Below are 52,077 nucleotides of genomic sequence, written 5' to 3'. Positions count from 1 at the left end.
TAGCCGGTCTCTGGCACGAAGGTGGTGCCATCGTGGAAGATGGGCCGGCCGAGAGCTTTGGCTTCTGCCTCCAGCGTGCCGGGAGGCAAGCCGAACATCTCGTTGTACTGGGGCATGCTGAAGCCCTTGCCCTCCAGCGCATCGAGCACGCTGCTCTTTCCAGAAGCCCCAGGGTTGGCCGCAATCACTGCCTGCGCCGCTGCTGCCATGTCCGAGGCGTCGAAGTGCACACCTGCACTGGTCGTGCCGGCGTCGGTCACCTTGTCGAACTGCGCACCGCCTTTGCCGACGATGACGCTGGCGGGTCGCGTGGTTGCAGCGGCGTTCTTGCCGCTGATCGCGTCTGCCAGGTCCTGCACGGCCTTGCTGACCGAAACCACCCCGCTATTGATGCCGCGCAGCTCGTTGATCTGCGCCTCGGCGTTTTTGACAATGTCCTCTAGGGACTTCACCTGCCGCTCAGCCTCGGTCAGCTGCTCGCCGCTGATGTCCTCCAGGTCCGACAGCTTGCCGGCCAGCACCAGGCGGTCCTTGTCGCGCTCGAACTGGCTGCTGTACTGCGTGGCGTTGAACCCGCTGCGGGCATCGCTGATGGCCTTGGAAAGTTCCTTCACTTCCGGCAGGTAGCCCGTCTTCTGCGCGGCAGACAGGGCCTGCGTGATGAAGTCCACCCCCTGCTGCGCCGCCGCCTTCGCGGTGCTCTCTACCTCGCCATACAGGTCGTCCACCGACGATTCCAGCAGCTCAAACACCGCCTTGATCTCGTCGCGGGTCTTCTCAGCGGTCTGCAGCTGCGCCGATACAGCGCGTTCCAGCGCGGCGAAGGCCTCGTCGATCTCGGCGTCCTTGATGTCGGCCATCACGCTGGCCGCGCGAGTGATCGCCAGGCGCATCGTGTCGGTCGTGGTGCCAAGGTTCCACACCGCTACCGCAGCCTCTGCGAACTGGGTCTTGCTGGCGTTGGCCAGTTGCGTGGCAGTCACCCCGATACCCGCATCCGTTAGGCCCTTGGCCACTTCCTCGTACTGCGCTTGGCGGCGCTGTGGCCGCGTGCGGTACTTGTCCAGCACCGCGGGTAGCTCCTCGTCTATGGACTTGCGCGTTTTGAGTGCCTGCACGTTGTCGAACAGCGCCTGGTTGCTGGCGCTCAGCGCGGCACGCTGGGCGGCAAGTGCGTCGGTGTTGGACTGCGTGAGTTCGAGCATCTGCTTGCGCAGGTCCACCTCGTCCTTCAGGGCCAGGTTGCCGTCGTACATCGTGGCGATGACTGCCAGCCGCGCCGGGTCCAGCTTGTTGCCGGCGTCGTCTACGAAGCTGTCCAGGTAGTTCTGACGCTCCAGCGCACGCGCGCCCACCTCGTCGCCCTTGGCGCGACTCAAGCCCACAAGCAGGTTCTTGCGCTCGTCCGTCAGGCTCTTGACGGCGTTCTTGTAGCTCTCGGTGAGCTGGTCCACCGCAGTGCTCAGCTCCTGCACCACCGGCACCTGGTCGTCGATGTCATCGAACAGCCATGCGATGCCGTTGGCCCACTCCATTGCATCGCCGTACAGCTCGGGATTGGTGACAAGCGAATTGACACCATCGCGAATGCCGCTTTTGCCTGCCTGGCTCAGGTTCTCTACCGTTACACCTTTCAGGCCGATACGCTCGGCACCACGCACCGCAGCCCGCAATCCCGCTTCTTTTTGCTCGCCGTCCGTGTAGTAGTTCTGCAGGAACGATTTGGTCTGCGTGGAAAAGCGCTCAAGCCCACCGAAGGCCTCGATGAAGTTGTCTGCAAAGTTGGCCAGGGACAGCGATCCCTTGTGGATGCCGAAGCCCAGCGCGTCCGAGGCCTCGTTCAGCGTGTTGAAGCTGGTGGCCAGGCGAGTCAGCGTCTGGATGGCTGTCTCGCCCACCTTTGCGAACTCGCTGGGGACATACTCCTCGCGCTTGTTGGTCGTCGTCTCGGTCGTGAACGTGACGTTGTGCGGGTCGGTGGTGTCAGACCAGGTGTTGACGATGGTGTCGGTGACATCCTTCCAACTGCCCAGCAACAGCTGCGCCATATCGGTGCCGGCCTTGCCAAACGTCTCGGCGATCTTGGCCTGGATCTGCTCGGGGTTCAGGCCTTGGAAGTTCAGGTCCTGCGCGCCGAGCGTGTAGGCAAAGTCCTTGACCGCATCGCCGCCGAGGTTCAGCGAGTCGGCCATCTTCACCACGTTGTCGCGGTAGCTCTTGTAGCCCTTGGTGATCTCGCGGTCGAAGACAGCCGTTTGCTCAGCCAGGCCCTTCGTAGTCTTTTCCAGGTCAGTCACCACGGCCTGGATGCCCATCGCATAGTTCGACTGACCCTGACCAGAGTCGCGCAGGCGCTGCAGCTCGGCTCGGCGCTGGGTGAGTTCTTCCAGCGGGTTGTGCGTGGCGAAGCTGCTGCCATCGAACAGCGTGCCGCCTTCGCGCCACTCTTGCCACGGCGTCAGCGCCTTGTTGCCGCCCAGCGTGCCAGCCAAGCCCGAGCCCACCATGGACTCGCTGCGCATGCCGCCCAGGGCGTTGATGACGCCGAGCATGATGAGGGCAGCGATACCACCAGCAGCAAAGCTGCCCGCGCCCGCGCCCGCACCAGTGGCGGTGTACGCGCCGCCCTGGCCGATAACCCCGGAACCCACGCCCCCGAACGATCCGACGTTGGTCGCTTGCAGAGCGCTAAGGCCATTGGCTGCAGATGCGGCATTGGACGCGGCGAGGCCAGCACCGCCGCCGCCCAAGCCGAAGGCGTTACCAATGCTCCCCAGCACACCCTGGCCACTGGTCAGGCCGGTGTAACCCTGGTAGGCACTACTACCCAGCGAGAACAGGCTGCCGAGTGGGCTGCCGCTTGAGGCCCCGCCAACGCCCCCACCGCCACCGCCGATGCCCATCAATGCGCTAACGACATTGACCACCAGGGGCTGCGCGAAATGCTTGTAGATGGCGTCCGCCACGCTGGTTTTGAACGTAGTTGCCAGCGACTTCGTGAAGCTCTTCCACCCGTCCTTGCCGTTATTGAGCATGTCGGCAAAGCCCTGCCGAAAGATGCCGCCGTACTGCTCGACGGTCTGCTTCACCTCGTCCAGCTGGATGCGCTTTTCGGCGTTGTCCTTGTCCTTGTTGGCGGTCGCGCGAGCGTCGGCGCTGAGCCGGTCCGCCTCCCCCGGGTTGTCGGGGTTGTCCGCCTTGATCTTGGCCAGGCGCTGCGCCAGGTCGATCTCGATCTTGTACTTGGCAATTGCCACATCCCGCTCGCGCGAGGACAGGCCCATGACCGAGGTTTCGTACTGGATGGCGGCAGCAGACTCGTTCACCGCCTTGGTGTAGTCGGCCACCATGCGGGCTGAATCGCCGAAGCCCTTTTCCTTGGCCAGGTCGCGCAGGTCCTGGGCCTGCTGACGCAGCGCGGCACTCAATCGGCCCGTGGGGTCGATGCCTTGGGCCGTGACGGCCTGGCGCTCCAGCTCTGCCGCGGCCTCATCCACGCGCGCCTGACGCACCTTGCCCAAGGCCTCGCCGGTGAGGCCTATCTCCTTGTTCTCGTCGCGGGCGCCCTTGAGCTTGGCGGTCGATGCGCGGGCGGCCTTTTCCTCGGTCGCCACCATGCGCTCCAGGTCGTCGGTGGCTTTTGCGACAGCTGCGCTGCTCTCGCGGCGCAGGCGCTTGATAGCTTCCTCGTGCTCAGTCTCGGCGGCATCCATCTGGCCTTTGATGCGCGCTTGCTCAGTATCAGAATTCTTCTTCGTCTTTGCGTTGGCCAGCTCGGCCTCGAAATTGGCCTTGCGCTGTGCGTAGAGCACGTCCTCCATTTCCATCGAGCGCTCGGCCGCGTCCATCTCGCCGACTTTGCCGGCCTTGACCATGGCGTCCATCTCGTCGAAGAAGGCCTTGCGCTCGCGCAGGATCTCCTTGTCGGCGTTCTTGAAGGCCTGCACCGCGGCGTTGGCCACATCGGCCATGCCGCCGCCCTTCTTGAGCGTCGATTCGAGCTTTTCCTTTTGGCCGTCCAGAATCTCCTGCAGGCGCTCGGCGCGGGGGCTGTTCTGCACGCCGTTGGCTTTGTCTTCGGCGGCCACCAGCTTCAGCGTCTTGGAGGTGAGGGCAATCTCCTTGCGGATGTCCTCGACCTGGCCCTTCTGGGACTTGTAGTTCTTGTTGATCTCAATGAGGGTTTTGGCCTGGTCGTCCAGCTCCTTGGAGGTGAGCGCAGGCGCAGGCGTGGGGGCACCCATGGGGGTGACGGGCGAGGCCTTGGGCGTGTATTCGATACGCAGCGGGCCCGGGGCAGTCTGCTGCCCGAACATCGTCGTAGGCGTGTCCAGATCGCCCATACCGAGCGGGCGCTGGCCTTTGCCGCCGTTCCAGTTGACGGGGCGCGAGACCGGCGTAGGGGCCGGCGGCGCGCGCGGGTCGCCCTGGTCGAACCCCTCGGACGACGTACCCAGCAAAGCGCCATTCAAACCACCATAGAACTGGCGCTCCAGCCACGGCGGCAGGCGCACGTCCTTCAGCTTGCGGATCTCCACCAGCAGCTTTGCAGCGCCGGTCACCACGTCGGCGAAGCGGTCGGCCAGCAGCTGCAGGGGACGGCTGTCCATCTGCCCCATGGTCTCGGTCCAGGCGCGACCGAACTCGGTGGTGGCCTGCTGCAGTTTGGTGCCCTCAGATGCCAGGCCTTTGGTGGCAGTGGTCAACGCTTCGAGCATCAGCTTTTGGGCGCCGGCCTTGTCGCCAGCCTCCACCATCGCATTGATAGCCAGCAGCTGGTTGCTGGTCAGGAAGCCCAGGGCATCGTCCAGGTCCTTGGCGCCCTTTGCCGGGTCGGCAAAGGCCTTGGCCAGGGTCTTGGCAGCCGTGGGCACGTCCTGGCCCAGCGCCACCGCAAAGTCAGCGATACCACGCCCCAGGCCCTTGAGCATGCTCCCGCCGATTTCGCGGGTGCGGGCGAACTCGTTGATGACAGTGCCAGCTGCGTCCTTGGACACGCCGGGCAGCAGTGACATTTCGCGGCGCAGGCTCTTGATGTCCTCGGTCGACAAAAGCGCGGCGCGGCCCGTGGCCTGAAATGCAATTCCAATGCTGGACAGCTTGCGGGCATCACCCTCGGCAGACGCCACGGCAAAGCCCAGCGCGCCGACAGCGGCGACGACGACCGTCAAGGGGTTGATCAGGCCCACCACGTAGCCGCCCAGCGCTTTGGCCGCGTTGCCGGCGCCGCCGAACATGTCCTTGAGCTGGCCGCCCTGCTGCAGCAGCACCGTTAGCGGGGCCTGGCCGCCCTGCAGGCTGGTGATGATGTCGGTGAACTGCGCCGGCACGCCACGCAGCGCCGCAGCGGTCTGCGCGGCCGATACCTGCATCTTGCCCATGCCGCCGGTGGCGGCGCGCTGGGCGGCTTCGGCCTGGCGCAGCTTCTCGATGTAGGGGTCCAGCGAGGTGCCCAGGTTGCGCTGCTTGGCCAGTTCCGCGTAGTAGGAGGCTGTGCCCTTCTCGCCTGCCTGGGCGCTGGCCGTGACGCGCTGGATCTCCCGGATCATCGAGCGCGCGCTTGCCTCCACCTTCTGGGAGGCCTGCTGCCCGCCGTCGCCGATGCCGGCAATGCTTTTTGAAGCACCGTCAGCCGCGTCCTTAATGTCCTCGGCCGTGCCACGCACGTCGCGTTTCATGGCCTCCAGGCCTGGCTTGACGGCGGTCGCGTCAATCCCGAACTTCAGATTTGATTTGCGTTCTTCTGTCATTCGAGCGCCCAAAGAAAAAGGCCCCGCGACGTGAGCCGCGAGGCCTTGAAATGAAGTGGCCACCCGAAGGTGGCTTGTGTGATCGCTTACCGAAGGTGATGGCGTGCGCAGATATTGCCTGCGGCCTCGCCAACCCCTGCAATCTGGTACTCAATGGGCGCGGCGCTCGATTCTTTGAAGCCCCGGCCTAAAAATGGTTGGAAGCCTTCATATGCGCCGAAGGAGTTCTTGGCGTTGACTTCCCCGCAAATTCGCCAAGAGCCCTCAGACTCCAGATTGCCCTGCTTGAACGCCCGAAACCGCGCCGACTCGGCATCTTTGAGCTTCTCTTCGAAGGCCGTGCGCAGGCGCTTTTCGTCCACCTTGGGGGCGGCCTGGGCGAAGCACTGCCCCGACATTGCAACGATCAACCCCGCCAAAACTGCTGCCCGCATAGCACCTCCTTGAAGAAGGCGCCATCGTAGCGGATCAGTCCTTGCTCGTGATCGCTTCCAGGGCGGCCCGCTCGATCACGCCCACGTCGCATTCCAGTTCGGTGTAGCGGTCGGGCTCCAGGTCCATGCGGTCCAGCTTGCTGTAGAGCACGTTGTAGTCCAGGCCCGTGGGCCCGGCCATGCCGATGCGCCACTGAGTGGACATGCTGCAGAACAGCGCGTAGGCCTCGAAGTTGTCCGGCCAGACCTCCACCTCTTTCGAGGGGAAGTCATCGGGGCGCAGCCCCCACTTGGCCAGCTCGTTCTCATCGGGCGGGCGCTCGTACATGGCCCGCCCGATGGCCCTCAGTTTCCCAAGGTGCCTTCGCTGATGGCCGTGCGGTACGCGGCGATGATGGCGGGCACTGCGCCGGGCACCTCGTCGCCCAGTTGCTCCGCCGATTCCACCGTCAGCGGCGCTTCGAGGTTCCAGCCGTCCAGGATCTGCACGAGGTACTTCGAGTTATTGGCCAGCACCCCGCTGATGTGTTCGGCCAGGCTGAAGGGCTTCACCTCGGCATCGGCGACTGCTTCGGCCGCTGCCTCTGCCGCGACCTTGTCGACCTCGGCCTTGCCGGCCTCGCGGGCCTCCTTGTTCACCCGGTCCACGAACTCGCCGAACTGCTTGCGGGTGCGGTACTTGAATTTGCATTCGATCTCGCCCGTGGTGCCGTCCAGCATCGGGATGGTGACGGTGTGGGTGAAGCTCTTGGGCGTCTTGCCCAGTACGATTTTTGCCATGGTGATGGTGCTTTCGAGGGTGGAGAAAAAAGAGCCCGTGCCCAGCCCTGCCGCACCCTCGAAGATGCGAACAGAGCCGGGCCGGTGCATGGGGTGGCCGCCAGGCGGCCGGGGATCAGTAGCGCGTTGGACGGCCCTGCAGCGAGATCGTGGCGCGGACCTGCATCACGCTGCCCTTGGTCAACGTGGGCGTTTCGTTGAACGACACGAAGCCGTTGTAGAGCAGCACGGCGCCGTTGGGCAGGGTGACCTTCACCGCACGGATGGCGCGGGCTTCGCCGGCAGCCTTCAGGGCCTGGTAGCCAGGCAGCGAGGGGTCATCGCCGATACCGATCTGGATGGACTGGGCGCTGGTCACCGTGGGCAGCTGGCGCTCGTAGTCTTCTTCCAAGAAGGAGAAGTTGGCGAACTGCTGGTCGCCGCCCGAGGTGGTGAATTCCAGGATCTGGGGGATCTGCGTCCAGGCCGTGATCTCGCGCAGACTGCCCACACCCGTGCCCGCGGAGAAGCGGTTGGTGTCCGTGGTGTCGATGCCGGTCACGTCCAGCGCGTTGGTGGCCACGTTGGCGGCCTTGAACACGCGGTCGTTGATCTTCTGCCAGCCGCTCTTCAGCTCGTAGAACGCGCCGTTGAGCAGGCCATGGGCGGCCGAGGTGATCACGCCGGGGTTGGCGTTGGTGATCGCGGTCACGGTCTTGACCGCGCCGTAGGTGGTGGCAATGGCGATGGTCGCGCCGTCGGGGAGAGATACAGCCATGGGATGGCCCTTTCGTGGTGAAAAAGCCCTTTCGGGCGGTGGTGGCCAGAGGCCGGAAACTGCGGGGCTACCGGGCGCCCCAGATGGAGAAGGACATCACGGCGCCCTTGAGCTCGTCGGCGTCGTCGAAGCCGGCGCCCAGGCCGCCCAGGGGCTGGGCCTGCAAGGTGGCCGTGCTGGTGCAGAGCAGGTCCTCGATCTGCAGCATCAGCGCGTTGGCGGCGCCGCGCGTGGTGTGCCAAACCGTGAACTGGATTTCGGCCCGGCGCTTGTCGGCTGCGGTGCCATCGAGGAAGCGCAGCGAGGTGCCGCCGACCTGCTCCCAGATCACATAGGGCGTCTGCGTGCCCACGTCGGCCACGTCGGGCGTGATGCGTGGGCACAGCATCATGATCAGCTGCGTGAAGTCTGCTTCGAGGCTCATTGACTCTTCCCGTTCATGCGCTTGATCAGCTCGGCCTCGGCGGCTTCGTAGGCCTTGTCCATGGCGGTGGCGGCCTTGCGCACGAAGAACTTGCCGGGCACATGCTTGGGCGTGGGCAGGGTGATGTAGTACGCATCGAGCGCGACCCGGTTGCGCCCGCCCGAACTGGGCCGGGGCTTGCCCTCCATGCCGGGGCGCACCAGCGGGCCCATGCCGTCAGGGCCGTACACGTAGCGCTGCAGGTAGCCGTACTCCACCAGGTGGCCGTGGGGGGCCTTGCGCGCGTTCCAGCTGACGTTATAGACAGCCACACCCTCGCTGGATTGCTCCTCGCTGAACTTCTGGTAAATCGACCTGTTCAGCCTGCCGCTGTACTGGCCCAGCGCGGCTACGTTGGCCTTCACTGCGTCGTATAGGACCTGGGTGCCTGCCTGCGCTGCCGGGCGGACAGCGGCCTCTATTTCGTCGCCCAGCTCGTTCAGGTAGGCATCGAGGCCGCTCGTGTCCATTTCGATGCTGAAGGTGTTCCGGCCCCCGCTCACTTCGACACCTCGCACACCAGGTCGGTGTGTTCACGGCGCTCCTCGTCGGGGATGGACGCCAGCACCTGGTAGACCGTCGCGCCGTGCACCACGCGCATGCTGGCGTCGATGTCGGTGCGGAAGCGCACGCGGATGGACGCGCGCACTTTCGAGGTGACCGCGTCCGCCTTGATCGTCTGGGCGCCGTTCAGGGTCTTGATGCTGGCCGCCACGTTGGCCGCCACATCCACCCAGCCACCGGGCACCACCTCGTTCAGGTCGTTCCTGGCGGTGCCGGGGCGCTGGATCGTGATCCGGCGGTTGAGTGAGCCCGCGCGCAGCATCAGAGCCCCGGGCTGCGCCGCTTCGGCCGCAGCAGAGACTTCGCGCCCAGCGGCAGCTCGGCCACCGTGACACCCACCACCACGTCCTCGCGGTTGGTGTAGAGGCTGCCAAGGGTCAGCAGGATGGCCGAGCGCACCACGGGACTGATCACCAGGGGATCCTCGCCCGCAGTGCCCGCTGTGACAGCGTCGTGAAGCGCCTCCGGCGTGGCAAACAGCTTGCGGTTCAAGTAGTCCACCGCCGCCTCTTCCGCCGCTTCGAGGTAGCCGGTGATCAGGGCGTCCTCGCCGGCCCCGACGGCGCGCAGGTGCGCCAGCGCCGTCTCCAGGGGAACCAGCGTCGGCATGCTCAGTCCTTCGGCAACAAGGCCAGCAGGTCGGCCTTCTTGGCCTTGGGATCGAAGGCGATGCCCTTGGCGGTCAAGGTCGAGCGGATCTCGTCCACAGTCAGCTTGCCGTCGCCGTTGGCATCGGGATCGACTTCGCCAGCCTGGCCCGCGTAGTAGCGGGCCGTGGCCTCCAGCTCCGGCGGGCACTCGTCGCCGGGCATGTAGGTCACGGGGTAGATTTCGCCGTTGGGCACGGCGTCGAATTGAGTGGTCACTTTCATGGGCTTCTCCAGGTAAGGGGCGAGCCGAAGCCCGCCCCGTGCCATCAGCTGGCGTTGATGTTCATGGCCTTGAGAACGTCGGGGTTCAGCAGTCCGCCGCCCACGCGCTTCGTGGTGTAGAAGTGCACATAGGGCTTGTTGGTGAACGGATCGCGCAGCACGCGCACGCCGGTGCGGTCCACGATCAGGTAGCCGCGCTTGAAGTCACCGAACAGGATCGACTTGGCGCTGGCCGCGACGTTGGGCATGCCCGCCATTTCGGTGACGGCATAGCCTCCAACGGTGGCGGGCTGGCCAGCCACGAAAGAGGGCTGCCACAGGTAGTTGCCCTGGCCGTCCTTCAGCTTGCGGATCAGGCCCTGCGTGCTGCGGTTCATCACGAACCGGGCAGCGCCGGTGTACTCGGCGGGGAGTGCGTAGATCAGGTCCTGGATGGCATCCGCAGTGATCACTCCCACGCCGCCCGAGCCCACGGTCTTGATGTCGCCCCAGGGGTGAGCAGCCGCATTGGTGCCGCCGGTGACATAGGTCAGGATGCCGTTCGGACGGTCGTTCGCGCCGGTGCCGGCCAGGAAAGCCAGACCCTCTTGGTAGGCGAACTCCACTTCGACCTCGCCAGCGAGCCACTGCTCGAGGTTGATCTCGGCGTCGTCCAGCATCTGCTGCGTGGCGGCAGGGTTGGCGTAGATCTCACCCGGCTTGTAAGTCAGCGGCGAGAAGGCCGGCGTGTTGGTCTGGGGGCGCGCCGTGGTTTCGCCCACCCAGCCGGACGTGGTGCCGCGGTTGTTGAACAGCTTGGTGAAGCCGGCGCCGGAGATGGATTGCACCGCGCAGATGCCACGCATAGGCGACACCTGCACCAGGCGGTCGGTGATGGTGCGGTCCCATTCAACGGGGGCCAAGTAGCCGCCTTCGGTGGCCACGCCCTTGTTCAGCGCTGCTTGCACGTCGCCGCGCTTCATGAGCGCCTGGAAGGCGTCGGTGTACTCGGCGTCCTTCACGCGGCTGCCGGCGCCGCCGCCGTTCATCTGGCCAGCAGCGAGCTTGACGTTCAAGTCGTCCACCGACTTCTGCAGCGTACCGATGTCGGCATTGATAGCGTCCACCTTCAGCGCCTGCAGCGCGTCGGCGTTGCCCTTCTTCACAGCTTCGAGCTGCGCAGTGTGCTCCGCCTTGAAAGTGGCGAACGCCTGGTTCAGCGCCTCGACGGCGGCTTTCACCTCACCCGGGCCGGGTGGCGTGTCGGCGCGCACAGAGATCAGGCCGCGGGGCACGGGCTTGGCTGCGGCTTGTTCGGCCACCACCTTAAGAGCGGTTGCTTGCGCCGCAGAGACGGCCATGGATGCGAGAGCGGCCACGGCCGCCAGAGCAATGAGAGACTTTTTCATTTCAGACTTTCAGGGAGTTGGTGAGGGATTGCAGCCAAGCTGCGGTTTCGCCAGCGCCCGGCGTGGCGGCTTCATCGGCAGCGCCCGGCGTGCCGTTGAAAAGGGACTTGAAGGCCTCGCGGCGCACCGAGCGGGAATGCCCCGCGCGCGCCATGGATGCCTCCACCAGGGCCAGCGTTTTGCGCGGCATGTGCGCGCTGGCGTCCTGCTTGATGTTCTTGCTGTCCATCAGACCGGTGGCCAGGCCGTATTCCACGGCCTGCGTGGCGTTGATCCACGTTTCCTTGTCCATCAGAGCGGCAGCCTCGGCGACCGACATCCCGGAGCGTGCGGCGTAGACGCCGGCCATCGCTGCGTCGAAGGGCTCCAGGCGCGCGGCAGCGTCGGCCATGTCATGGCGGTTGCCGATGGCCACTGCCCAGGCGTTATGCACCATCATGAAAGCGCCGTCGCCCATCTCGATCTCATCGCCGGCCATGGCAATGACAGAGGTAGCCGAGGCGGCTAGGCCCATCACGCGCATGGTGACCTTGCCGGCGTGCTGGCGGAACTGGTTGTAGATGGCCACTCCCTCGAAGAAGTCGCCGCCGGGCGAGTTGAGGTTGACTACCACATCCTTGTTCGCGCCAATCGCACGCAGTGCGGCGCCGATGCGCTTGGAGGTGACTCCGTTGCCGTCCCAGCCCTCGCCGATCACGTCGTAAATGGAGATGGAGTTGGCCTCCTCGACGGCAGCGCGGATATCCGGCTGCCAGCGCTCCAGGGCGTCCGGGCGCGCGTCGAACTGGGCGGTGCCCAGGCGGTGATCGGCGCGGATTTCAGGTAGTTTTAGCAGGCTCATTGCTTGGTGCCTTCTGGCCAGAGGGTGGGTGCAGCTTGTTGGCCGCTGGGTCGTGAGAGGCGGGCATGTCGGACAGCTCGCGCGTCTCGTTTTGCGTGTACCAGGGGGCATGCCCACCGGCGCCGAGGGCCTTCGCGAAGAATTCGCCCTGGTCTTTCAGCGTGCCGCGCATGAGGGCCCGCTCGTTGAACTTGAAGAAGAAGCGCTCCTGCTCGGGCTCGGACAGCAGCACGCGGGCCAGGGCTTCTTCCCAGGCGGTGAACCAGCGCTGCAGGCCGTACTGCACGAAGAAAATGCCCAGCTGCTCGATGCCAGAGCCCCAAGCCGTCTCATCCATCATCAACAGCGGCCGAGGCACACCGAAGGCGCGGGCCACCTCTTCAATCTGCAGGTTGCGCTGCTCGTTGTGCTGCGCTTCTGCGGCTGTGGAGGCCCACTTGGAGGCCTTGGCGCCCTCTTCCAGCAGCATGAAGCTTCCGGCGTTGGCCGAGCCCGAGTGCCGCTCGTCCAGCGAGTCCCGCATGCGCCCATAGGCCGTGTCGGAAAGGGCCGTCGGAACCTCAATGGCGCCGCTTGCCATCACGCCCTTGGCGAAGATCCGGGCCGCCGCGAGTTCGGCCTGGCGCGCCAGCGAAATCGCCTCCTGCGCCAGCTTCACGCGAGACATGCCCAGCTCACCAGTGGCCGACAGGTCCCGCAGGTGGAAAACCTCTTGCTGCTTGAGCGGGACCACCACCCCATCCTTGCGCGTGTACTCGTAGCGCATCAGCCAGTCGTCACCGAGTTCAGCCTTCACGCGGTCCGACTCCATCGGGATCATGTGGATGGGCCGGTCCCGCGACCAGATCACCCGCGCGTAGCCGTTGCCGTGCACCAGGGCGTTGAGCTGCAGGGTGCTCTTGAACTCGATGGGGGTTTGCCAGCTATTGGGGCGCAGCTTCATGCGCTTGTGCGCCTCCATGTCCTTGGCCACACGCTTCTCGTCGCCGCGCTCCATGAGATTGCATGGCAGCATGCCGATGCACTCGGAAATCAGGGCCACGCTGCGCAGCACAGCCATGTTGCGCAGTGCGCGCATGCCTTGGGTGTAGCTGCCATCCCCACCGCCGCGGATGAACTCCAGCAGCGCGGGGTCGTCCAGTCCGGTGAAGAGGGTGCCAGCCTGCACTTCAGCGCGCGGGCCGGCAGCGGGCGCCGTGGCTTCCACAGGTGGGGAATCAGGCGGGCGCGGCTGCGCTGCCGAAGCGTTGCCACCTCGGAAAAAGTCAAAAACGCCCATGCTTGGCCTTTACAAGTACCGGATTCCCCGGCTTTCGTAGACCGACCCGGATCCAGCGTTGATGCTGGCCGCGCCGATGGCCATGCACAGGGCCACAGCGGCGTCGATCTTGTTGATGGAGCGGGTCTTGGCCAGCCAGTGGTTGCCCCATTTGTCCTCTTCGGTGACGGCGGACATCATTGCGGACACCAGCACCGGGTTCTTGCGTAGCCGGATCCGGCCTTCAAGCAACGCCTCCTCCAGAATCCGCAGCGATCCAGGCATCCACAGCCCTTCCGCCTTCTCCTTCTTCAGCTCAGCGGCCTTCACCATCGCCTCGGTGGGCTTGCCCTTTTTCAGGCCGCCCTGCGGGTGCTCGATGAACTCGACCTTGAAGCCGATCTCGTCCACCTCCTCTTCGAACCGCTTGTAGGCGAAGCGGTCATAGGCGACCAGCTGCACGTCGTAGTGCCCCACGTACTCGGCCTGGGTCTGGGCCACATGCCGGAAGTTGATGCTCTCGCCCGGCGGCGCGTGAATGTGGCCCTGATCGCGCCACACGCTGTAGGGAATCTTGTCCTTCAATTCCCGGCCCGCCAGGGTGTCGCCCGGCGTCCAGGCCTCGATCCATGCGTCGAAGAGCGGCTTGTTCTTCTCGTTCACCCCCGTCTGCACCACTGCGGCCTGCGCTGTGATGTCGCGGTTCTGGGACAGGTCTAGCCCGAGATAGACCTTCTTGCCCTTGTGCTCCTGCCACGGGTCGAAATCGTGCAGGGCCGGCTCCAGCGTTGCCCGCGTCATCCAAGCCGTTTCGGCGTCGGTCCAGATGCAGAAGTGCAGCCGAAGGACCCCATTCAACTGACCTGGCAATGCCTTGGCCTGGGCCACCACGTCGGCCAGGTACTGCCGGGTGATCGTTACGCCCAGTAGCGGGTTCGCCTTGGGCCAGCAACTGGGATCCGTCAGCGGGTCATCGCCCTTGTCCAGGGAACACACATAGCTGAACGTGGTGTCGTCGAGCGCGTCGCCCACGTAGGTGGGATCGTTGACGGCTTCGGTGTGCCCTGCCGCCACGTTGACCGCGTGCGTGTGCTCCTCCCAGCAGACAGAATTCCGGTCGCTGCCGCTGTTCGTGATCATGAACAGCAGCGGCTGCCGGCGGAACTTGAAACCGCGCTCCAGCATTTCGATGCTCTTGCGGTCGGGCAGCTCGTGCACCTCATCGGCCAGCACGAACGCGGGCCGCGGGCCTGAGCCGGTCTTGCCGGTGTCCCTCGACACGGGCCGGAAGAAGCTGCCGCTCGGGTGGTGAGCGATGTTGTACTCGCGCCCCTCGCCGCCGGAAAACTCCAGACGCTTCCGCAAAGCCTTGGACGCTTTGACCATCTTCACCGCGTCGGCGAACAGAATGCCGGCCTGCTCCTTCTTGGCCGCTGCCGCGTAGACCTGCGCGCCCGCCTCGCCATCCGCCACCAGGCCGAGCAGTCCAATGCCGCCAGCCATCGGGCTCTTGCCGTTGCCCTTGCCTTGCTCAACGAACGCGCGCCGGAAGCGCCGGGTGCCGTCCGCCCGCTTCCAGCCGAACAGTGAGCCGACGATGAACGCCTGACTTGGGTCCAGCTGGAAATCTTTCCCCTCGAACTGCCCTTCGGAAAGCTTCAACACCGTCTCGAAGAACTCGAAGGCAAACTGCGCGGCGGCGGGGTCGTAGTACAGGCCGCGCTTGTGCGCCTCTCTCAGGTCCTGCAGGTGGCGCCGGCAGGCGTTGCGGACGTGCGGTCCCGCGATTATCTTGCCGGCCAGCACGGCCAGCGCATAGGCTTCAGTGCGATCCGAAGAACTTGTCGGTAGGGTCTTCTTCTTCGTCGCTGCCATGGTTCACCTTGGTCTCGTCCACCGGTGTGGCACCCAGCTTCGACAGCAGGGAGCTGAGCGCCTTCATGGCCTCCACCCCCATTTCGCCCGTCTCCATGCGCGCGCTCAACACGCAGGCCATCCGCAGCAGCGTCCGGTGGCTTGCCGTCAGCCATGGCAGTTCCCGCTGGAACTCTGCCCAGGCCATCTGCTCCGCTTCGGTCATGGATGCGTAGGGCTCGCCTACCGGGCGCTTCCGCTTGGGGCCTTTGCGGTCCTTGAAGCGCTTGGAATCATGTTGCGCGGCGCCAGAAACCTGGGCCTTCGCCTGAGGTGTTCTGGCTCGGGGCATGGGTCAACCTTTGAATTGCGGATGCGCGTGTTTAGGGGACAGGCCGGTTTCCAGGGCAAGACCCTCAAACTTTGACCTCCCCCGGGGGTATCTGGTCGATTGGCCACCCATCGGCCCCTATCGCCACCCATGGCCTATGCCCCAGGTCGCGCCGCGTCTTGGCCTCGTGGCACCCATTGCGCAGGCACAGCACCTGGCAGTTCTCGTCGGTGTCCTCGCCCCCATTGGTCAGGGCTACCGTGTGGTCCAGCTCGAACGGACGGTCAGTGCCGGCGGTGATGTCGGTCAGGTCGCCGCAGTTCGCGCAGTGCGGGTTCTTCGTCCACACCCGCAAGCGGCGAGCTTGCAGCGCACGGCCCCGAATACGTCCGTCGGCGTTGTCGTACATTCCCATGCCTGCAACCTCGGGTAATCTGTGCGCCCAACATAGGAGACCACATGCTCGTATCGCTGACTGAAGAACTGCGTCAACTCAAAGCGAGAGCCGAAGCCCTGCAGATCTTGGGCCGACGTGGAACATCGGATTCACTCGCTGAACGAGAGGCGATTGCAGCCTACGCCGCGCTAAAAAACGATTTAGCGGATCGCATGAAGCGGCTGGATCGTGGGGCTTTCGAGGGCTCAAAACGCTGGTACGAACTGGCATTCGAAACCGCTATCAGGAACGCTCACATCGCAATGAAAAGCCCAACAAACACCAGTCCAAAAAATCCTGGATGGGCCAGCTCTGTCGTGAACCTGAGATTCGAAATCGACTATCAATTAGACAAACTCGAGCGAAGCCCCGACGAGTGATACGCGATACTGGAAGCTCTATCACACTGGAGAAACCCATGCCACACACCATCCGCGAACTCGATCCCTTTCACCAGAAGGCCGCGAACATGGCCGCGGCTATGGCGAAAGAGCAATTCAGTTACGCCAAGCAGATAGTGCAAGAGGGCAATCCTGAAAATCCCAACGATGAGGAACTCGTTGCAGCGGTTCTTCAGGCAATCGCCACAAACTACCTGGCGTTCATCACGAACGGCAAGGGCTAGCCATCTTCGCTACAGACTCTACGATTGCAGCCTCATCCCAACTAGGAGATTGGCCATGGACCGCCTTGTGATCGTTCGCTTCTCTATGGAGAAATCTGGAACTGAGATCTACCAGTTCACCCAACCTCTTGGGAGCTACATCGATTTGCCGTCGCCTGGAGACCAGGTCTTCGTGAACCACAGGGGGAACCCCCTACCCTTTTCCGTGGTCACGATCAATCGGGCCTACCTGTCCGACACCCACGTCATTACCGTGGCACTGGCAATCCCGGCGAAGGTGCCGCACACGTTTATCGAGAAGTACGACGGGCTTCACTAACAGGGCAGCGCAGAGATCGGAGCCTAGGGATATCAGCCTGTCTTCACCACTACCGGGAGAGTGAAATGCAAAAATCCGTCGAAGAAAGAATCACCTCGCTTGAAGCGAAGGCGGAGTTTCAATTGGCCAACTCGCTTGCACTGCAGACCGTACTGATCGCCGCATTGCAAACGGTGAACCGAGATGTCGGCAGCAAGGCATATTTCACCGAAAAGCTGAAAGCCGCCGCTGCAGGCTCATACGACCACGCCCTAGGTCAAGCATGGAGCGATCAAGTAATTGCCATTCAACGTCAAGGGATGGCAGCCTTTGTGGGTAAAGAGATCGCAGCAGCTGCCGGCCTTCCCTGAGCAATCAATGTTCAAGCTTCAACTCGCGAGGCGAACCTTGCGAGCGGATATGACACTCACTCGGGCGCCTATGGCAGCAAAAAAATCGACCGTATCCAAGCCAGCCGCAAAGCCAAAAAAATCGCCGCATCAGCTAGCTCAGTGGGCCGCTTACGAAGCGCTATGCGCCCAGCGCGAGCACGAGGCCAAGGCGCGACAATCAGTCGTCGACGCCCAAGTCGCCACCGCAAAAGTCGCGGCTGACAAGCTCGCGGCAATCGAAAGCCTCCGACTTGGCGCTTCAATGTTCCACGAGGCAGAGCAACTGCGAAAGCTCGCGGACGCAGTTCTAGAACGCTTGGACCCCCATGCGCCGGTCGAGGTGATGACGCAAGCGACGCGATGGCGCGCACGAGTTTTCGAACTCGCTGAAGGCATCGATCCCACAGAGGAAATTCTTGCAGGCTTTGCCAAGAGCGCTGAAACGACAAAACCCGCCGAGGCGGGTTCTTGAGGGCGAGCGAGTCCGTCGAGCTTTTCCGGTCCCTACTCTCCGCAGGGTGGTGCTTCATTAGGCCTGAGCCCATGGACTGTCACCGATAGACGCCGATATTTCTGGCGTCTGCGTTGACGGTCGCAATGCTACCACATCCCGACCTACTGCGACACGGGCACCTTCCCAGCGGCCTGCAGCTTCATCCTGTGCACCCCCTTCAGCGCCACGCGCGCGCCGCGCCGGGCGTGGTCCACCTGCTGCTCGATGTGGGCCGAGATCTCCCTGCCGTCCTCCCCGTGGGGGATCAGCCGCCGGCCGGTGCCGTGGCAGGCCTTGCATGGGGTCTTGCTCTGGTAGTTGGTGCCCGGCACAAGCTGCCACATGGTGCCCTGGCAGGCGGTGCAGTTCCGGTCGGCCCACCAGGCCAGCACGTCCAGCAGCTTCTCGGCCGGCGGTGCAATGCCCTTGGCCACCACCCAGGGCAGCAGCCCCGCGTGAGGGTCCATCAAGGCGGGAAGACTCTTGAGGCGGCCAAGGATGCGGCGGCGCTCCACGGCCAGGTGCTGCTCGGCCAGGGCACGGGCGCCGGGGATGTCCAGGCTCTCCACCGGGCGCCCGCCCTTGCGTCCCTTCTTGCCCATCAGCACCCGGGGCATGCTCTCGGCCAGTCGCCTGATGTCGTCGGGTGTCATGCGCTGTGGTTTGGCCGTGCCGTCCCATTCGGTCATCAGCTGGTAGACCAGCCGGCCCAGGGGCGCGGGCGCCTTGCCGGCGGCGATCAGCAGGTCAACGTCGCCGCGACGCTCCAGGTTCACGGAAAGGTCGCTGCTACTGGCCGCGCTGGTCAGGCGTTCGTCAAAGGTGGGGATATGGCTCGTGGTCATGAGGTCCTTGGGTCAAAGGGTTTGCCGGGCCCGGCGCTCCACCTCGGCCCGTTGGTCGCGGTGTGCCTGGCGGCGGTGGTGGCGGCGGCGCTCTCGCGCGGCACGGTGCGGGCCAGCACGTAGGTGCCCGCGAGCAGCAGCAGGAGAAAGGCGAGGAAGGCGTACTGCATCAGGCCGGCACCTCCTCAAGGGGAGGAAAGTCGGCCAGAGCGCCGCGGGCCTGCTGGCGCTGGCGCATGGTGCCGCGCACGGCCGTGGCCGCCTGGTGGCATTCGTCGTCGGTGCCGAAGTAGATCGGCACATAGTCCATGCGGCGATCCGTGGCGTAGGCCTGGCGGTTCTCGCTGAGCATGTCGGCGATGGGCTCGATGTGCATGCAGCACTGGCTTTGGCTCCAGAGCAGCGCGTGGGTTTGTGTGGGTGCGGGCATGATTTCCTTCTCAGAAATTGGCGGCTCGTGACCGGGGCGGGGTTGCCGAAATGGCTGTGTGCTCGGGGATAGGCCCCATCCAGTCGCCCATCTGCTGGTACTCGCCCAACAAGTGCAGAGGTACAAGACCCTGTGGCCCGTTGCGGTGGGCAACGATCTCCAGCTCGCAGAAGCCTTTGAACTTGTCCAGCTTCTTGCTCATGGGGTGCGCCCAGTCGTTGAACAGGAGCGCCACTTGGTCGGCGGCGGCCTCGATGGCCCCGGAGTCGCGCAGGTGGGTCATCTGAGGCCGGCCGTAGTGCTCGTCGGCCTTGCGGCTCATTTGGCTCAGGAGCACCACGGCGATCTGCAGGTCCAGGGCCATGGCCTTGATACCGTTCACGATCACATCCAGCTCCCGATTTCGGCTTTCCTCGCCGCCGCCTGCCATCAGCTGCAGGAAGTCGATGAACAGGACGTCGAGGCCGCTTTCGCGCCTGACCTTCAGCACCTTGCGGCGGATGTCCATCAGCGTCAGGTTCCCTTGCTCGTCTTGGTGCAGGCGTAGATCGCCGAGATTGCGCGCTGCCTCGGACACACCGGACCACATCCCCGCGTCTTCCGGCTTCGCGGCCAGGATGCGCCCGAGATCCACCCCGCCGCTGGCCGCCGTATGGCGGTGCATCAGCTGGATGATGTTCATCTCCTGGCTCAGGAAGAGCACTCCGTGCTCGCGCGCCATGCTGCGGGCCATCGCCAGCGAGAGCGCGGTCTTTCCGTGCTTCGGCCGGGCCCCGATCACCATCATTTCGCCGCGGCGTAGTCCGCCGTTCAGCATGCGGTCAAGGCCTCCGATGCCGGTGCGAATTGCAGGGTTCTTCCCCTCGCTCAGTTCTTGCAGCACGCCGAGGTATTCGACCAGCGACTCAGCCATGCTCTTGGGCTCGCGCCGGCCGCGCACGGTCGCCAGCTTTCCGAGCAGCATCTGGGATTTGTCGATCTGCTCGGTGGAGTTGTGCCCCGGTGACATGGCGAGCCGCGCGATCTCGTTCCCCACCTCCATCAGCTTGCGCAGGCGATGGCAGTCCAGTACCGCGTTCGCGTACATGCGCATGCTGGTCGGGCCCGGCGAGTAAACCGCCAGGTCGTGAACGGCCTGGATCTCCGTATCGGCTCCCTCGGCTTGGAGCTCAAGGTGAACCGACACAGCTTCGACAGGATGCCCCTTCGCGTACAGGCGTTGGATCGCCCGAAACACCTGGCCATGGAAGGGGTCGTAGAAGGCATCGGGTTCGAGAGGCGGCAACTTTGCCATGGCGTCGGCGTTGAGCAGCAGCCCGCCCAAGACGGCGGATTCGGCCTCCAGGCTAACGGGGATGGCGAGGCGCTGCTCACGCATGGCTGACCTCCTGCGCATCTGCGTGGTAGTTGCCGGCGAGCACCTTCTCGAAGTTTCCGAGGGTCATCAGCCATCCAATGTCGGCCGTCCACTTCCGCTCGCCCCCCTTGGTGCCCAGCAGGAACGGGGCCTGGCCCACGTACTCGAAGAAGCGACGGAACCAGGCCACGCCCTGCTCGGTGGTGGTCGCCATGCGCTGGCCAGCGTTTTCACCGGTTTCAGCGTCGGCCGTCATGACCCAGGCCCAGCGCTGGCGCATCGCGGCCGCATTTTTGCCGCCAACGAACAGCGAGCGCCGAGGCTGGGGCAGGGTGGGCAGCGCATGGGCATAGGCGTCCAGGAGCCGGTTGTACGGGCACGGTGGCACCTGCGCTGACGCCTTGGGGCCGCCCTCCTCGCTCGCCGGCTCGATGCCGTCCAGGCCTTGCTGCCCGGGTTCGGCCGAAACGTTGACCGGCGCCGCGCTGTCCGGCGGCAAAGCCGACGAAGACCCGGTAGGGTCTGGTATTACTTCCTGCTTACTGCTTACTGCTTCCTGATTGTCGGTAGGCTTCCCGGTAGGCTTCGCCGAAGGCTTTCCGGTAGCCTTTCCGGCGGCCTTTCCGGTAGGTTCTCCGATTTGCTGCTCGGATTCGGAAATCTTCAATGGGCACGCGGACTTGAAGGCGTCAACGAACCCTTGCCCCAGGGCGCTGAGAGCGTCATGAAGCGCGGTCCACACCTCCGTTTTCAGGTCGCATTCGGGCACCCGGGCCCACATGGAGCCCCAGCTTTTCACCACGTTCGGAGACTGTGGAAGGTTGTGCTTGATGGCGTTCGGCACAAAGATCAGGCGGGCTTTCCAATCGGCTTTCGCCAAGCCTTCCCGGTAGGCTTCCGAGAAGGCTTCGTCGAAGGCTTCCACCTCCCATCCCAGCATCTCGGCAAAGGCCAGCCGGCCGACGGGCTGCACGCCTGGAATGTGGGTGGACTGCGGGCCGACCATCAGCATCAGGAACAGCGCCTGCCCTGATGGTTGCAAGGGGGTGAGGTTCAGCACCTTGCGGTCCGACCAGGTCGCTGTGGAGACCTTGCGGTAGGGGTTGACGGTGGGCTGGTCGTGACTCATTTGGTGCCGGCGTCCTCGGATGCCATGAACTCGCGGGCAAGGCGGGCCACGTCGTCCATGTCGAAACCGCCGCCATCGGTCGAAATGTCATTGAGCTTGGCCACGGCCGCAGCCTTGAGCAGGGCTGTGTGCACCTCGTTCTCGCGCACCAGGTCGCTGAGACCGTGCTCGCGCACGGCGTTGAAGATGTCGCCCAGGTGCATGCAGCGCCAGAGGTAGGCCTGGGAATTCGCGATGCCTTTCTCGCGCATGAAGGCCACTGCAGCCATTGCGCTGCGGTTCATTGGCATGTCCATGAGATACACGCCTGGAGCCCCTGGCTCTGGTCCCGCCAGGGGCTTCTCGCGGCCTTCCTGCCACACCTCGAGCACGGCGATGAAGGTTTCAGGATCACAGGGCGTGTGGGCGCCAGCAAGCCAGTTACTCATGGTGCCCTTTGCCAATGCTTCTGCTTCGGCGGAACAGTGCGGGTCGTTCTCCACGGCCTCGTATTTCGCCTCCCACTCGGCAGAGATCGCAGCGGCCTCGGACTGCACCTTCGTGAGCTTCGCCACCAGTTCGGGGATGAGGGTGTGCTCCATCGGAATGAAGCGCGGCAGGGGGTCGTCCAATTCTTGCGAGACCAGCACTACGGCGCTGAGGTCGCCCGCGTACACAGCCAGCTTCTGGTCCGGGGTGTCGATGAGCACGGCGCCGTCGTCGCGCAGGTCCTGCCAGCTTGGCGGGGCCTCGTCGTCTGCATAGATCGGGCCGTCGGTTTGGGGGGAGATATCAGGCATTTGCCACCTCAAATGAAAGCACCACAGAAAAGGAGCCAACGGCCAGCAGGTGGTGGAACTGCGTGCGGGAGCTACCCGGGCCGTTGGCGAAAATCAGACGGCTGACACAGGCATGCGGATCTCCACGCCGTCGGGAAAGCGCACAGTGGCCACGGAGGGCGCGGGCAGCTCGTCGCGCATCTGGCGCACCGGCAGGGCGACGTGCTCGGCCTTGGGCTTACCCGCTGCGTTGACGGCGCGCGCGGCCTGGCGCAGCTTGCGCAGGGCTTCTTCGGCCTCGGCGATCTCCTGCTCGATGGACGCCAGCTCGTTGTCGCTGATCACCCCATCGGCCAGTGCTTCAATGAAGGTGCCGGTGACGTCGCCAGCCTCGCGCGCCAGGGTGGACACGCGCTGCATAGGGCTGAGCTTCAGCTCGGGCGTGGTGTCCAATGGGCGGAACTCGCCGCCGCACTCCTGGGCCACCAGGGCCGCATAGTCGTGGCAGTGCGGGGAGCCGGCCTCCACGCACAGGCGGGCGATGGCCAGGGCATCCAGCGCGCCCAGCTTGTGGGAAGTGGCGCCGGACAGCTCTTTGCGGGCCACCTCTTCGTTCTTGCCGATGCGCAGAGCAGCCACAGCGCGCCCGCCCGGAAGGTTGTCGACACCGCGGCGCAGTGCATCAAGAATTGCGGTCATGTCCGTGATTCCTTTTTCTGGACGTGGACGAAAGAACGGGCGGGTCCGAAGATCGAGCCCATGCACACACACAACACCCCAAACCCCGGCCTGCTGCACACCTCGGCGCGCAGCAGCGTTTCAGCCCAGATCGACGCCACCACGGGCGCGCGCCGGCACGTCGTGCAGACGTCGCTGATGGAAATTCGGTGGGTGGCGGGCGAGTACCGGGTGCAGTTCGGGATGCGCACCGTGCATCCAGATCCGACGCGCATCGCGGCACACCGCGCGCGGCGCGTGCAGCGGCGGGTGTGATCAGGCATGCGCCGGCTCCTTGGCGCCGGCCTGCTCCACGACCGAGGTGGCAGCAACGGTGTCGATGCCCTCAAGTTCCTTGGGGCGTGCAAGCTCCAAGAACATCATTCGCGGTCGGGGGATGCCGGTTTTCTTCCAGTTGGTGACACTGGGAGCAGAGATGCCGAACAAGCGCGCTACAGCAGAAGGGCCGCCGAGCGCTTGAATGATTTGGGTGGCTGGTGCGTTCATAGGGAACACATCTTAGCCTGAGCTAAAATTAAACGCAAGCCCAGGCTAATAGCCGGTTTGTTAGGCTAAGCTAATGACTACTTTGCAACACCGTTTGGCTGAAGTGTTCCCGGAGCCGCATGCTCGGGGCTTCAAGACAGAGATCGCGAATGTGTGCGGTGTAACGCCAGCGAGCGTGTCGAACTGGTTCGGCAACGCCGAGAAAGTGGCCACGATCAGCCGCGAAAACGCTGAAAAACTGGTCGCGCACTACAAACTGGCCGTGGCTCCAGCTTGGCTGGCCGAGGGCAAAGAGCCGAAGTACCCAGCAGAAGCACCTCGCCCGAACCGTTTAAAGGACGCGGGGGCGCCCATAGTCGTAAAGGCCCTGGAAGATGACTTCGTGGCGGTGCGCCGGGCGGATGTGAGGTTTTCCAACGGAGCCGGTGAGATCTTCTATGAAAGCGACGACAAGCCCCCATTGGTGTTCCGCATGGACTTCCTCCGCAAGCTCGGGATCAGGGCTGGGAAGGCGGTGGTGGTGGACAGCAAGGGGATCAGCAACGAACCCAAGATTCGCGACCGGTCGGTGGTGCTGGTCAATGCCGGCGACCACGAGCACCTAGATGGTGACTTCTTCGCCTTTCGCTATGACGGCGAGTTGCTCATAAAAAGGTTGGAGCGTGTGGAAGGTGTCGGTATCCTCGCGACTGCCGAGAACTCCGCGTTCCGACCGAAGTCCAAGCTCTATACGGATCTGAGCGACTTTGAGGTGATCGGCCGGTGTGTGTGGGAGGGTGCTGAGCTTTAAGCCCACAATCCGAAATGAACTATTCGAAACAGGAGGGGCAATGAACTTGTCGGTGAAGGCTCTTGATAAAGTGCCACCTAGTCCTGATATCATGAAAGATATATAATGGCGGGCTTGGCTACGATCGAGGAGTTCGAAGAGGATCTCGAAGCTCTCTACGAAACCCACCCCGATGTCGCTGGCCTTATTGATGCTTTGATCGAAGAGCTTGGCAACGATGAGGACTACCTTCAGACGCTCCTGGACGACGTGCCCAAATGGCACTTCATGTACCAGCCTGCATTCGAGTTCAAGCTCTTCAGCGAGGCGCGGAAGTCGAATCGATCTATCTACTCGCTCAAACTCTATGACCTTGACGGAAGCAAGATTCCGTTTAGGGTCTTTGTGACGTACGACCGTGCAGTCAACGAGTACCTAGTCCTATCCGTCCAGCCCAGGAAGACATGCTATGACACATCTACAGCAGACTATAGAGACCTCTGTGATCGCTATGACAGGCTCAACATTTTTGCCCATTAGCGTCTCTCGCAATGCCGTCATGGGGCTGCAGATCACCCCAACGATCATTGCCCTAAATCGTCGGTTCGAGTCGCCTAGCACGACGCGAGGCATTTCTGCGTCTGCCCGGGCCGCGCGCATACAGAGCAATCCCCTGCGTGCTGAAGGAATTCGACAAGGTCGGGCCCGTTTGGCGTCACTCACTGTTAGCCGTAACAACGGCGAAGCCAGTTTGGCTACGCTTCGAATGGCCGCGGGCCTCTCCCAGGCTGAGCTCGCCGAAAAAATTGGGATACAGCAACCGAACCTTGCTCGGCTCGAGAAGCGACCAGGTGACCCGGTGAAGTCGACACTTCAGAAGCTTTCTACTTCTTTAGGTGTGGACTTTCCCACACTGCTCGCAGCAATCGACGTGTCGAATAGAACCCCTCAATCATGACGACATCCCGCTACCTGCACTGCCTCTACGCCGAAGAGGTCCGCCAAGAGACGAGCGGACAGGCAACGATTGTCGGCATGTTTCAGGGCGGTCTGAGAGCTCCGGCCCTCCCGACAACGATTGTAAAGTTGGCGATCTTGGCCACCCTTTTTCTTCCGCGAGATGAAGTCCCCAAAAGCTTGGTCCTCGAAGTATTGCTGTACGGAAAAGTGATCAACACAATGGACATCCCGTCTCCGTTCATCAACGAAGGCTTTGAGGCCAAGAAGGAAAGCGCCGAGTACGTTGGACACGCAATTCAGCTCGTGGTGGGATTTGCCAACTTTCCTGTTACCGAGCCAGGAAAGCTGGAGGTGCGCGCGAATGTTGACGGCGTGTTGCTTTCTGGGAACGGGCTAGTGATCGAGGTCGCGAGCGAAAGCACTGAGAAGCGGCCCGTGTTGCAACTGCTGTGACCTTTTAAGCAAAGATCTATCGACTTGAATCCGCCCTAGAGGCGGATTCCTGCTTTCTAGACCTACAAAAAATTAAATTAGCCCAGGCTATTGACTTAACTTAGCCTCGGCTAAATAATCACTCCGTCGCGCCGCATTTCGCGGTGCCCAGACGGAGTGATCAATGTCAGCTTCCACTGCCCAGCCGGGCAACACCACCAAGGCCGTGCCAGCGGCTGCCGAGGTGTTCACTCGCGCCTTCTTCGCCGGGCGTGAGCCCCGCAGCGAGGCCTACCGGGCCGGAGTGCTCGACACGCTGCGCCACCGCTTGGAAGGCGTGTCGTTTCCCGCAGCGCTGCACCCAGCCGGCAGCGCCGAGCGGGACGCCTATTTCGCCGGGGCAGACGAAGGCCGCGCACTGGCCACCGCAGCGAAGGAAGCAGCGGCATGAGCGCGCTCTCCCTCGCCGAGATCTACCGCCGCCATGTAGATGGCGATGAAGAAGAGCGCCGTCGGCACGCGCCCAAGAAGACCCGCAAGGTCTTGGACACCGCGACCGTGCTGTCCACCGACAGCGACACCCTGGCCCAAGCCCGGCAGGCCCGCGCCCAGGGCCGCTGGGCTGACGCGGCGCGCCTCTTCACCGCTGCGGCTGATGCCCTGCCCCAGCCCCACGGAGTGGCCTGCGCCACCGCCCTGACGCTGCGCCGCGATGCGCACCTGTGCCTGGCCTTTGTGCCTGCGTTCAAGGCCCACCGCGAGCACAACAAGGACGCCAGGAACATGCACGCCGCCGAATGGCAGCGGCCGGATGGCGCTCTCGTGCACCGCCTGGTGGGCACAAGGAGCCCCGCATGAAGACCATCACCACCTTCTGCCGCCTGGCCGATATGCGTCGCCGCGCTGGCGCGAGCCCCATCACCTCGATCACCTGGGCCGCCGGCCTGCTGTGGCGCGCCCGCCGGGGAGCAGCGCTGTGAAATTCGAAATCACTGGATCCGAAACCGGGGCGCAGCTCATCAAACAACTGGTGGGCCTGCGGGCCCTCGCCAGGCTCTATGCCCGCCTGCACAACGCCAACCGGGCGAACCGCAAGGGGTGGCAAGACCTGCTCAAAGAGTACCCAGGCAACCAGCGTATCGAGAAGCGCGCGGCCGAAGGGATCGCGTTGGCCAATGAGCGCCTGCTGGAGATCCGCTTCGATGGTGTCTGGCTGGGTCAGCATCTGAGCGCTCTGTGCGGGGAACTCGACAAGAAGGCGCCCAGGTCGGCAGTGTTCGACGCGCTCAATGTGGGCACGAAGGATCGGTGCTCAGCAGAGGTTCAGGAGTATGGCGATACCACCATCAACCTGATTGCCGTGCTGGCCCTGGAGAACTCGGCCACCGGCAGCGAGGACATCGAAATCCAGCCCCTCAACTGGTGCTGCACCCAGGCCCTCATGCACGCGATGCGCACGAACAGGGAGATGGACAAAGCCGCGCACGATGCGGCGAACGAGGTATTCAACGGTGCCTTCGGCGACTTTCAGGAACGGACCCCTATGGAGTACCTGACAGGGAGGGCTGTTTGATGAAAAACGCGGCTTTAGTGCCCGTAGCGGGCGGTAAGCACCCCTTTTGCGCCGGGCGTGGTGGGCAGACTTGCGGCATGCCAAAACCACACCAGCTTTCACGACTTGCTCGCAAAACCTGCGATTCGCCGGTTTTGCTCTTCTCAAGGTCAGGTTTTGCGATTGCGTCTGGCCGGTACGGCACCGAAGAGCGGAGGCGGGTCCTCTTGCGGGGCTCTGGGAGTAGCCCTTTTAGCGGGTTTGAGGCTGGCTTTGAATGCGGCAATGCGGGCTGGGTCTTCACCTTCGGCCTCCATTTTGCTCACGGTGGACGCGACCAGTTCATCAAGTGCAGCCCTCATCTCGTTGTTCGCTTTGGCCGACCGCTCTATCACCATGTTCGTGTGGCCAGAAGCCCTGTTCTCGTCCGCTTCGCGCATGAGCGTTTCAGCCTTTTGCACCAACTCGGCAAGCACATCCGTTGGCCCATCGATTTCGATGCCACGGCGCTTCAGTTCGCCAAGTACCTCAAGGAACCCCAGGGAGACCCGCGCGCCGGCCATGAGCTGGCTTTCAGCAAGCATCTCAGCCATCACGGCGCGGTGTTCGGCTCGCGCGAGGGCAATTCCAAGGCCTTGCAAGCCGAGGTCACCGGGACCTTCCCCTGCAATGGATCGCTCAAGGCGGTCTGTGATTTCGGCATTCAAGCTGCGCCGGGTAAGCGCCGCCTCCGATTCCAATCGGGCGCGAAGCTCCGGAGTCATTCGCAAAGGGTACGGCGGTTGCTGTTTTGGTTCCATCCTCCGATCATCGATTCTTTTTGATCCTTTTTCAAAGAATCTAATTGACTCAATCAAAAGAATCTTTCAGAATCACAAAACGCCATGACTACCGAACACCAACAGTTGCCCCCGACGCCAGTGCGGTTGCCCCCTGAGTTCAAAGCTCAGTTGCAGGCCGAGGCGAAGGCAAACGACCGCTCGCTGAACGGCGAGATCCTGGCCCGCCTGCGCTCGACCTTCAAGGCCAAGCGCTCCACCACCACCCAGCAGAAAGGACAGTCCCAGTGAACAACGCCGTGACCATCGCGGGCATCCCCTCCACCCGCATCGCTTACCGTGACCGCACGGTCTGCACCACGCAGCAGCTGGCGCAGTTCTACGGCTGCGCCGACCGCAACCTGACTGACAACCAGCAGCGCAACGCTGAGCGCTTCGAAGAGGGCAAGCACTTCTTCAAGATCGAGGGTGAAGAGCTGCGGGCATTCAAGGCTCACTACCCCGCAGATAGCGGTGTAGTGGCAGAGCGTGCTCCCCACCTGATTCTGTGGACCGACAAGGGCGCGGCGCGACACGCCAAGATGCTCACGACCGACAAGGCTTGGGAGGTCTTCGAGGAGATGGAGGAGCGCTACTTCGAAGCGCCCGCCAAGATGAAGCCCGCTCGCGTGCGCGGCCGCACTCCGCTGGAGCAGGTGAAGATCATCAACTTCGTCGGCGATTCGTTGAAGGCAGTGCCTGGCGTGCGCCTCGGCATGGTCGCAGCAGCGAAGCTGAAAGCCTTCCAGGAGCACACCGGAATCGACTTCAGCGAGTTCCGCCGCGCGCTCCCGCCCGTGGCGCTGGAGCATATGGTCCACCTGAACCCCACGGAGATCGGCGCCCGCGTCGCAGAGCAGACGGGCCGGGCGAAGGTCAGTTCGCAGGCTGTGAACAAGGTTTTGATTGCCCTGGGCTTGCAGCGCCAGGCAGAGAGCGGCTACGTCCTCACCGAGGCCGGGAGCAAGTACGGCGAGGCCCACGACTTCAGGGCCACCAATGACCACGGCGGCATTCAGATCGACTGGTGGGAATCAGTGGTGGACGTGGTGCGGGACAACCTGCCGGCCGAGAAGCCGAAGCGCGCCGCGCCGGCTCCAGCCCCCGCGCCAGAGCCCCAGGGCGCCCTGTTGTGAAAACAGTGAAGCGCATCAATGAAGGAAAACCACCCGACCGGGGCAAAGTAGGCCCCACCAAAAGCGAAGCCCCGGAGCAATCTCACCTGCTCCGGGGCCTCTAGATCAAAAACCTGGAAGGACTTTCAACCATGGCGAACTCTATCGCAGATGCGCCTTCGCGCGCAACCACGGCCGGAACGAGGCCAATGAAGGGAGCCCCTGCCCGCCCCCCAGTCCCGCCCATGCGCCGCGTGGAGGGCCCAGCGGGCGATCCAACCGAGGCCACTGCGCCCGAGCAGAGCCCCAGCCTGATCGTGCTCACGCTTCGCCCCTCGGGACAGAAGTTCAACGGCAACGTGAGCGAGCGCGCCGAAGAGGCCGGCTTCAAGTACATCCAGCCCACCACGCTCGGCTATGCCCACCACGACACGGGCAAGGAGATCGCGCGCCTTGTGGGCGCCCGCAGCAAGTTCCTCGACGGCAGGCCCCCCGAGGAAATCCAGGTTCACATTGATCCCGAAACCTGCGCCATTCACCCGTACGCTGGGGCCGACCTGTTCGCGATGCTCGAACGCTACGCCGTCCTGATCAACGGCACGCTGTGTGATGGGCTTAGCAAGTACCTGATCCCAAGCGAGCGGAAGGCTTTGCAGGAGCACATCGACACGGTGATGGCGCGGCGCGCGAAAGTGGACCGCCTGGCCCGGACCATCACCATGCCCGACGGCGAGCGCAGAGAGCTGAGCGACATGTTCTTCTCGTTCACGGTGCGCCGCGAAGCGGGCTCCACGAAACGAGTGGATCGCAAGGTGTATTTTGACGTGGCGCCCATGGAGGCCTGGGAAGGCGCTGCGCACGCTGGGCGCATGGTGCAGGCCATCGTTCAAGGGTTCAAGAACCACAAGGTTCACCATCCAAATATCCGAATGATGATCCTCGAAGCCGTGCGCAAAATGGAAGCAGGGCAGAGCTACTTGAACTTCAACGCCCCTTCAGTCGCGAACGTCACCGTTGAGTTCCTGGAGATCATTGAGGTGCTGGTGAAGATCGGCGCGGACAATCTCAATCCAAAGTGGCTCCAGAATCGAATTGACCAGAACGTCCACCTGCAGGAGTGCGTCAAGCGAAATCGAGCAAAGACGAAGCTCGAGCAGGTGGAGAACATGCGCAAGGGCCGCGAGGCCGCAGCGGCGCGCCGGGCTGCGGAGGGTAAGGCATGAGCACCACCGCAGCACCACGGAAGGCCCGCGCGGCCGCGTCCGAGGCGCCCGTCGTAGCGGCACGGGTGCTTGCCCCATCACCGCCGGGCCTCGACTACAACAGCGCTGAATTGGCGTATATCCGTCTGGGCGAGGCCGAGGCAGTCATTCGAGCAGCCGCCGAGGACGGCACGAGCCCCACGCTGGGCAGCGCGCTCTGGGCCGCCGCACGGATCACCGATCTGGCCAAGGACTGCATTCAACTGGGCAAGCCCGTGGACTGGAGCGCGCTCAGCGCGGCCGGCGCCCTGCTCTCCCAGGCCGAGGCAGTGCTCGAGCTGGTCACCAAGGACAACGAGGATGTGCTGGCCGACGCGGGCCTGACGCTGCTGCACGCTGCACAGGAGCACATCAGCGCCGCCGAAGGGGAGGTGCGCCATGGCTGACCGAATCGAGATCGCCCCTGGCCTGCCTTCAGGCTGGGACCTTTCCCGCGCCCGGAGCGCCGAACCCGGCATTAAAGCTAAACGACTCGCCACGCCCAAGCAGATGCAGGGCGTCGCTCTGGCGATAAAGCCGCTCAAGCATGTTGCTCCAAGCGATGCCGCGAACAAACGCAGCCCGGCCGGTGTAGCCAGTCCAGTAATTCGTATCGAAATCGATCCAAACAGCTGCGCAGGTGGAATTGATCTCCGGGTCCATTTGAAGAAGCAAGCTGTTTCGCCAGCACGCTCCAAGCCCGTGCTCACTCCTGAAATGGGCCAGCTTCTCTGCAAACTCGATCCTGCCTTCGTCGTGTGTCATGGCGATCTCCGGAGCAGTGACTTGGCCAGTATGCGCCGAGCGACTTGGAATAGCCAACAAGAACTAGCAATACGTCTTGCCGCTAAAGCTGCAGACCCAAGTTCTCGCATGCGAAAGGGCCTCGTCTTCGGATTCAAAGGACGCAAAGGGCGTCACGTTGTGAACCTTCCCATCGGGAAGTTCGACCGACACCACAGACCACTTTTCTTGACGAGCCAATGTGACCCAGCAGGTGCTGTGCTCATCGCATCGCAGGCGATGTTCGGTTGTGATGAAACTCATTGGCTGACCCCGGGAAGGAAGACGGTTCACTCTATACGAACACCTGCCGGAGTCAAAGATATGAAGTGCAGCGACGTACATAGGCGCCTAGAGGGCCTGGTGCCGCCCTCTGAGGGCACGCACCACCAACCAGCAGGAGGACCACCGTAATGGCAGCCCGATTTGTTCGCATCGCCAAGTTCTGCGAGGACACCGGCTACACGGTCAGCGCCGTGGAAACGAAGATCGCGCGCGGCGTCTGGATCGAGGGGCGGGAGTGGATCCTGGCCCCCGACAACAACCGATTTATTGACATGGAGGGATTTAACCGATGGGTCGCAAAGCAACATCCGGAGGTGTTAGGGCCAGTGGCAACCGCATAGAGGTGCGCTTCGTGTGGCAGGGCAAGCTGGTTGCGCCCTCGCTGGACCTGCGCCCCAACGCCGCAAACCTCAAGCACGCCGCGCGCGTGCGCGCCCAGGTGGTGGACGAGATCAAGCGCGGGACTTTCCGGTTCGCCGATCACTTCCCGGACTATCGCAACGCACAGGCCCACCAGCCCGACAGCGACACCGAGGCGCGCGACTTCGCGGCCTGGGCCACGGTCTGGGAAAGGCTGTCAGCCCGCACGCTGGAGCACTCCACGCACCTGATCTACAAGCGGCACATGAAAGCCTATTGGCTGCCGGCGTTCGGCCACCTGCGGCCCGAGCGCATCACGCACGAGATGGTGCTGGAGCACCTAGCGGAGCTGGCCATACCGCGCCTGGACCTGAAGACGGGCAAGCAGCTGCGAGGGCTGGGCCGCAAGACGCAGAACAACATCCTAATCCCGCTGCGGGGGGTGTTCGAACTCATCTGCAAGCCCCCCAGCCGCGTGCAGGACCCGACCGAGGGCATCGCCAACCAGAAGACGCAGAAGGCCAAGCCTGACCCCTTCGCGCCCGATGAGGTGGACCTGATCCTGCGCGAGCTGGCGAAGCGCTACGGCGCCGAGGTGGCCGACTATTTCGAGTTCAGCTTCTTCGCTGGCCTGCGGGCATCCGAACAGATCGCGCTGCGGTGGGACGACGTGGACCTGCGCCAGCGCACGGTGCTGGTGTGGCGCACCCGGGTTATGACCCAGGACAAGGAGCGCACCAAAACCAACGTGGAACGCACCGTGGAGCTCAACACGCGGGCCGCCGCCGTGATCCAGCGCCAGCGGGCCAGGACGGCCATCCGGGGCGCCGAGGTGTTCCAGAACCCGAACACCGGCGAGGCGTACCAGGATGAGCAGTCGCAGGGCCGGGTGTGGCGCACCACGCTGCGCGCCGTGGGCGTGCGCTACCGAGCCCCCAAGGAGTGCCGCGACACCAGCGTGACCCTGGCACTGATGGCCGGGGCAAACCCGATGTGGGTGGCCATGCAGCACGGGCACAGCGTGCAGGTGATGATGCGCGACTACGCGAAGTGGATCCCGAGCGCCGACCGGGGGGCGAACCTGGCGGCCGTAAACGCCTCGATTGCAGGGCCCGCCGAACCAGATATTGGTGTGCAATTGGTGTGACGCAGGGGAGCCCCGAGCGCAGCAAAGAAAAAAGCCCCGCAAATCAAGGACTTGCAGGGCTTTATCTTGGCGGAAACGGAGGGATTCGAACCCTCGATGAGGCTCTACACCCCATACTCCCTTAGCAGGGGAGCACCTTCGGCCACTCGGTCACGTTTCCAATCCAGCTATTATGCCCCATTTTTGGGGCACTTCAGCCGAGTTGGGGGCTGATGGGTCGATCAGGCAACCGGCTGGTCCAGCTCGAAAGCCTTGTGCAGCGCGCGCACGGCCAGCTCGACGTATTTTTCGTCGATCACGACCGAGGTCTTGATTTCCGAGGTGGAGATCATCTGGATGTTGATGCCCTCTTCGCTCAGCACGCGGAACATCTTGCTGGCCACGCCGACGTGGCTGCGCATGCCGATGCCGACGATGCTTACCTTGCAGATCTTGGCGTCGCCCACGACTTCCTGCGCGCCCAGCTCGGGCACGACCTTTTCCTTGAGCAGCTCGATGGTGCGCGCGAAGTCGCCGCGGTTCACGGTGAAGCTGAAGTCGGTCTTGCCGTCCTTGCTCAGGTTCTGGATGATCACGTCGACTTCGATGTTGGCATCGGCCACGGCGCCCAGGATCTGGTAGGCGATGCCTGGCTTGTCGGGCACGCCCAGCACGGAGATCTTGGCCTCGTCGCGGTTGAATGCGATGCCGGATACAACGGCTTGTTCCATTTTTTCGTCTTCCTCAAAAGTGATCAGCGTGCCGGACTTGGCTTCTTCGTTGATGTCGATGTCCCAGGGCGTGAAGCTCGACAGCACGCGCATGGGCACCTTGTACTTGCCTGCAAACTCCACCGAGCGGATCTGCAGGACCTTGCTGCCCAGGCTGGCCATCTCCAGCATCTCTTCGAAGCTGACGGTGTGCAGGCGGCGCGCTTCGGGCACGACGCGGGGGTCGGTGGTGTACACGCCGTCCACGTCGGTGTAGATCAGGCATTCGGCGGCCTTCATCGCGGCGGCCACGGCCACGGCGGAAGTGTCAGAGCCCCCACGGCCGAGCGTGGTGATGTTGCCGTCGTCGTCGATGCCCTGGAAACCCGTGACGATGACCACCTTGCCATTGGCCAGGTCAGCGCGCACGCGCTGGTCGTCGATGGACTCGATGCGCGCCTTGGTGTAGCTGCTGTCGGTGCGGATGGGCACCTGCCAGCCGGCATAGCTCACGGAGCCCATGCCTTCGGCCTGCAGCGCAATCGCCAGCAACGCGGACGATGCCTGCTCGCCGGTGGAGGCCAGCATGTCCAGCTCGCGGTTGTACGCCTCGGTGGCGCGTGCGGGCGCAAGCTCCTTGGCCAGGGCGAGCAAGCGATTGGTTTCGCCACTCATGGCGCTGGGCACGACCACCAGTTGGTGGCCTGCGCGGGCCCACTTGGCCACGCGCTTGGCGACGTTGCGGATGCGCTCGGGGGAGCCCATCGACGTGCCGCCGTATTTGTGAACGATCAATGCCATTGGATTTCTGGGGTGACGAAACACTTGCCACGGCGCCGGTTGGACACTGTTTTGGCGCGCCGCTGTTTTTCGTGCAGATGGGAAAGCAGGGACCGGCCCGTGGTTTCCTGCCGAAACCACGCTGGTTTCATCAGGACGACACGGATCAGTCCCCAGGGACCAAAACCTGGGGATTGTACCAATCGAGCCCGGTGCCCGAGCGCACGACGAAGCCCGCACCCACCTTGAGGTGGATGCGGTGGCCCCGCGTAGTGCAGGCAGCCACCTGGCCGAGCAACTCGGCCAGCTGCGCGGCACTGGGCGTGGTGCGGTGCGCGCTGCGCAGCCAGTGGCGCAGCACATTGGCCTGGCGGGCACGGGGGAGGGCCTGCAGCGCGGCCAGTTGCGGCGGTACACCCACCACGGCCAGGTCGGCCTGGGCGACCTCGTCGAGCAGCGCACTGGCCTGCGCGGCATTGTCGGCAGACCGCGCAAACGTGTCGCGGAACGCAGGGAATGCGGCTTCGAGCACGGGCAGGATCTGCGCGCGGATGCGGTTGCGGGTGTAGTGCGGGTCGGCGTTGGTGGGGTCTTCCACCCACGCCTGCCCCTGTGCCTGCAGCCAGTCGCGCACGGCCTGGCCCGGCACGCGCAGCAGCGGGCGGTGCCAGGGCAGGCCCGCGCGATCCCACCGGGCGGGCATGGACGCCAGGCCCGCCACCCCGGCCCCGCGCGAGAGGGCCAGCAGCAGTGTCTCCACCTGGTCATCGGCATGCTGGGCCAGGGCGACCGCTGCAGCGCCCGCCATCGCCGGGGCTTGCAGCGCTGCCTCCAGCGCCGCGTAGCGGCCCTGGCGCGCGGCGTCTTCGGGGCTCTGGCCCGGCTGTGGCCGGGCGTCGATGTACTGCACGGCCAGGGGCACGGCAAGGCGCGCGCACAAGTCCACGCAATGCTGCTCGAAGCCATCGGCGGCGGCCTGCAGGCCGTGGTGCACGTGGATGGCCCGCACCTGCCCCGGCCAGCGCCGCGCGCAGGCCAGAAGCAAGGCCGTCGAATCCGCCCCGCCGCTCAGGCCCACGGCCAGCGGCAGCACGGGCGCAAAGGCCGCCATGGCGGCGTCGAAGGTCTGGGTCATGGGATGGTCATGCCGCGCCCTCACCCGCGCGGCCTGCAAAGGGGCAGGCGCAATGGAGCAAAGGGACGGGGCGGCAACGCATGGCTGCCGATTATCGGTGCGCGCGCTGGCGCCTCAGCCGTGCGGCGCGCCAAGCCGGGGCGCCGCGTGCGCGCCCCCATCGGCCGACAAGCGGAAGGTGCCCACCACCTCCGACAGGCGCACCGACTGGTCCTTGAGGCTTTGCGCCGCCGCCGCGCTCTGCTCCACCAGGGCGGCGTTCTGCTGCGTCATCTGGTCCAGGTGCGAGACGGCCTGGCCCACCTCGTTGATGCTGGTGCTCTGCTCGTTGGTGGAGGCGGTGATCTCGGCCATGATGTCGGTCACGCGCTGCACCGAGTTGACGATGTCTGTCATGGTGGCGCCGGCATCGTGCACCAGCCGCGAGCCGGTGGCCACCTGCTCCACCGAGGCGCTGATGAGCTGCTTGATCTCCTTGGCCGCCTCGGCGCTGCGCTGCGCCAGGCTGCGCACCTCGCTGGCCACCACGGCAAAGCCCCGGCCCTGCTCACCGGCACGGGCGGCCTCCACCGCGGCATTCAGGGCCAGGATATTGGTTTGGAAGGCTATGCCGTCGATGGTGCCGATGATGTCGCTGATCTTGCGCGACGCGGCGTTGATCTCGTCCATGGTGCTCACCACGTTGCCCACCACCGAGCCGCCATGCCGGGCCACGCTGGAGGCCTGGCCCACCAGCAGATTGGCCTGGCGCGCGGCCTCGGCGTTGTGGCGCACGGTTTCGGTCAGCTGCTGCATGGAGGCCGAGGTTTCTTCCAGGCTGGACGCGGTGAGTTCGGTGCGCCCGCTCAGGTCGTGGTTGCCGGTGGCGATCTCTTCGGCGGCCACACGCACCGAGTTGCTGGCGTCGCGTATCTGCGCCAGCACGCCCGAGAGCTTGCCGGCAAAGCTGTTGAAGCTGGCCGCGATCTGCGCCAGCTCGTCCTCGCCCTGCGCGTCGATGCGGCGCGACAGGTCGCCGTCGCCCGCCCCGATCTCGTGCATGGCATCGCGCACCAGCGTCAGCTGGCGCAGCCGCCGCGACAGGATGCCCGCCAGCACCACCAGGGCCACCAGCAGCACCACGATGCCCGTGCCGATGGAGGTGCCCAGCATGGTGCGGATCGGCGCCATGGCCTCGCTCTCATCCTGCGCCACCACCAGCATCCAGGGTGTGCCAGCCACAGGCGCCACACTCAACAGCCGGCTGCGTCCGCCAATCTCCGAACGCAGCACGCCCTTGTCCTTGGCGACCTGCAGCAACTTCTCGGCGCTCAGATCCTTGGAAAGGTCCGTCACTGGCTTGAGCGTGAGCGCCACGTCGGGGTGGGCAATGATCTTGCCATCCGACGCAGCCAGGAAGCCGAAGCTTTGCGGCGTGGGCCGGATCGAGGCGACATTGGCCACCACCGACTCCATGTAAACATCGCCTGCGGCCACGCCTTTCAGCGCCGCGCCGCTGCCCACGGGCGCGGCGAAGGTCACCACCAGCTTCTGGTCCGACGCGGAGATATACGGTGGCGTGACCACTGGCGCGCCAGCCTTGGCGGCCTGTTGATACCAGGGCCGCGCTGTGGGGTCGTAGTCGGGGGGCAGGCTGCGCGCTTCGGAGAACACGTATTTTTTATCCGCATAGCCGAAGTACGCGGTGCTGAACTGGCCTGCATCGCGCAGCATGGCCAGGGATTTGGCGGGCTCGGCCTCGGCGAAGGACTGCACCGACGCGACGATGATGCCGCTTTTGGCGCGCGCCCACTCGGCAATGGTTTCGGCGTGGCTCTGCGCGGTGGCAAGGCTCTCCTCGGCCAGCGAGGCCTGCGCCTGGGATCGCGCCGTGAGGTAGTTGGCCACCGTGAGGGCCAAGAGCCCCGCCACCAGGCAGGCAATGGAGACCAGGAGGATCTGGCCCTTGAGAGTCTTCAGGAACGACATGGTGCCCCTTCGATCCACCCACCACCCAGCAGGCGATCCACCATGCTACATCCGGTTACCGTTGGGGCGCCAGAGGGTTGGCGCCCGCGCCTTCCCGCCGGCACAAAAAACAACAACGGCCCGTGAAGGGCCGTTGTTGTGGGGTTGGAGGCAGAGGCTCAGCGCTCTGACTTGGTATCGCTGAAACGGCCGTAGCTCTGCAGGCGCTCGTAGCGGCGGTCCAGCAGGTCCTTGGTCTTGAGGTCCGCCACCTGGCGGAAGGCATCGCCCAGGGCGCGCTTCAAAAAGGCGGCCATCTGCTTGTGGTCGCGGTGGCCACCGCCCACGGGCTCGCTCACGATCTTGTCCACCAGGCCCAGGGCCTTCAGGCGGTGGGCGGTGATGCCCAGGGCGTCGGCCGCTTCCTGGGCCTTTTCGCTGGTCTTCCAGAGGATGGAGGCGCAGCCCTCGGGGCTGATCACGGAGTAGATGGCGTATTGCAGCATCACCACCTGGTCGGCCACGCTGATCGCCAGCGCGCCGCCGGAGCCGCCTTCGCCGATGATGGTGGTGATGATGGGCACTTCGAGTTGCGCCATCTCGAAGATGTTGCGGCCGATGGCTTCGGACTGGCCGCGCTCCTCGGCGTCGATGCCTGGGTAGGCACCAGGCGTGTCGACGAAGGTGAACACTGGCAGCTTGAACTTCTCGGCCGTCTTCATCAGGCGCAGGGCCTTGCGGTAGCCCTCGGGCTTGCTCATGCCGAAGTTGCGCATCGCGCGCTCCTTGGTGTCGCGCCCCTTCTGGTGGCCCAGCACCATGCAGGCATGGCCGTTGAAGCGTGCCAGGCCGCCCACGATGGACAGGTCGTCCGCATAGTGGCGGTCACCGTGCAGTTCCACGAAGTCGGTGAAGATGTCGCGCACGTAGTCGAGCGTGTAGGGGCGCTCGGGGTGGCGGGCGATCTTGGTGATCTGCCAGGGCGACAGCTCGGCGTAGATGTCCTTGGTGAGCTGCTGGCTCTTCTTGCTCAGCTGGTCGATCTCTTCCGAGATATCGACGGCGCTCTCGGTCTGCACGTAGCGCAGTTCTTCGATTTTGGTTTCGAGTTCGGCAATCGGCTGCTCGAAATCCAGAAAGGTCTTTTTCGCCAACGTTGTTCTCCTTGGGTCGCGCCGGGGGCGCGTGCCATGAATGAGGCACGCACTGTAACCGACGCGTTACGAGTTGGGTTTGACGCCTGTAAAGAAATGGGCCCTGGAGCGGGCCGTCAGTACGACACGACGGGCTGCGGATCCATGGATCGCCAAATATACCAAGTCGCCACGCTGGCCCATGGCTTCCAGGCCTCGGCGACTTCGCGGGCTTCGCTGCGGCTCACGGTTTCGCCCGAGAAGTAGTTGTGGCTGATGCCGCCGATCAACCCCACGTCGTCCAGGGGCAAGACATTGGGGCGCATCAGGTAGAAGATGAGGAACATCTCGGCCGTCCAGCGGCCAATGCCGCGGATGGCCACCAGCTCGGCAATGATGGCTTCGTCGTCCATCGAGGCCCAGTCCTTCACGTGCAGCTTGCCGCCGTCGAAGTGCAGGGCCAGGTCGACCAGGTAGTCGACCTTGCGGGCCGACAGGCCGGCCGCGCGCATGTCGTCCACCTTGAGCTTGAGCACGCTGGCCGGCTTCATGCTGCGCGGCAGCTGGGCAAAGCGCTCCCACACGGTCTGCGCGGCCTTCACCGAGATCTGCTGGCCCACGATGGAGCGCGCCAGCGTGGTGAAGGCATCGCCCTGGGTCTGCAGCGCGGCGTCGCCGAACTGCGGGATCAGGCGCTTCATCACCCGGTCCTTCTTCATCAGGTGCTTGCAGGCCTCGGCCCAGTAGGCGGGCGTGGAAACGGCCACGGCCGGCGCGGCCGCAGCAATCGCGGCAGGTACCAACAGTTCCTCTTTAGCCATTTTTCTTGCCGCTGCCATGGGGGTTGTTCTTGTTCTCTTCGTTCATGCGTTGTTCTATCGGGGGCATGCGGGTCACTGGGCGGCTTCCCAGGTGGTGCCAGCGACGGAATCCTTGAGCACGATGCCCTGGGCCAGCAGCGCCTGGCGGATGCGGTCGGCTTCGGCGAAATTCTTGGCGGCCTTGGCGGCGGCGCGGGCAGCGATCTGCTCGCCGATGGCGGCTTCGTCCAGCCCGGCACCGGCCTTCAGGAAGGCCTCTGGTTCGCCCTGCAGAATGCCCAGGCAAGCGCCCAGCGCCTTGAGCAGCCCGGCCAGCTCGGCCGAGCGGGTCTTGTTCACCTCGCCTGCCAGGTCGAACAGCACGGCCATGGCCTCGGGCGTGCCGAAGTCTTCGTCCATGGCCGCCTTGAAGCGCGCAGCGTGGGGCGCGGCCCAGTCGATGGCGGCCACGGGGGCCGGGGCCACCAGGCTGAGCGCGGTGTACAGGCGTTTGAGGGCCTGGCGCGCGTCGTCCAGGTGGGCGTCGCTGTAGTTCAGGGCGCTGCGGTAGTGGGCACGCACGATGAAAAAGCGCACCGTCTCGGCGTCGTACTTCGCCAGCACCTCGCGGATGGTGAAGAAGTTGCCGAGCGACTTGCTCATCTTCTCGTTGTCCACGCGCACAAAACCGTTGTGCACCCAGAACTTCGCCAGCGGCTTGCCGTTGGCGCCTTCGCTCTGGGCGATCTCGTTCTCGTGGTGCGGGAACTGCAGGTCCATACCGCCGCCGTGGATGTCGAAGGTCTCGCCCAGCGTGGCGCCGCACATGGCCGAGCACTCGATGTGCCAGCCGGGGCGGCCCGAGCCGAATGCGCTGTCCCACTTGGCCTCGGGCGGCTCTTCAGGCTTGGAGGCCTTCCACAATACGAAATCGAGTGGGTCTTCCTTGCCGTCGAGCACGGCCACGCGCTCGCCGGCGCGCAGCTCGTCGATGGACTTGCCCGAGAGCTTGCCGTAGCCGTCGAACTTGCGCACCGAGTAGTTCACGTCGCCATTGCTGGCGCGGTAGGCCAGGCCCTTGCCTTCCAGGGCGCCGATGAGCGAGAGCATCTGCGGCACGTATTCGGTGGCGCGCGGCTCGATCGAGGGCGGCTCGATGCCCAGGGCCGCGATGTCGGCGTGCATGGCGGCGATCATCTCGTCCGTGAGGGCTCGGATGGTGATGCCGCGCTCCAGCGCCCGCCGGATGATCTTGTCGTCGATGTCGGTGATGTTGCGCACGTAGGTCACGCGCAGGTCGCTGGCCTTGAGCCAGCGCTGCACCACGTCGAACGCCATCATCATGCGGGCGTGACCGATGTGGCACAGGTCATAAATCGTCATGCCGCACACGTACATGCGCACGTGGCCAGATTCGAGCGGGGAAAAGTTCTCCAACTCACGCGAAAGCGTGTTGTAGATGCGCAAACTCATGGGATGTCAGTCAGGGGGAAACCGAAAGGGGGTGTGGGTGAAGCCCGTTCACCCGGCAGCAGCGGGAACAGGCCCCTCGGGGGGCGCGTTCGTCAGCGAACGCCCATCGAAATCACCAGCGGCAACAGCGCACCGTCATGACCACCCCCTCAGCTACAATCCGCCGCAGTATAAGCCCCGCCAGGGTTCGACGCTGTCCATCACCTTCCATACCCTCATGAAGCAACCAGTCCGCCGCACCCTCCCCCGAATTTTGCGCCTGCTGGCCCTGACGGCATTGGTGGGCACCACCCTGGCACATGCGGCCGACGACTACGCCGACATCACGCAGTTGCTCAAGGCCGGCAAGGCGGGCGAAGCCCTGACCAAGGCCGACCAGCGCCTGGCCACCAGCCCGCGCGACCCGCAACTGCGCTTTCTGCGCGGCGTGGCCCAGTCCGACTCGGGCAAGCCCACCGAGGCCATTGCCACCTTCACCAAGCTGACCGAAGAGTACCCCGAGCTGCCCGAGCCCTACAACAACCTGGCCGTGCTCTACGCCAACCAGAACCAGCTGGACAAGGCCCGCACCGCGCTGGAAATGGCCATCCGCACCAACCCCAGCTACGCCACCGCGCACGAGAACCTGGGCGACATCTACGCCAAGCTGGCCAGCCAGGCCTACAACAAGGCCCTGCAGCTCGACGCGACCAACGCCAACTCGGTCAAGCCCAAGCTGGCGCTGATCCGCGAGCTGTTCTCGGCCGACCCGTCGGGCAAGGCCCGCCCTGCCGCTGCAGCCCCCTCACCTTCACTCTCACCCGCACCTGCCGTGGTCGCCACGCAGCGCCCTGCCCCAGCCGCAGCCGCTGCGCCCGCCGCACCGGCGCCTGCTCCAGTGGCACCTGCTCCAACACCCGCTCCTGCCCCGGCACCCGCTGCAGCGGCACCCGCTCCTGCCGCGGCAGCTGCTGCGCCCGCATCCACCCAGGAAGTCACCGCCGCCGTGCAGGCCTGGGCCGCCGCCTGGGCCGCAAAGGACATGAAGGCCTACCTGGGCGCCTACGACAAGGACTTCGACCCGCCAGGCCGCCAGACCCGCGCCGCCTGGGAGAAAGAGCGCGAAGCGCGCATCGTGGGCAAATCCAAGATCGCGGTGCAGGTCTCCGACATCACCGTGAGCGTGAGCGGCAACAAGGCCACGGCGCGCTTTCGCCAGGCCTACAGCGCCGATGCGCTCAACGTGACCAGCCGCAAGACGCTGGACCTGGTGCAGAACGGCGGCCGCTGGGCCATCGTGCGGGAAGCCACCGGCGGCTGATGGTGGTGCACGACATGGCGACGGCGCCCACCCTGTGGGCTGGCGAGCAGCTTCGAACCAGCCGCTGACCGACTGACGGACATGATGGTGGATTCGCCCCGCTGGGGCCGCCGCACGGCGGCCGTTGTGCTGTTGCTGGCTGCCGCTGCGCAGGCAGCGCCCGCCTTCGCCCAGAATCCGCAAAACCGCATGCGCGGTGCCGGCGCCGCCAAACCGGCCAAAGCCCCCGAGAACCTGCGTGACGGCCAGGCCGAGGCGCGGTTGATGGAGGTCTACCAGCTCACCGGCCAGGGCCGTGGCCGCGAGGCCCTGGCCCGCGCCGAAAGCCTGGCACGCGACTACCCCAACTTCCAGCTCGCGCAACTGGCGCTCGGTGACCTGCTCAACGCCCGCGTGCGCCCCGTGCGCAAGCTCGGCGACGTGCCCGAGGCCGATGCCGCGCGTGCCCCCGAAGCCGGCGGCATGCTCGACGAGCTGCGCACCGAGTCGCTGCAGCGCGTGCAGGCGCACAAGAACCGCCCGGGCGCCGACCGCATACCCGCACAGTTCCTGGAGCTGTCCAGCCGCTCGCGCCACGCGATCGCCATCGACGCATCGCGCTCGCGCCTGTACCTCTTCGAGAACACACCCAAGGGCCTGCAGCTGGTGGCCGACTACTACGCCTCGGTGGGCAAGCTGGGCATCGAGAAGCTGGTCGAGGGCGACCAGCGCACCCCCCTGGGCGTGTACTTCATCACCAGCCGCCTGGACCCGGTCACGCTCAAGGACTTCTACGGCGCCGGCGCCCTGCCCATCAACTACCCCAATCCGCTGGACCAGAGCCGGGGCAAGACCGGCAGCGGCATCTGGCTGCACGGCACACCGCCCGACCAGTTCGCGCGCGCCCCCCTGGCCACCGATGGCTGCGTGGTGCTGGCCAACCCCGACCTGGAGCGCATCCTGCGCCAGGTGGAGCCCCGCTCCACCCCCGTGGTGATTGCCCGCCAGCTGCAATGGGTGGCCGCACACAGCGTGCAGGCCGAGCGCAATGCCTTCGAGGCCGTGCTCAACGCCTGGCGCACCGCCAAGTCGCAGGGCGACATGGCGCGGCTGACGGGTTTTTACGCCCCCGATTTCCAGAGCTACCGGCAAAAGCCCCTGTCCGAGTGGACCACGGTGCTGCAGGCCGAGTCGCGCGCCTTGAAGGGCCGTGAAATACAGCTCAAGGACAAGTCTTACCTGCGCTGGACAGACGCCGCCGACACCATGGTGGTAACGTTCGGCGAAGTCGCCGAAGGCGCACGCACCGGCCCCGTCAAGCGCCAGTACTGGAAGCGCAAGGGCCAGCAATGGCAAATATTCTTTGAAGGAGTGATTGGATGATTTCCAAGAGAAACGCGGCCCTGTCGCTGGCCGGCATCGCACTGTCGGCCCTGGTCGGCCTGGCAACCCCCGCCCACGCGCAGGATGCGCCCAAGGTCAAGCTCACCACCTCCGTGGGCGACATCGTGCTGCAACTCGACCCCGCCAAGGCCCCCAAGACGGTGGAGAACTTTCTGGCCTACGTGAACGCCAAGCACTACGACGGCACCATCTTCCACCGCGTGATCAACAACTTCATGATCCAGGGCGGCGGTTTCACGCCCGACATGCAGCAAAAGTCCACCCGGCCGCCGATCCCGCTGGAGGCCAAGAACGGCCTCAAGAACGACACCTACACCGTGGCCATGGCACGCACCTCCAACCCGGAGTCGGCCACCGCCCAGTTCTTCATCAACGTGAAGAACAACGACAGCCTGAACGCCCCCAGCCCTGACGGCCATGGCTACGCCGTGTTCGGCAAGGTGATCAGCGGCGCCGACGTGGTCGACAAGATCAAGGCCGTGCCCACCGGGCGCGGCGACGTGCCCACCACCCCCATCGTCATCACGTCCGCCACGGTCGTGAAGTAATCCCCTTTTTTACCCATTCAGAAGGAAGCATTGCCATGAGCAACCCCCAAGTCGAACTGCACATCACCGGCTACGGTGTCATCACCCTCGAACTCGACGCTGAAAAGGCCCCCAAGTCGGCCGAGAACTTCCTGGCCTACGTGAACAAGGGCCACTACAACAACACCATCTTCCACCGCGTGATCCCCGGCTTCATGGTGCAAGGCGGCGGTTTCGAACCCGGCATGGCGCAAAAGCCCAGCGACGCTCCGATCCAGAACGAAGCCAACAACGGCCTGAAGAACGCCAACTACACCGTGGCCATGGCCCGCACGAGCGACCCGCACTCTGCCACTGCCCAGTTCTTCATCAACGTGGCCGACAACGGCTTTCTGAACCACACCGCCCCCTCGGCCCAGGGCTGGGGCTATGCCGTGTTCGGCAAGGTGGTCGGTGGTGCCGACGTGGTGGACAAGATCAAGGCCGTGAAGACGGGCCGCAAGGGCTTCCATGATGACGTGCCGAAAGACGACGTGATCATCGAAAAAGCGGTCGCCCTGTAAACCAGCGCTTTCGCCGTCACCCCCGTGACCACGACCGTGCCCCGGTTCGAGGAGCTCACCGCTCCCTCGCACTGGCGCACGGTCGATTTCATTTCGGACCTGCACCTGCAGGCCAGCGAGCCCGCCACCGTGGCCGCGTTCCGGCACTACCTGCAGACCACTCCGGTCGACGCCCTGTTCATCCTGGGTGACCTGTTCGAGGTGTGGGTGGGCGACGATGCCATGGACGAGCCCGGCAGCTTCGAGGCCGAGGGCTGCGCTGCGCTGTCCGCCGCGTCACAGCGCCTGCCGCTGTACTTCATGCACGGCAACCGCGACTTCCTGGCCGGCCCGGCCTTTCTGCAGCGCACGGGCATGGTCGGCCTGGCGGACCCCACCGTGCTGGTCTTCGGCGAGCAGCGCATCGTGCTGAGCCACGGCGATCTGCTGTGCCTCGCCGACGTGGACTACCAGCGCTTTCGCGTGCAGGCGCGCAGCAGTGCCTGGCAGCAGGCCTTTCTGGCCCAGCCCCTGGCCACGCGCCGCGCCCAGGCGCGCGGCATCCGCCAGGAAAGCGAGGCCAAGAAGCAATCGGGCACCACCTATGCCGATCTGGACGGCCCTGCCACCATCGACTGGCTGCAGGCGGCAGGCGCCAGCACCCTGGTCCACGGCCACACCCACCGCCCTGCGCAGCACACGCTTGCGCCAGGGCTCACCCGCGTGGTGCTCAGCGACTGGGACGCAGCGGCATTGCCCCCCCGGCTGGAAACACTGCGTTTGTCGAACGCGGGCTTGGAACGCGTCACCCTCGGCCCAAAGTAAGAGGGGTCTTGATTCCATGCGCATGCTTTTGTTGGCATGCTCTGACACCATGCCCCCCATCCTGAACCGGCTCTGGCGCCGCGTGCGCACCACCGTGGCCCCCGTGCCCGACATCTCGGCCACGCTGTGGCTGCAGACGCTGCAGCGCTATCCCTTCCTTGCCGCCTTGTCGCTGCACGACCAGTCCAAGCTGCGCGCGCTGAGCGCCCTCTTTTTGCACCACAAGCGCTTTCACGGCGCGCACGGCATGGAGGTGACCGACGCCATGGCCATCGACATCGCAGCACAGGCCTGCCTGCCCCTGCTGCACTGGGGCGACCCGGCCAAGGCCCTCGCGTGGTACGACGATTTCGTCGGCATCGTGCTGCACCCCGGCGAGGCCGTGGCCAAACGGCAGACCGTGGACGAGGCCGGCGTGGTGCACGAACACGAGCAGGTTCTGCTGGGCGAGGCCATGGACCGCGGCCCCATCATGCTCAGCTGGGAGCACGCCTCCAACGGCCGCGAGAACACCGAGCGCGGCACCAACGTGGTGGTGCATGAGTTCGTGCACAAGCTCGACATGCGCGGCAGCGGCGAGCCCAACGGCTGCCCGCCCCTGCCCGCAGGCTTCATGGGCGCCCGCACCGGCCGCGGTGCGTACGAGGCCTGGTGGAATGCCTGGGAGCCCGCGTACGCGGACTTTCGCGAGGCGGTGATCAAGGCCGAGCGCTTCGGCGCCGAGATGCCCTGGCTCGATGCCTACGGCGCCACCTCGCCCTCCGAATTCTTCGCCGTGGCCTGCGAGGCGTACTTCGTCAACCGCGCGCGCTTCGCTGTGGAGTTCTCTGGCCTGGTCCCGGTGCTGGATGCGTTTTTCAAAAGGCCCGTGGTGGCGCACTGACTCGCATCACGCCTGCCACACCCCGAACCCGGCCGAGCGCAGGTCGATGCCGACTTCGATCTCGCGGTCCACCGCGTCCTGGTAGCTCATGGGGTTGAAGCCCTCGTACAGATCGGGCAGCAGGCGCAGCCCGTACTGCTGCACGAAGCGGTTGGCCTGGATGCCCGCCTTGTGCTTGTCGAAGCGCACATCCGGGTCCAGCCCGGTCATGCCCACGTACACGCAGGGCTTGCCCTCGATGTAGTTCGGGTTGCACCTGCGGAACTTGCGTTCGCTGAGCACCGCCATGGAGAGTTCCACGACGTAGACGTTGTGATGGGGTTTGGGCATGGGTTGGGGGCGCCCGGGATCAAGCAACCTGGGCAGGGTACCCACTGTAAAACCAAATCGGCGCATTTGCAGCGACCGGGCCTGTGCGCCAACAGCGGCCCAGCCGTTGGCCGCGGCAAGCCTCTTGATGCTCCGCGAGCTCACTGGGCGGCCAGCACTTCGCGCATGACTTCGGCCTGCCAGTCAAAGTAGGGGTTGAAGGTCAGCCGTGCATGCACCTTGGCACTCTCGCGGTAGCCCCAGTCCGAATACCACACCGGCTCGCCCGCCATGCAGCGGGCCTGGTCGGCGGCGTCCTGCCCGTTCCAGCACATGCGCTGGGTGCCTTCGGTGCCGTAGAGCGGGTTGGCCGGCGAAAACAGCACACCCATGTGCGAGAACTGGCTGATGCGCTGCTCGGGCAGCTTGTCGGTGCGTACCAGCACACGCGTGCGCTGCCCGGAGCTTTCGCGCCCCGGCATGGCGGCATCACGACCCGCAGGCAGTTCGCCATACCAGATGAGGCGGCTGGCGGGGTGGGTGAAGCGGGTCTCGAAGGTGCCGAGCACATGCTCCACATCCACCACCGAGTCGTGCTGCGCCAGCACCAGCAGGGCCGGCCGGGCATAGGGCTGGCGCGCGATCTTCTCGCGCACGGCGGCAGCACTGCGGTAGTACTGCGCAAAGCCATTGGTGGGCACGTTGAGGTAGCGCAGGGGGGTCTGCTGGGGCTGCGCGGAGTCGGGCTGGCGCAGCCAGGTGCGTACGCGTGCCACCCAGGGCACGATCCAGTCCAGCGGCACGCCCGACTTGAGGGCCGGTGAAAAGAGCACCAGGCCCGCGACCTCGGGGTGGTCCAGCGCGTACTCCAGCGCCAGGTTGGCACCGGTGGAAAAGCCGCCCAGGTAGACCTCTGGAACCTCCTGCGCCAGCAGGGCCGCCTGCTCGGCCACCAGGCGGCGCCAGTCGTTCAGGTCCACGCCGATCAGGTCGGCCGGGCGCGTGCCGTGGCCGGGCAGCAGCGCCGTGCGCACCAGAAAGCCCTGGCCCGCCAGCGCCTGCCCGATGTCGGCAAACGACCAGGGCGAATCGCCCAGGCCGTGGAACAGCACCACGCCCTTGCGCGCGGGCTGCGCGGGCCGCCACTCCATGGGCGCGTTGCGCGCCAGTTCGCTGTCGTGCTCGTCACTCTGGAAGGCACGGTGCTGCGCCATCCAATCCTGCGTTTCGGTGCGGTACTGGGCAAAGCTGCCCTGGCCCAGCGGCACCATGGGCCCGCGCGGTGCAGCGCAGCCCGCGCACAGCATGGCGGCCACCAGCAACAGGCCCACGCGGCAGGGCCACCGCAGAGCGGCATGGCTTTTGTGAACGGGCTGCACCATCAGAGCCGGCACCGGTAGCCCGGGCGCGGGCCGGTGGTGCTGTAGCAGTCCCCCAGCGGGCTGTAGTGGATGCCGCTGCCCAGATGGGTGCTGCGCAGGCCCAGCTCGGGGTTGACGCCGGCATCGCCCTGGTGGGCCCGGAACTGGGGCAGTGCTTCGGAGGTTTTCACGCCGTCATGGTAGTCCACCAGGCCGAGCGGCAGGCATCCCATGCCCGTTGGTCGTCTGATTTTTGACAATTTATCCATTTTTGGATAAATTATCCAAATGGCAAAACGCACTCCCTCCTCTGCCCCGCACCGCACCCCCGAACAAAAGGCCCTGCTCTCCCAGATCGAGCAGGTGGCCCAGGGCCTCGCTGCCACCTTTGCGCCGTTCTGCGAAGTGGTGGTGCACGACCTGCTGGACCCGGGCCAGTCCATCCTGGCGATCCACAACAACCTCTCGGGCCGCTCGGTCGGTGAGCCGACGACCGAGCTGGGCCTGGCGCGCATCGCCGACCCCGACTACCCGCAGGTCATCGCCAACTACGCCAACCAGTTTTCCGATGGGCGCCAGGCCAAGAGCACCTCGGTGGGCATCAAGGATTCGTCGGGCGAGTACATCGCCGCGCTGTGCCTGAACGTGGACCTCACGCTGTTTCGCAGCCTGCAGAGCGTGGTGGGGCAGTTCACCGCCATCGACGGGGACACGGGGCTCACCGAGTCGCTCGACCCGGCGGGCGCCGATGCCATCCGCCTGCGCATCGACCAGTTCGCAGCGCGCCTGTCCACCGCGCCACGCGCACTCAAGGCAGCCGAGCGGCGCGCGCTGCTGCGCGAGCTCAGGGAGTCGGGCAGCCTGGAGGTGCGCCGCGCGATGGAGGTGGTGGCGCAGCACCTGGGCGTATCGCGTGCCACGGTGTACGGCGACGCACGTGGTGAGCTGACAGCATGAACAGCGCCACCACCGCACCGGCCCCCCGTGCGCGGGCGCAACTGCTGCTGCTCGACACGCACCAGGTCGGCGCCCTGCTGCAGCCGCAGGACGTGCTGCGCGCCGTGCACGAGGCCTTCACCCTGCACAGCCAGCGCGCGGGCCGGGTGTTCCCCGTGGTGCGCGAGGCATTACCCACGGGCGGGGTGTTCGGTATCAAGTCGGGCGACGTGCCCGCCCAAGGGCTGCTGGGCTTCAAGGCCGCAGGCTTCTGGCCCGCCAACCGCGCGCAGGGTGGCGAGCCGCACCAGGCCACCGTCATGCTGATCGACCCGGCCACGGGCCGCCCGCTGTGCCTGCTGGACGGCAATGCCATCACCACCGAGCGCACGGGCGCGGCCGGCGCGCTAGGGCTGCAGCACCTGGCGCGCGCGGACAGCGAACAGCTGTGCCTCTTTGGCACCGGCGTGCAGGCGCGCGTGCAACTGCGCTTTGCGCTGCAGGTGCTGCCCGCACTGCGGCGGGTGCGCTATGTGGCGCACGATGGGCGGCGCAACGAGGGCTTCGAGGCGGCTTTTGCCGACCGCTGCGACATCGCCCTGGCCACCGATGCGAATGAAGCTGTGGCCGCCAGCGATGTGGTCGTCACCGCCACGCCGGGCGGTGGCGCGCTGTTCGACGCAGCCGCCGTGCAGCCGGGCACCCACATCAACGCCGTGGGCACCGACACCCAAGGCAAGCGCGAGCTGCCCGTAGGCCTGCTGCAGCGCGCCCGCGTGTTCGTGGACGACGCCACACAGGCGCGCCAGATTGGCGAGGCGCAATGGGCACCGCCCGGCCTGCCCTGCGGCGAACTGGGCGATGTGCTCACCGGCCAGGTGCAGGTGGCGCGCGGCGCGCAGGACATCACCGTGTTCGACATGACGGGCCTGGCCCTGCAGGACCTGACCGTCGCTCGCATGCTGCACACCCAGGCGCTCGCGCAGGGCCTGAGCACTGAGATTGACTGGCCGTGGTGACACCGGCCCTGTCCTCTTCATTCCGTTCCCATCCCGCTTTCAACCACCATCCATCGTTGCCATGACCACTACCACCCCCATCGCCAACCGCCTTCCCACCTACGACGACGTCGTGGCCGCCGCCGGCCGCATCGCGGGCGTTGCGCACCGCACGCCGGTGCTCACCTCGCGCATCCTCGACGAAGAACTGGGCGCCCAGGTGTTCTTCAAGTGCGAGAACCTGCAGCGCATGGGCGCGTTCAAGTTCCGCGGTGCGTACAACGCGCTGGCCCGGTTCGACGCCACGCAGCGCAAGGCCGGGGTGATCGCGTTCTCGTCGGGCAACCACGCGCAGGGCATCGCCCTGGCCGCGCGCGAGCTGGGCATGCCGGCCACCATCGTCATGCCGCAGGACGCCCCCGCCGCCAAGATTGCGGCCACGCAGGGCTACGGCGCCAACGTGGTGTTCTACGACCGCTACACGCAGGACCGCGAGCAGATCACCCGCGACCTGGCCGAGCGCGATGGCCTGACCATGATCCCGCCGTACGACCATGCCGACGTGCTGGCCGGCCAGGGCACGGCGGCCAAGGAGTTGTTCGAAGAAGTGGGCGAGCTCGACGCCTTCTTCGTCTGCCTGGGCGGCGGCGGTTTGCTCTCGGGCTCGGCCCTGTCCACGCGCGCGCTGTCGCCCCGCTGCAAGCTCTACGGCGTGGAGCCCGAGGCGGGCAACGACGGGCAGCAGTCGTTTCGCAGCGGCTCCATCGTGCACATCGACACGCCCCAGACCATTGCCGATGGCGCGCAGACGCAGCACCTGGGGCAGATCACCTTCCCCATCATCCGCCGCGACGTGGACGACATCCTCACCGTGAGCGATGCGCAGCTGGTGGACGCCATGCGCTTCTTCGCCACGCGCATGAAGCTGGTGGTGGAGCCCACGGGCTGCCTGGGCTTTGCGGCGGCGCGTGCACGCGCCGCCGAGCTCAAGGGCAAGAAGGTGGGCGTGCTGATCAGCGGCGGCAACGTCGACATGGAGCGTTTCTGCAGCCTGCTCGCCGGCTGATCCCGCGAGCGAAAAGGAGCCCCCGCCATGCAAGAAGCAACAGCCAACCACCCCAGGACTCCCCTGGCGCAGATCGACACCCCCGCCGCGCTGATCGAGCTGCCACGCATGCAGCGCAACATCGCGCGCATGCAGCAGCGCATGAACGCGCTGGGTGTGCGCTTTCGCCCGCACGCCAAGACGGCCAAGTGCCCGGCCGTGACGGATGCGCAGATCGCCGCCGGCGCGCAGGGCATCACGGTCTCCACCCTCAAGGAGGCAGCGCAGTTTTTTGCCCACGGCATCACCGACATCCTCTACGCCGTGGGCACTGTGCCGCACAAGCTGCCCCAGGTGCTGGCGCTGCGCCGCCAGGGCTGCGACCTGAAGATCATCACCGACAACATCGCCGCCGCCCAGGCCATCGTGGACTTCGGCCGCGAGCACGGCGAGGTGTTCGAAGTGCTGATCGAAGTGGACACCGACGGCCACCGCTCGGGCATCCGCCCCGACGAGGCCGCACTGCTCGACGTGGGCCGCGCCCTGCACGCGGGCGGCATGCGCCTGGCCGGCGTCCTGACGCACGCGGGCGGCAGCTACGACCTGAACACCCCCGAGGCCCTCACGGCCCTGGCCGAGCAGGAGCGCGCTGGCTGCGTGCACGCCGCCGAGCGCCTGCGCGCGGCGGGACTGCCCTGCGCCGTGGTGAGCGTGGGCTCCACGCCCACGGCGCTGTCGGCGCGCGACCTCACGGGCGTGACCGAGGTGCGCGCGGGCGTGTATGTGTTGTTCGACCTGGTGATGCACAACGTGGGCGTGTGCAGCACCGACGACATCGCCCTGAGCGTGCTGACCACCGTGATCGGCCACCAGGTGGACAAGGGCTGGGCCATCGTCGACGCCGGCTGGATGGCCATGAGCCGCGACCGGGGTACGCAAAAGCAGTCGCACGACTATGGCTATGGGCAGGTGTGCGATGTGGATGGGACGGTGCTCGACGGCTATGTGCTCAGTGGTGCGAACCAGGAGCATGGGATTTTGTCGCTGGCCGGTGGATCCGGGTCGCCGGACGTGGGCGATATTGCGCGGCGGTTTCCGGTGGGGAGGCAGTTGCGGATATTGCCGAACCATGCGTGTGCCACGGGGGCGCAGTATGGGGAGTATCGGGCGGTGGAGGGTGGGGTTGTGGTGGGGGAGTGGAGTCGTTTTGGGGGGTGGTGATGTTGGCCTCTCATGGCACTGTTTGTCATGGTTGCTGCTTGCCTTGGTT

At 65.2% G+C, this 52,077-nt stretch carries 65 protein-coding genes and 1 tRNA gene (1 of these 66 cut by a window edge); 30 read left to right on the top strand and 36 right to left on the bottom strand.

The genetic code is table 11. The annotated features are described in order from the left end of the window. The 16 genes from ASE31_RS00445 to ASE31_RS00370 form a co-directional block, all read right to left on the bottom strand. Positions 1 to 5,678: the 5' portion of a phage tail length tape measure family protein gene (locus ASE31_RS00445; protein WP_057199570.1), read on the bottom strand. It extends 253 nt beyond the left edge of the window; the window shows 5,678 of its 5,931 coding nt (coding positions 1–5,678); it begins with the start codon at positions 5,676 to 5,678; its stop codon lies off the left edge, out of view. 158 nt (positions 5,679 to 5,836) lie between these two features. Further along, positions 5,837 to 6,184 (bottom strand): hypothetical protein, encoded by a 348-nt coding sequence (locus tag ASE31_RS00440; RefSeq protein WP_057199569.1) that lies wholly within the window; start codon positions 6,182 to 6,184, stop codon positions 5,837 to 5,839. A gap of 34 nt (positions 6,185 to 6,218) precedes the next feature. Next, positions 6,219 to 6,512 (bottom strand): DUF1799 domain-containing protein, encoded by a 294-nt coding sequence (locus ASE31_RS00435; RefSeq protein WP_057199568.1) that lies wholly within the window; start codon positions 6,510 to 6,512, stop codon positions 6,219 to 6,221. A gap of 17 nt (positions 6,513 to 6,529) precedes the next feature. Next, positions 6,530 to 6,964: a phage tail assembly chaperone gene (locus ASE31_RS00430; protein ID WP_162261362.1), complete on the bottom strand. Its 435-nt coding sequence runs from the start codon at positions 6,962 to 6,964 to the stop codon at positions 6,530 to 6,532. A gap of 115 nt (positions 6,965 to 7,079) precedes the next feature. After that, the gene (locus tag ASE31_RS00425; RefSeq protein ID WP_057199566.1) at positions 7,080 to 7,721 is read right to left on the bottom strand and encodes a phage tail protein; all 642 of its coding nucleotides are present in this window, start codon (positions 7,719 to 7,721) and stop codon (positions 7,080 to 7,082) included. Positions 7,722 to 7,788: 67 nt separating this feature from the next. Further along, on the bottom strand, positions 7,789 to 8,145 hold the full coding sequence (locus ASE31_RS00420) for a DUF3168 domain-containing protein (protein WP_057199565.1): 357 nt from the start codon (positions 8,143 to 8,145) through the stop codon (positions 7,789 to 7,791). Then, entirely contained in the window at positions 8,142 to 8,654 is a 513-nt protein-coding gene (locus tag ASE31_RS00415) for an HK97 gp10 family phage protein (protein ID WP_200961047.1), read from the bottom strand. Before ASE31_RS00415 ends, ASE31_RS00420 begins: the two co-directional genes overlap by 4 nt. A 29-nt stretch (positions 8,655 to 8,683) precedes the next feature. Next, positions 8,684 to 9,010 (bottom strand): phage head closure protein, encoded by a 327-nt coding sequence (locus tag ASE31_RS00410; protein ID WP_057199563.1) that lies wholly within the window; start codon positions 9,008 to 9,010, stop codon positions 8,684 to 8,686. Beyond that, positions 9,010 to 9,357 carry a head-tail connector protein gene (locus ASE31_RS00405; RefSeq protein WP_057199562.1) on the bottom strand — a complete coding sequence of 116 codons (348 nt, stop codon included), beginning with the start codon at positions 9,355 to 9,357 and terminating at the stop codon, positions 9,010 to 9,012. The genes ASE31_RS00410 and ASE31_RS00405 overlap by 1 nt, the downstream gene beginning before the upstream one ends. Positions 9,358 to 9,359: 2 nt before the next feature. Continuing rightward, positions 9,360 to 9,620, bottom strand: coding sequence for a HeH/LEM domain-containing protein (locus ASE31_RS00400; protein ID WP_057199561.1), 261 nt, complete (start codon positions 9,618 to 9,620; stop codon positions 9,360 to 9,362). A 44-nt stretch (positions 9,621 to 9,664) separates the two neighbouring features. Beyond that, positions 9,665 to 11,008 (bottom strand): phage major capsid protein, encoded by a 1,344-nt coding sequence (locus ASE31_RS00395; RefSeq protein ID WP_082603955.1) that lies wholly within the window; start codon positions 11,006 to 11,008, stop codon positions 9,665 to 9,667. A 1-nt stretch (position 11,009) separates the two neighbouring features. Beyond that, positions 11,010 to 11,849: a head maturation protease, ClpP-related gene (locus ASE31_RS00390; protein WP_057199560.1), complete on the bottom strand. Its 840-nt coding sequence runs from the start codon at positions 11,847 to 11,849 to the stop codon at positions 11,010 to 11,012. After that, positions 11,827 to 13,056: a phage portal protein gene (locus tag ASE31_RS00385; protein ID WP_235514178.1), complete on the bottom strand. Its 1,230-nt coding sequence runs from the start codon at positions 13,054 to 13,056 to the stop codon at positions 11,827 to 11,829. Before ASE31_RS00385 ends, ASE31_RS00390 begins: the two co-directional genes overlap by 23 nt. 81 nt (positions 13,057 to 13,137) lie before the next feature. Further along, positions 13,138 to 14,982 carry a terminase large subunit gene (locus ASE31_RS00380; protein ID WP_082603954.1) on the bottom strand — a complete coding sequence of 615 codons (1,845 nt, stop codon included), beginning with the start codon at positions 14,980 to 14,982 and terminating at the stop codon, positions 13,138 to 13,140. Next, a complete protein-coding gene (locus ASE31_RS00375; protein ID WP_057199558.1) occupies positions 14,930 to 15,187 on the bottom strand; it encodes a hypothetical protein in 258 nt (85 codons plus the stop codon). Before ASE31_RS00375 ends, ASE31_RS00380 begins: the two co-directional genes overlap by 53 nt. A 190-nt stretch (positions 15,188 to 15,377) precedes the next feature. Continuing rightward, on the bottom strand, positions 15,378 to 15,707 hold the full coding sequence (locus ASE31_RS00370; RefSeq protein ID WP_057199557.1) for an HNH endonuclease: 330 nt from the start codon (positions 15,705 to 15,707) through the stop codon (positions 15,378 to 15,380). Positions 15,708 to 15,751: 44 nt separating this feature from the next. On the opposite strand from ASE31_RS00370, the gene ASE31_RS31380 reads away from it, so the two are divergent. From ASE31_RS31380 to ASE31_RS31370, 5 genes are all read left to right on the top strand, one after another. Then, a complete protein-coding gene (locus ASE31_RS31380) occupies positions 15,752 to 16,108 on the top strand; it encodes a hypothetical protein (RefSeq protein ID WP_157412273.1) in 357 nt (118 codons plus the stop codon). Positions 16,109 to 16,146: 38 nt separating this feature from the next. Next, complete coding sequence (locus ASE31_RS00365; RefSeq protein WP_057199556.1) at positions 16,147 to 16,353, top strand: hypothetical protein; 207 nt, start codon at positions 16,147 to 16,149, stop codon at positions 16,351 to 16,353. Between the two features lie 55 nt (positions 16,354 to 16,408). After that, positions 16,409 to 16,672, top strand: a complete 264-nt coding sequence (locus tag ASE31_RS00360) for a hypothetical protein (RefSeq protein ID WP_057199555.1) — start codon at positions 16,409 to 16,411, stop codon at positions 16,670 to 16,672. A 65-nt stretch (positions 16,673 to 16,737) separates the two neighbouring features. After that, positions 16,738 to 17,022, top strand: coding sequence for a hypothetical protein (locus ASE31_RS31375; RefSeq protein ID WP_157412272.1), 285 nt, complete (start codon positions 16,738 to 16,740; stop codon positions 17,020 to 17,022). Between the two features lie 7 nt (positions 17,023 to 17,029). Then, on the top strand, positions 17,030 to 17,515 hold the full coding sequence (locus tag ASE31_RS31370) for a hypothetical protein (RefSeq protein WP_157412270.1): 486 nt from the start codon (positions 17,030 to 17,032) through the stop codon (positions 17,513 to 17,515). Positions 17,516 to 17,658: 143 nt separating this feature from the next. On the opposite strand, the gene ASE31_RS00355 is transcribed toward ASE31_RS31370, so the two are convergent. From ASE31_RS00355 to ASE31_RS00330, 7 genes are all read right to left on the bottom strand, one after another. Next, entirely contained in the window at positions 17,659 to 18,381 is a 723-nt protein-coding gene (locus ASE31_RS00355; protein ID WP_082603953.1) for a hypothetical protein, read from the bottom strand. After that, positions 18,378 to 18,551 carry a hypothetical protein gene (locus tag ASE31_RS31365; RefSeq protein ID WP_157412268.1) on the bottom strand — a complete coding sequence of 58 codons (174 nt, stop codon included), beginning with the start codon at positions 18,549 to 18,551 and terminating at the stop codon, positions 18,378 to 18,380. The genes ASE31_RS00355 and ASE31_RS31365 overlap by 4 nt, the downstream gene beginning before the upstream one ends. Then, on the bottom strand, positions 18,551 to 18,811 hold the full coding sequence (locus tag ASE31_RS00350; RefSeq protein WP_057199554.1) for a hypothetical protein: 261 nt from the start codon (positions 18,809 to 18,811) through the stop codon (positions 18,551 to 18,553). Before ASE31_RS00350 ends, ASE31_RS31365 begins: the two co-directional genes overlap by 1 nt. Before the next feature lie 10 nt (positions 18,812 to 18,821). After that, entirely contained in the window at positions 18,822 to 20,189 is a 1,368-nt protein-coding gene (locus ASE31_RS00345; protein ID WP_057199553.1) for a DnaB family ATPase, read from the bottom strand. Continuing rightward, positions 20,182 to 21,297: a hypothetical protein gene (locus tag ASE31_RS00340; RefSeq protein ID WP_057199552.1), complete on the bottom strand. Its 1,116-nt coding sequence runs from the start codon at positions 21,295 to 21,297 to the stop codon at positions 20,182 to 20,184. The genes ASE31_RS00345 and ASE31_RS00340 overlap by 8 nt, the downstream gene beginning before the upstream one ends. After that, on the bottom strand, positions 21,294 to 22,076 hold the full coding sequence (locus ASE31_RS00335; RefSeq protein ID WP_057199551.1) for a hypothetical protein: 783 nt from the start codon (positions 22,074 to 22,076) through the stop codon (positions 21,294 to 21,296). Before ASE31_RS00335 ends, ASE31_RS00340 begins: the two co-directional genes overlap by 4 nt. Before the next feature lie 93 nt (positions 22,077 to 22,169). Continuing rightward, entirely contained in the window at positions 22,170 to 22,754 is a 585-nt protein-coding gene (locus ASE31_RS00330) for a phage regulatory CII family protein (protein ID WP_235514170.1), read from the bottom strand. A gap of 60 nt (positions 22,755 to 22,814) precedes the next feature. Here ASE31_RS00330 and ASE31_RS00325 point away from each other — a divergent pair, with 60 nt between their 5' ends. After that, entirely contained in the window at positions 22,815 to 23,048 is a 234-nt protein-coding gene (locus ASE31_RS00325; protein WP_057199550.1) for a hypothetical protein, read from the top strand. Here ASE31_RS00325 and ASE31_RS30780 read toward each other — a convergent pair whose 3' ends face one another. Then, positions 23,049 to 23,279: a hypothetical protein gene (locus tag ASE31_RS30780; RefSeq protein WP_082603952.1), complete on the bottom strand. Its 231-nt coding sequence runs from the start codon at positions 23,277 to 23,279 to the stop codon at positions 23,049 to 23,051. It abuts the gene before it with no gap. Between the two features lie 73 nt (positions 23,280 to 23,352). Here ASE31_RS30780 and ASE31_RS00320 point away from each other — a divergent pair, with 73 nt between their 5' ends. From ASE31_RS00320 to ASE31_RS00295, 8 genes are all read left to right on the top strand, one after another. Then, entirely contained in the window at positions 23,353 to 24,069 is a 717-nt protein-coding gene (locus tag ASE31_RS00320; protein WP_157412266.1) for a S24 family peptidase, read from the top strand. Positions 24,070 to 24,183: 114 nt separating this feature from the next. After that, positions 24,184 to 24,588: a hypothetical protein gene (locus ASE31_RS00315; RefSeq protein ID WP_157412265.1), complete on the top strand. Its 405-nt coding sequence runs from the start codon at positions 24,184 to 24,186 to the stop codon at positions 24,586 to 24,588. Beyond that, positions 24,518 to 25,006: a helix-turn-helix domain-containing protein gene (locus ASE31_RS33050; protein WP_082603951.1), complete on the top strand. Its 489-nt coding sequence runs from the start codon at positions 24,518 to 24,520 to the stop codon at positions 25,004 to 25,006. Before ASE31_RS00315 ends, ASE31_RS33050 begins: the two co-directional genes overlap by 71 nt. After that, positions 25,003 to 25,461 (top strand): hypothetical protein, encoded by a 459-nt coding sequence (locus ASE31_RS00310; RefSeq protein ID WP_057199547.1) that lies wholly within the window; start codon positions 25,003 to 25,005, stop codon positions 25,459 to 25,461. The genes ASE31_RS33050 and ASE31_RS00310 overlap by 4 nt, the downstream gene beginning before the upstream one ends. A gap of 163 nt (positions 25,462 to 25,624) precedes the next feature. Then, positions 25,625 to 25,891, top strand: a complete 267-nt coding sequence (locus ASE31_RS00305; protein WP_057199546.1) for a hypothetical protein — start codon at positions 25,625 to 25,627, stop codon at positions 25,889 to 25,891. Then, the gene (locus tag ASE31_RS00300; protein WP_057199545.1) at positions 25,888 to 26,298 is read left to right on the top strand and encodes a hypothetical protein; all 411 of its coding nucleotides are present in this window, start codon (positions 25,888 to 25,890) and stop codon (positions 26,296 to 26,298) included. Before ASE31_RS00305 ends, ASE31_RS00300 begins: the two co-directional genes overlap by 4 nt. Further along, positions 26,295 to 26,420, top strand: coding sequence for a hypothetical protein (locus tag ASE31_RS32920; RefSeq protein ID WP_255357655.1), 126 nt, complete (start codon positions 26,295 to 26,297; stop codon positions 26,418 to 26,420). The genes ASE31_RS00300 and ASE31_RS32920 overlap by 4 nt, the downstream gene beginning before the upstream one ends. After that, entirely contained in the window at positions 26,417 to 27,013 is a 597-nt protein-coding gene (locus ASE31_RS00295; protein WP_157412264.1) for a hypothetical protein, read from the top strand. Before ASE31_RS32920 ends, ASE31_RS00295 begins: the two co-directional genes overlap by 4 nt. Positions 27,014 to 27,162: 149 nt before the next feature. Here the strand turns inward: ASE31_RS00295 and ASE31_RS00290 are convergent, their stop codons facing one another. Next, a complete protein-coding gene (locus ASE31_RS00290; protein WP_157412263.1) occupies positions 27,163 to 27,792 on the bottom strand; it encodes an Arc family DNA-binding protein in 630 nt (209 codons plus the stop codon). Positions 27,793 to 27,876: 84 nt separating this feature from the next. On the opposite strand from ASE31_RS00290, the gene ASE31_RS30770 reads away from it, so the two are divergent. The 4 genes from ASE31_RS30770 to ASE31_RS00275 all read left to right on the top strand — a co-directional run bounded on the left by ASE31_RS30770 (position 27,877) and on the right by ASE31_RS00275 (position 30,573). Beyond that, positions 27,877 to 28,062 carry an Arc family DNA-binding protein gene (locus ASE31_RS30770; protein WP_082603950.1) on the top strand — a complete coding sequence of 62 codons (186 nt, stop codon included), beginning with the start codon at positions 27,877 to 27,879 and terminating at the stop codon, positions 28,060 to 28,062. After that, a complete protein-coding gene (locus ASE31_RS00285; protein WP_057199542.1) occupies positions 28,059 to 28,946 on the top strand; it encodes an ORF6N domain-containing protein in 888 nt (295 codons plus the stop codon). Before ASE31_RS30770 ends, ASE31_RS00285 begins: the two co-directional genes overlap by 4 nt. Positions 28,947 to 29,170: 224 nt before the next feature. Next, positions 29,171 to 30,148 (top strand): hypothetical protein, encoded by a 978-nt coding sequence (locus tag ASE31_RS00280; RefSeq protein WP_057199541.1) that lies wholly within the window; start codon positions 29,171 to 29,173, stop codon positions 30,146 to 30,148. Further along, positions 30,145 to 30,573 carry a hypothetical protein gene (locus tag ASE31_RS00275; RefSeq protein WP_157412262.1) on the top strand — a complete coding sequence of 143 codons (429 nt, stop codon included), beginning with the start codon at positions 30,145 to 30,147 and terminating at the stop codon, positions 30,571 to 30,573. The genes ASE31_RS00280 and ASE31_RS00275 overlap by 4 nt, the downstream gene beginning before the upstream one ends. A gap of 28 nt (positions 30,574 to 30,601) precedes the next feature. Here ASE31_RS00275 and ASE31_RS00270 read toward each other — a convergent pair whose 3' ends face one another. Further along, positions 30,602 to 30,931, bottom strand: a complete 330-nt coding sequence (locus ASE31_RS00270; RefSeq protein WP_057199539.1) for a hypothetical protein — start codon at positions 30,929 to 30,931, stop codon at positions 30,602 to 30,604. 431 nt (positions 30,932 to 31,362) lie between these two features. Here ASE31_RS00270 and ASE31_RS00265 point away from each other — a divergent pair, with 431 nt between their 5' ends. Then, positions 31,363 to 31,575, top strand: a complete 213-nt coding sequence (locus ASE31_RS00265; protein ID WP_057199538.1) for a hypothetical protein — start codon at positions 31,363 to 31,365, stop codon at positions 31,573 to 31,575. 2 nt (positions 31,576 to 31,577) lie between these two features. Next, positions 31,578 to 32,741 carry an Arm DNA-binding domain-containing protein gene (locus ASE31_RS00260; RefSeq protein WP_235514169.1) on the top strand — a complete coding sequence of 388 codons (1,164 nt, stop codon included), beginning with the start codon at positions 31,578 to 31,580 and terminating at the stop codon, positions 32,739 to 32,741. Positions 32,742 to 32,808: 67 nt separating this feature from the next. Here the strand turns inward: ASE31_RS00260 and ASE31_RS00255 are convergent. The 7 genes from ASE31_RS00255 to cysS form a co-directional block, all read right to left on the bottom strand. Then, positions 32,809 to 32,901 (bottom strand) — tRNA-Ser (locus ASE31_RS00255). A 61-nt stretch (positions 32,902 to 32,962) separates the two neighbouring features. Beyond that, positions 32,963 to 34,231, bottom strand: coding sequence for an aspartate kinase (locus ASE31_RS00250; protein WP_057199536.1), 1,269 nt, complete (start codon positions 34,229 to 34,231; stop codon positions 32,963 to 32,965). A 145-nt stretch (positions 34,232 to 34,376) separates the two neighbouring features. Further along, positions 34,377 to 35,345 carry a tRNA lysidine(34) synthetase TilS gene (gene tilS, locus ASE31_RS00245; RefSeq protein ID WP_057199535.1) on the bottom strand — a complete coding sequence of 323 codons (969 nt, stop codon included), beginning with the start codon at positions 35,343 to 35,345 and terminating at the stop codon, positions 34,377 to 34,379. Between the two features lie 114 nt (positions 35,346 to 35,459). After that, on the bottom strand, positions 35,460 to 37,313 hold the full coding sequence (locus tag ASE31_RS00240; RefSeq protein WP_057199534.1) for a methyl-accepting chemotaxis protein: 1,854 nt from the start codon (positions 37,311 to 37,313) through the stop codon (positions 35,460 to 35,462). A gap of 158 nt (positions 37,314 to 37,471) precedes the next feature. Beyond that, entirely contained in the window at positions 37,472 to 38,446 is a 975-nt protein-coding gene (locus ASE31_RS00235) for an acetyl-CoA carboxylase carboxyltransferase subunit alpha (RefSeq protein WP_057199533.1), read from the bottom strand. 116 nt (positions 38,447 to 38,562) lie between these two features. Then, complete coding sequence (locus tag ASE31_RS00230; RefSeq protein WP_057199532.1) at positions 38,563 to 39,246, bottom strand: DNA-3-methyladenine glycosylase; 684 nt, start codon at positions 39,244 to 39,246, stop codon at positions 38,563 to 38,565. 72 nt (positions 39,247 to 39,318) lie between these two features. Next, complete coding sequence (gene cysS / locus ASE31_RS00225; RefSeq protein ID WP_057199531.1) at positions 39,319 to 40,698, bottom strand: cysteine--tRNA ligase; 1,380 nt, start codon at positions 40,696 to 40,698, stop codon at positions 39,319 to 39,321. A gap of 217 nt (positions 40,699 to 40,915) precedes the next feature. Between cysS and ASE31_RS00220 the strand changes: the two genes are divergently transcribed. The 6 genes from ASE31_RS00220 to ASE31_RS00195 all read left to right on the top strand — a co-directional run bounded on the left by ASE31_RS00220 (position 40,916) and on the right by ASE31_RS00195 (position 46,158). Beyond that, positions 40,916 to 41,998: a tetratricopeptide repeat protein gene (locus ASE31_RS00220; RefSeq protein ID WP_057199530.1), complete on the top strand. Its 1,083-nt coding sequence runs from the start codon at positions 40,916 to 40,918 to the stop codon at positions 41,996 to 41,998. A gap of 81 nt (positions 41,999 to 42,079) precedes the next feature. Further along, entirely contained in the window at positions 42,080 to 43,360 is a 1,281-nt protein-coding gene (locus ASE31_RS00215; RefSeq protein ID WP_057199529.1) for a L,D-transpeptidase family protein, read from the top strand. After that, positions 43,357 to 43,929 (top strand): peptidylprolyl isomerase, encoded by a 573-nt coding sequence (locus ASE31_RS00210; protein WP_057199528.1) that lies wholly within the window; start codon positions 43,357 to 43,359, stop codon positions 43,927 to 43,929. Before ASE31_RS00215 ends, ASE31_RS00210 begins: the two co-directional genes overlap by 4 nt. 35 nt (positions 43,930 to 43,964) lie before the next feature. After that, positions 43,965 to 44,471, top strand: coding sequence for a peptidylprolyl isomerase (locus ASE31_RS00205; protein WP_057199527.1), 507 nt, complete (start codon positions 43,965 to 43,967; stop codon positions 44,469 to 44,471). Positions 44,472 to 44,495: 24 nt separating this feature from the next. After that, complete coding sequence (locus tag ASE31_RS00200; protein WP_057199526.1) at positions 44,496 to 45,275, top strand: UDP-2,3-diacylglucosamine diphosphatase; 780 nt, start codon at positions 44,496 to 44,498, stop codon at positions 45,273 to 45,275. A gap of 49 nt (positions 45,276 to 45,324) precedes the next feature. After that, positions 45,325 to 46,158: a zinc-dependent peptidase gene (locus ASE31_RS00195; protein ID WP_057199525.1), complete on the top strand. Its 834-nt coding sequence runs from the start codon at positions 45,325 to 45,327 to the stop codon at positions 46,156 to 46,158. A 6-nt stretch (positions 46,159 to 46,164) separates the two neighbouring features. Here the strand turns inward: ASE31_RS00195 and ASE31_RS00190 are convergent, their stop codons facing one another. The 3 genes from ASE31_RS00190 to ASE31_RS00180 form a co-directional block, all read right to left on the bottom strand. Then, positions 46,165 to 46,488 (bottom strand): hypothetical protein, encoded by a 324-nt coding sequence (locus ASE31_RS00190; protein WP_057199524.1) that lies wholly within the window; start codon positions 46,486 to 46,488, stop codon positions 46,165 to 46,167. 140 nt (positions 46,489 to 46,628) lie between these two features. Then, complete coding sequence (locus ASE31_RS00185; protein WP_235514167.1) at positions 46,629 to 47,849, bottom strand: alpha/beta hydrolase; 1,221 nt, start codon at positions 47,847 to 47,849, stop codon at positions 46,629 to 46,631. Continuing rightward, positions 47,849 to 48,019 (bottom strand): hypothetical protein, encoded by a 171-nt coding sequence (locus ASE31_RS00180; RefSeq protein ID WP_235514166.1) that lies wholly within the window; start codon positions 48,017 to 48,019, stop codon positions 47,849 to 47,851. Before ASE31_RS00180 ends, ASE31_RS00185 begins: the two co-directional genes overlap by 1 nt. Before the next feature lie 97 nt (positions 48,020 to 48,116). Between ASE31_RS00180 and ASE31_RS00175 the strand changes: the two genes are divergently transcribed. The 4 genes from ASE31_RS00175 to ASE31_RS00160 all read left to right on the top strand — a co-directional run bounded on the left by ASE31_RS00175 (position 48,117) and on the right by ASE31_RS00160 (position 52,028). Continuing rightward, on the top strand, positions 48,117 to 48,785 hold the full coding sequence (locus ASE31_RS00175; RefSeq protein ID WP_057199522.1) for a transcriptional regulator: 669 nt from the start codon (positions 48,117 to 48,119) through the stop codon (positions 48,783 to 48,785). Continuing rightward, positions 48,782 to 49,783, top strand: a complete 1,002-nt coding sequence (locus ASE31_RS00170; protein ID WP_057199521.1) for an ornithine cyclodeaminase family protein — start codon at positions 48,782 to 48,784, stop codon at positions 49,781 to 49,783. The genes ASE31_RS00175 and ASE31_RS00170 overlap by 4 nt, the downstream gene beginning before the upstream one ends. Positions 49,784 to 49,844: 61 nt before the next feature. After that, positions 49,845 to 50,828 carry a threo-3-hydroxy-L-aspartate ammonia-lyase gene (locus tag ASE31_RS00165; protein ID WP_057199520.1) on the top strand — a complete coding sequence of 328 codons (984 nt, stop codon included), beginning with the start codon at positions 49,845 to 49,847 and terminating at the stop codon, positions 50,826 to 50,828. Between the two features lie 27 nt (positions 50,829 to 50,855). Beyond that, entirely contained in the window at positions 50,856 to 52,028 is a 1,173-nt protein-coding gene (locus tag ASE31_RS00160; RefSeq protein ID WP_057199519.1) for a DSD1 family PLP-dependent enzyme, read from the top strand. Positions 52,029 to 52,077: the final 49 nt, after the last annotated feature.

Source organism: Acidovorax sp. Root217, from assembly GCF_001428645.1.
In the GTDB taxonomy this organism is placed as follows: domain Bacteria; phylum Pseudomonadota; class Gammaproteobacteria; order Burkholderiales; family Burkholderiaceae_C; genus Acidovorax.
The sequence above is the reverse complement of the archived record's forward strand: the minus strand, read 5'-3'. Positions and strand labels throughout refer to the sequence as shown.

Coding starts and splice junctions, on each gene's coding strand:
- ASE31_RS00410 (WP_057199563.1), bottom strand. CDS start 9,010: ATGCTGCGCGCGGGCTCACTCAACCGCCGGATCACGATCCAGCGCCCC.
- ASE31_RS00370 (WP_057199557.1), bottom strand. CDS start 15,707: ATGGGAATGTACGACAACGCCGACGGACGTATTCGGGGCCGTGCGCTG.
- ASE31_RS00350 (WP_057199554.1), bottom strand. CDS start 18,811: ATGCCCGCACCCACACAAACCCACGCGCTGCTCTGGAGCCAAAGCCAG.
- ASE31_RS00265 (WP_057199538.1), top strand. CDS start 31,363: ATGGCAGCCCGATTTGTTCGCATCGCCAAGTTCTGCGAGGACACCGGC.
- ASE31_RS00240 (WP_057199534.1), bottom strand. CDS start 37,313: ATGTCGTTCCTGAAGACTCTCAAGGGCCAGATCCTCCTGGTCTCCATT.
- ASE31_RS00210 (WP_057199528.1), top strand. CDS start 43,357: ATGATTTCCAAGAGAAACGCGGCCCTGTCGCTGGCCGGCATCGCACTG.
- ASE31_RS30770 (WP_082603950.1), top strand. CDS start 27,877: ATGACTACCGAACACCAACAGTTGCCCCCGACGCCAGTGCGGTTGCCC.
- ASE31_RS00425 (WP_057199566.1), bottom strand. CDS start 7,721: ATGGCTGTATCTCTCCCCGACGGCGCGACCATCGCCATTGCCACCACC.
- ASE31_RS00325 (WP_057199550.1), top strand. CDS start 22,815: ATGCACACACACAACACCCCAAACCCCGGCCTGCTGCACACCTCGGCG.
- ASE31_RS00440 (WP_057199569.1), bottom strand. CDS start 6,184: ATGCGGGCAGCAGTTTTGGCGGGGTTGATCGTTGCAATGTCGGGGCAG.
- ASE31_RS00305 (WP_057199546.1), top strand. CDS start 25,625: ATGTCAGCTTCCACTGCCCAGCCGGGCAACACCACCAAGGCCGTGCCA.
- ASE31_RS00165 (WP_057199520.1), top strand. CDS start 49,845: ATGACCACTACCACCCCCATCGCCAACCGCCTTCCCACCTACGACGAC.
- ASE31_RS00320 (WP_157412266.1), top strand. CDS start 23,353: ATGACTACTTTGCAACACCGTTTGGCTGAAGTGTTCCCGGAGCCGCAT.
- cysS (WP_057199531.1), bottom strand. CDS start 40,698: ATGAGTTTGCGCATCTACAACACGCTTTCGCGTGAGTTGGAGAACTTT.
- ASE31_RS32920 (WP_255357655.1), top strand. CDS start 26,295: ATGAAGACCATCACCACCTTCTGCCGCCTGGCCGATATGCGTCGCCGC.
- ASE31_RS00345 (WP_057199553.1), bottom strand. CDS start 20,189: ATGCGTGAGCAGCGCCTCGCCATCCCCGTTAGCCTGGAGGCCGAATCC.
- ASE31_RS00160 (WP_057199519.1), top strand. CDS start 50,856: ATGCAAGAAGCAACAGCCAACCACCCCAGGACTCCCCTGGCGCAGATC.
- ASE31_RS31380 (WP_157412273.1), top strand. CDS start 15,752: ATGCTCGTATCGCTGACTGAAGAACTGCGTCAACTCAAAGCGAGAGCC.
- ASE31_RS00355 (WP_082603953.1), bottom strand. CDS start 18,381: ATGACCACGAGCCATATCCCCACCTTTGACGAACGCCTGACCAGCGCG.
- ASE31_RS00395 (WP_082603955.1), bottom strand. CDS start 11,008: ATGAAAAAGTCTCTCATTGCTCTGGCGGCCGTGGCCGCTCTCGCATCC.
- ASE31_RS31365 (WP_157412268.1), bottom strand. CDS start 18,551: ATGCAGTACGCCTTCCTCGCCTTTCTCCTGCTGCTGCTCGCGGGCACC.
- ASE31_RS00400 (WP_057199561.1), bottom strand. CDS start 9,620: ATGAAAGTGACCACTCAATTCGACGCCGTGCCCAACGGCGAAATCTAC.
- ASE31_RS00340 (WP_057199552.1), bottom strand. CDS start 21,297: ATGAGTCACGACCAGCCCACCGTCAACCCCTACCGCAAGGTCTCCACA.
- ASE31_RS00405 (WP_057199562.1), bottom strand. CDS start 9,357: ATGCCGACGCTGGTTCCCCTGGAGACGGCGCTGGCGCACCTGCGCGCC.
- ASE31_RS00375 (WP_057199558.1), bottom strand. CDS start 15,187: ATGACCGAAGCGGAGCAGATGGCCTGGGCAGAGTTCCAGCGGGAACTG.
- ASE31_RS00390 (WP_057199560.1), bottom strand. CDS start 11,849: ATGAGCCTGCTAAAACTACCTGAAATCCGCGCCGATCACCGCCTGGGC.
- tilS (WP_057199535.1), bottom strand. CDS start 35,345: ATGACCCAGACCTTCGACGCCGCCATGGCGGCCTTTGCGCCCGTGCTG.
- ASE31_RS00175 (WP_057199522.1), top strand. CDS start 48,117: ATGGCAAAACGCACTCCCTCCTCTGCCCCGCACCGCACCCCCGAACAA.
- ASE31_RS33050 (WP_082603951.1), top strand. CDS start 24,518: ATGACACATCTACAGCAGACTATAGAGACCTCTGTGATCGCTATGACA.
- ASE31_RS00380 (WP_082603954.1), bottom strand. CDS start 14,982: ATGGCAGCGACGAAGAAGAAGACCCTACCGACAAGTTCTTCGGATCGC.
- ASE31_RS00190 (WP_057199524.1), bottom strand. CDS start 46,488: ATGCCCAAACCCCATCACAACGTCTACGTCGTGGAACTCTCCATGGCG.
- ASE31_RS30780 (WP_082603952.1), bottom strand. CDS start 23,279: ATGAACGCACCAGCCACCCAAATCATTCAAGCGCTCGGCGGCCCTTCT.
- ASE31_RS00330 (WP_235514170.1), bottom strand. CDS start 22,754: ATGACCGCAATTCTTGATGCACTGCGCCGCGGTGTCGACAACCTTCCG.
- ASE31_RS00335 (WP_057199551.1), bottom strand. CDS start 22,076: ATGCCTGATATCTCCCCCCAAACCGACGGCCCGATCTATGCAGACGAC.
- ASE31_RS00205 (WP_057199527.1), top strand. CDS start 43,965: ATGAGCAACCCCCAAGTCGAACTGCACATCACCGGCTACGGTGTCATC.
- ASE31_RS00195 (WP_057199525.1), top strand. CDS start 45,325: ATGCCCCCCATCCTGAACCGGCTCTGGCGCCGCGTGCGCACCACCGTG.
- ASE31_RS00365 (WP_057199556.1), top strand. CDS start 16,147: ATGCCACACACCATCCGCGAACTCGATCCCTTTCACCAGAAGGCCGCG.
- ASE31_RS00280 (WP_057199541.1), top strand. CDS start 29,171: ATGCGCCGCGTGGAGGGCCCAGCGGGCGATCCAACCGAGGCCACTGCG.
- ASE31_RS00420 (WP_057199565.1), bottom strand. CDS start 8,145: ATGAGCCTCGAAGCAGACTTCACGCAGCTGATCATGATGCTGTGCCCA.
- ASE31_RS00275 (WP_157412262.1), top strand. CDS start 30,145: ATGAGCACCACCGCAGCACCACGGAAGGCCCGCGCGGCCGCGTCCGAG.
- ASE31_RS00185 (WP_235514167.1), bottom strand. CDS start 47,849: ATGGTGCAGCCCGTTCACAAAAGCCATGCCGCTCTGCGGTGGCCCTGC.
- ASE31_RS00215 (WP_057199529.1), top strand. CDS start 42,080: ATGATGGTGGATTCGCCCCGCTGGGGCCGCCGCACGGCGGCCGTTGTG.
- ASE31_RS00170 (WP_057199521.1), top strand. CDS start 48,782: ATGAACAGCGCCACCACCGCACCGGCCCCCCGTGCGCGGGCGCAACTG.
- ASE31_RS00220 (WP_057199530.1), top strand. CDS start 40,916: ATGAAGCAACCAGTCCGCCGCACCCTCCCCCGAATTTTGCGCCTGCTG.
- ASE31_RS31370 (WP_157412270.1), top strand. CDS start 17,030: ATGTTCAAGCTTCAACTCGCGAGGCGAACCTTGCGAGCGGATATGACA.
- ASE31_RS31375 (WP_157412272.1), top strand. CDS start 16,738: ATGCAAAAATCCGTCGAAGAAAGAATCACCTCGCTTGAAGCGAAGGCG.
- ASE31_RS00290 (WP_157412263.1), bottom strand. CDS start 27,792: ATGGAACCAAAACAGCAACCGCCGTACCCTTTGCGAATGACTCCGGAG.
- ASE31_RS00250 (WP_057199536.1), bottom strand. CDS start 34,231: ATGGCATTGATCGTTCACAAATACGGCGGCACGTCGATGGGCTCCCCC.
- ASE31_RS00310 (WP_057199547.1), top strand. CDS start 25,003: ATGACGACATCCCGCTACCTGCACTGCCTCTACGCCGAAGAGGTCCGC.
- ASE31_RS00415 (WP_200961047.1), bottom strand. CDS start 8,654: ATGGACACGAGCGGCCTCGATGCCTACCTGAACGAGCTGGGCGACGAA.
- ASE31_RS00230 (WP_057199532.1), bottom strand. CDS start 39,246: ATGGCTAAAGAGGAACTGTTGGTACCTGCCGCGATTGCTGCGGCCGCG.
- ASE31_RS00300 (WP_057199545.1), top strand. CDS start 25,888: ATGAGCGCGCTCTCCCTCGCCGAGATCTACCGCCGCCATGTAGATGGC.
- ASE31_RS00270 (WP_057199539.1), bottom strand. CDS start 30,931: ATGACACACGACGAAGGCAGGATCGAGTTTGCAGAGAAGCTGGCCCAT.
- ASE31_RS00360 (WP_057199555.1), top strand. CDS start 16,409: ATGGACCGCCTTGTGATCGTTCGCTTCTCTATGGAGAAATCTGGAACT.
- ASE31_RS00435 (WP_057199568.1), bottom strand. CDS start 6,512: ATGTACGAGCGCCCGCCCGATGAGAACGAGCTGGCCAAGTGGGGGCTG.
- ASE31_RS00430 (WP_162261362.1), bottom strand. CDS start 6,964: ATGGCAAAAATCGTACTGGGCAAGACGCCCAAGAGCTTCACCCACACC.